The sequence below is a fragment of the Sphingobium sp. B8D3B genome (assembly GCF_025961875.1).
Classification (GTDB): Bacteria; Pseudomonadota; Alphaproteobacteria; order Sphingomonadales; family Sphingomonadaceae; genus Sphingobium.
Genome location: NZ_JAOQON010000001.1, coordinates 3,431,801 through 3,487,958 on the forward strand (window position 1 = coordinate 3,431,801; position 56,158 = coordinate 3,487,958).

The window sequence follows — 56,158 nt, forward strand, 5'->3', positions numbered from 1 at the left end:
GTGTCTCGGATTTGTGGGACATCGAAAGGCAGCTTTCCAGACAGGTTCGTCGCGATGACGGGAATATAACGTCTTTGCGGGGCGGGGGTGGCGGCGTCAAGCATTGTGGCGCGCTTCGCACGTGCAATAGGCCTGCGCATTGGATATGCCGCCCCTTAATGAAGCAACGCCAGACCGGAGCGCTTACGCACCATGACCGACCTTGATCGCATCACCGCTTGCTGGACCGACCTCAAGGCCGCGCCGATTCCCGATCTGCGCAGCCTGTTCCGCGACGAGGCGGATCGGCTGGCGGGCCATGTGGTCGAGGAGGCCGGCCTGCGCTTCGATTTCTCCAAGACGCACCTCACCGAGACGACGCTCTCGGCCTTCGAGGCGCTGGCACAGGCAGTTGATTTTAACGGCAAGCGCGCGGCGATGTTCGCCGGCGAGGTCATCAACGTGACTGAAGGGCGCGCTGTCGAGCACACCGCCGAGCGTGGCGAGGGCAACCCGGACAGCGTGGCCGCCGCACGCGAGCACAAGGTGCGGATGCGCACGCTGATTGACGCCATCGAGGCCGGCGCGCTCGGCGAGATCCGCCACATCCTGCACGTCGGCATCGGCGGATCGGCGCTGGGGCCTGATCTGCTGGTCGATGCGCTTGCTCGTCATGCCGACCGCTATGACGTCGCCATCGTCTCCAATGTCGATGGCGTGGCGCTGGAGGATGCGATGGCCCGGTTCGATCCGGCCTTCACGCTGCTCGTCATCGCCTCCAAGACCTTCACGACCACCGAGACGATGCTCAATGCCGCCAGTGCGATCGCGTGGATGACGCAGGCCGGGGTGGACGATCCCTATGGCCAGGTCATCGCGCTCACCGCCGCGCCGGACAAGGCCATCGAATGGGGCGTGGACGAAACGCGCATCCTCGGCTTTTCCGAAAGCGTCGGCGGGCGCTATTCGCTTTGGTCTTCCATCGGCTTCCCGGCCGCGTTGGCGCTGGGCTGGGATGCCTATGAGGCGCTGCTGGAGGGTGCTGCGGCGATGGACCGGCATTTCCGCCATGCCGAGCCGCGCGACAATGCCCCGCTGCGCGCTGCCTTTGTCGACCTGTTCTATGCCCGCGTCATGGCCTGCCAGACCCGCGCCGTCTTCGCTTATGATCAACGGTTGCGGCTGCTGCCCTCCTATCTTCAGCAACTGGAGATGGAGAGCAACGGCAAGTCGGTAAAGGCGGATGGCAGCCCGGTCGATGGCCCCACGTCTGCGATCACCTGGGGCGGTGTCGGCACGGATGCGCAGCACGCGGTCTTCCAGCTTCTCCATCAGGGTACGCATGTCGTGCCGGTGGAGTTCGTCGCGGTGACCGAACCGGGCGACACGCTCGATCCTGCCCATCACCAGACCCTGCTGGTCAATTGCTTCGCGCAGGGCGCTGCGCTGATGCAGGGCCGCGAGAATGCGGCCGATCCGGCCCGGGCCTATCCGGGCAACCGCCCCTCGACGACGATCCTTATCGATGAGCTGAGCCCGCACACGCTGGGCGCGCTGATCGCCTTCTATGAGCAACGCACTTTCGCCAATGGCGTGCTGATGGAGATCAACAGCTTCGACCAGTTCGGGGTGGAACTCGGCAAGGAGATCGCCAAGTCCATCGAACAGAACGGCGCGCAGGGCTTCGACCCTTCGACCATGGCGCTCATAGAGCGCGCACTCGGCTAAGCCCGCCTCAAATCCTCCCCATATATGGGGAGGTGGCAGCGCGCAGCGCTGACGGAGGGGGCGGGCGAGACCCCCTCCACCGTCTTCGGCGGTCCCCCTCCCCGCGAGCGGTGAGGATCTCGTTAAGCCGCCGCAGTGCCCGCAGCCTCCGGCGCCGGGCGTTCCGGCCGCTTGAGCAGCATGTTGATCACGAGAATCGAGAGGAACAGGATGAAGGGGCAGATCGCCGCGAGCGCATAGGTACGCACGGCGGGGATGCCGCTCGCAAGGATCGCGCCGCCGATCAGTGGGCCGACGATGCCCCCGATCTTGCCGACCGCCGAGGCCCAGCCACCGGCGCTCGCCCGGATCGCGCTCGGATAATAAAGCGCGAGCTGGCTGATGATCGCCGCATGGCAGCCGCCGACCAGCATGCTCTGCACCACGATGGTCGGCAGCAGCATCGCGCGCGGAATCCATTCCATGCCGATGCCGACGGCCATGGGCACGATGAGGAGCGTGCAGGCAGCCGCGAATTTGAGGCCGTAGCGGGCGGAGAAGCGCATGATGACCACGCCGGCAACAGCGCCGAGCAGGGCGCCGATGGCCGAGACGTTGGCGGCGGTTTCCCGCGCCACGTCCATCCGCTCCAGCACCAGCGGGCCGAAGGCGGACTTGAAGAAGATGCCGAGGGCGCTGGCGCCATAGCCGATCCAGATGATCGGTGTGAGCAGGCGCAGATTGCCGACGAACAGGTCGCTGAAGCGGAAGTTGCGCTTGTGCTTGCCCTCGTCGGCGAGAATGAACTGGTCGTCCGCCTGCACGTCGATGCTCTTGTCCAGCCGCTTGATGGTCGCGACGATCAGCTCGGGCTTGATGCCCTTACTGGCCAGGAAGCGCGGGGATTCCGGCAGGAAAATCGCGATGGCGAGCGCGCAGACGACCGAGCCGATGCCGCCGGCGAAATACACGCCTTCCCAGCCATGGAACGGCGCGATCATGTTGGTGAGCGGGGCGGCGGCCGCGCTGCCGAGGCTGAAGCCCATCATGATGAAGGCGATCACCGTGGCGCGCAACTTGGGGGGCACGAATTCGACATTGAGCGCCCAGGCGAGCGGCAGAGCGCCGCCAATGGCCAGACCATCGAGGAAGCGCAGGGTCAGCAGCGCCGGATAATTGGTCGCGAAACCGGTGAGGAAGGTCAGGATGCCAAAGGCGAAGGTGCACATGATGATTGTCGGGCGGCGGCCGATGCGGTCGCCGACATAAGTGAAGATCAACCCGCCGACGACCATGCCCACTGTGCCGGCCGAGAACGCATTGCCGATCTCGATGTCCGTGAGCTGCAGCTCGTCCTGCATATAGGGGGCGGTGAAAGACATCATCATCATGTCCAGCCCGTCGAACAGCGTGACGAGCCAGGAGAGCATGATCAGCAGATAGTTGAAGGGCGTGAGCTTGCGTCCGTCGAGCAACGTCGCAAGATCAACCGTTTTTGCCGCTCTGGCCATACCGCAGGCATCTCCCTCTTCGCGCAGATTATTCATATCTCGCCGTCCTTTGCCGGGACTGCGATCATTTCGCTACCTGTTTAGCTACATCTGAACTAATAATTAGCAAGCTCTCTATACACGAGCGAAAATTTGTTGCCTTGACTATGAAGCAAGGCGAATCAGTGAGGAGAGAATGTCAGATGGCTGAAGAGCAGACGCCGAAGGTCCGTCAGGTTCGCCAGTCGGAGGATCGTTTTCTGGCCTCTGACGTGTTCGAGACGGGTGGTCGGGTGCTGCCGCGGGCCAATGGCACGGGGACCTGGGTCGAGCCTGCGCGCGAGATTCCGGTGTATCACAGCTGCGACGTGCTGGTGGTCGGCGGCGGGCCTTCGGGCACGGCGGCGGCCTGGGCGGCGGCGCAGGCCGGGGCCGATGTGGTGCTGATGGAGCGCTACAATCATCTGGGCGGCCTTTCCACCGGCGGCCTCGTCATCTGGATCGACCGGATGACCGATTGGACCGGCCGGCAGGTCATCCAGGGCTTTGCCAATGATGTGCTCGGGCGCCTGCCCGCCGCTGGCCTGGCCGGACCACCGCGCGCCGACTGGGGCTCGCGCGATCCCAAGAAGGCGAGCTATTGGGGCCAGCGCACTGCGGCCTTCCACGGCACGGTCTGCTGGTCGCCCACGCTCGATCCCGAGCGGCTCAAGCTGATCAGCCAGGAGATGCTGCTGGCAGCCGGCGTGCGGCTGGTGTTCCACAGCTGGGCAGCAGTGCCGATGGTCGCCGACGGCAAGGTCGAAGGGGTGGTGTTCGAATCCAAGGCCGGGCGTCAGGCGCTGCGTGCCAAGGTGGTCGTCGATACCACCGGCGATGGCGACATCTTCGCGCGCGCCGGGGCCGAGTTCGATACCGATATCGAGGAAGGCGACGTCCACCACAGCGCCAACACCGGCTTCATGCTGGGCGGTGTGGACATGGACCGCTGGCTGGCCTTCCGCGCCAATGAGCCCGAGCAATATGCCGAGTTCGCCAAGCTCGGCCGTGAGCGGCTCGGCTTCTTCCAGCCGCCTTATGTCTCCTGGCGCAACGACATCGCGCTGTTCCTCGGCCCGCGCCAATCCGGCCTGTCCGCGCTGGATGTGGATGACCAGACCGAGCTGGAGATCCGCTCGCACCGGTTCATGCAGACGCATTGCGAGTTCTTCCTCGCGCATGCGCCGGGGTTCGAGCAATGCTATATGCTGCAGAGCGGCTCGCAGCTTGGCGTGCGGCACACACGGCGTCTGGCTGGCATGGGCAAGATCCTGCGCAGCCAGTGGGCCGATGGCATTGCGCTGCCCGACGAGGTCGGGGTCAGCCCTTCGGTCAGCCTCAAATATCCGGTCATCTCGGTGCCCTATGGCGCGCTGGTGCCGCGCAAGCTCGACGGCTTGCTGGCAGGCGGCAAGCACATCAGCTGCGATGCCAACTCGCATGGCTTCATGCGCGAGATCCCGCAATGCTGGCTGACCGGACAGGCCGCTGGCGCCGCAGCCGCGCTCAGCGTGAACGCCGGCGTCCAGCCCCGCGCGCTCGATGTGACCAGCCTGCAGGCAGAGTTGCGCAGGCAGGGCGTGTTCCTGCATGACCAGGCAGGCAAGATGCCGGAAGCCGAACAGGCCGCCGCGGCGGAATAATCCCGTGAATTGAGAGTATTGATGACTGACAGCGCGACCCTATCCCGCCCCGACCCGAGCGAACTGACCCGTCTCGGCAAGCCCTCCGGCGCATGGACCGGCACGCTCGGCGGGGGTGCCGAGGGCCTGACCCGGCGGCTGGGACCGGCGCAACTCGACGCGCTCGACGCTGCCGTCCGCGCCACGCAGGGCCGCGCGCCAACATCCGTTACGCGGGAGGATTTCGGCGCGCCGGCGATCGCGAGCCTGATGGCAGCGGTGAATTACGACCTGATGGCCGGGCGCGGCGCCGTGTTGCTGAGCGGGATCGACATCGCGCGCTACGACCTGGAAGCGTTCCAGCGCCTGCACTTCGGTCTTGGCACGCATCTGGGCCGCGCGGTCGAACAGAGCGCGCGCCACGATCGCATCGGGCTGGTGCGCAAGGAGCCCAATCCCGAACGGCGCGGCTATCTCAACGATACCGAGCTCGGGCCGCACACCGACTATCACGAGATCCTCAGCCTGGCTTCCGTCGTCACCTCGCCGGAGGGCGGGGTAAGCGGGCTGGTCAGTGCTGCCGCCGTCTATGCGGCGATCCAGGCGGAGCGACCGGACGTTCTGGCGGTGCTGGAGGAGGGCTATTATTACCCGACAAGCCTGGAGAGCGTCACCCATTACAAGGTGCCCAGCTTCTCCGTGATCGACGGGCATATCGGCATCTACAATTACGTGCTGTTCATCGTGCAGGCCGCGCAGATCAGGGGCGAGCCGGTGCCGGAGCGTTTCGTGGAGGCGTTGCGCGTCCTGATGCGCATGGCGGCGCGACCGGAGTTAAAGGTATCCTTCACCCTGCAGCCGGGCGAGATGATCTTCTGGCACAATTTCCGGGTGATGCACTCGCGCACCGGCTTTACCAACACGCCCGGTCGCGAGCGGCTGCTGCTGCGGCTCTGGCTGGAGGCATACGAGCGCTACCCGCTGGCGCAGGGCTATCGCGAGATCGGCCGCCTGCTTGAGCAGCAGCATGCGCAGGGCTGGTCGATGCTGGTCAATAGCGACGAAAGCCTGCGGGCCGCCGGAACCTTGATCCGCGGATAACGCGCCAACTCCGCGCGTAGGGAACCACTGCGCCGTCTTGGCATTTCCCGTCTTTTCCGGCTCCCGGCGAACATTCTCGGCGCCCGTGTGTTTTGCTGGTACAAAGGGGCAGGGAAGAGGGCCAATGATCAACCGGCAGGTGCTGCTCGCAGACAAGGTGTATGTCGAACTGGTGCGCAGCCTGTTCGTCAATGTGACGCCGTCTGCCATCATGGCGGTCGCCTTTACCCTCAGCGTCGCCCTTATTGTGAACGAGACGCGGGACCGGCTCACGCTGACGCTCGGCGTGGCCGGGGTGCTGGCGATGGGGGTGCGGATCATCGTCACGCTGCGTTTGCGCGGACAGGCGCTCGCCAGCGACCTTCATCCGGTCCGGGCCAGACAGCTCGAGCTCATGTTCCTCATACCCCAGCTCAGCTTTGCCCTCGCGCTTGGCCTGTTCAGCGGGCTTGTCATCCTGCAGAAGTCGGACGGGCAGCCATTAATGGTGTGTCTGGTCGTCGGCTTCTGTGCCGGCCTCGCCGCCGGTTCGGGTCTGCGCCCCCCCGTTGCCGTGCCGGGCATGCTGGCGGCCAGCCTCCCCACCGCTCTGGCCGCCTTTATTCGCGCCGATGCCATGTCGATCGCCACAGGCGCCTCCATTCTAGCCTTCCTCTATGCTGGTGCGCAAAGTCTGGCGACGCGGCATGAGTCTGCCGTGACGGGGATCAGCAAGCGGCTGACCTCGGGATCATTGGCCCGGCGCGATCCTTTGACCAACCTCGCCAATCGCCTCGCCTTGCGCGAGCGGTTCGATGAGGCCGTGGTCCTCAAGCGGGGAAAGGGGATCGTGGCGGTTCACTATCTCGATCTCGACGGGTTCAAGCCGGTGAACGACACCCACGGCCATGCCGCCGGCGATACGCTGCTGCAGATGGTCGCCAAGCGGCTGAGCAGCGCCATCCGCAGCGAGGATATCGTGGCGCGGCTGGGCGGCGATGAGTTCGTCATCGTGCAGTTCGGTCTCGATAAGGCGGAGGATGCCACGCTGCTGTCCGATCGCGTCGTCCGCGCCATCGCGCAGCCCTTCGTCATCGAGGGCAACCGCATCCGCATTTCCACCTGCATCGGCACCGCGACCGCGCGCGCCGAGGAGAGCCACATGGAAGTGCTGATGCGTGAGGCGGACGAGGCGCTCTATGCCGCCAAGCGACGGCGCGCTCAGGCACAGGCGGCGCGGGCGTAGTTCCGCGGCCTTGGCCCGCGCCGACGGAAGAAGTGGCGACCCCGGCAGGATTCGAACCTGCGACCATTCGCTTAGAAGGCGAATGCTCTATCCGGCTGAGCTACGGGGCCACGGAACGATCCGCTAACCGCATCGCCGGGCGTCTGGCAATGGCAAAGCGATGCCGCGCGCGGTTTTGGGTGGGGGCAGGAGGCTGCAAGATCGATTGCAGGGCGCGATATCGCGCGGCATAGTCCCGCGCCATGGCTGCTCCCTCCGACGTCGCGTCCGCCGCGACTCCGCCCTCGATCGCTCCCCATTCGATCGCTCATGTCGATGCCAGCGCGCTCGCCGGGCACAGGCTGCAATATTATGATTTCGTGATGGCCGCCTTCGTCGCGGTGCTGCTGCTCTCCAACGTCATCGGCGCCGCCAAGTTGGCAAGCCTGTGGGGCTTTACTTTCGGTGCCGGCATCCTGTTCTTTCCGTTGGGCTATGTGCTGGGCGACGTGCTGACCGAAGTCTATGGATACGCCCGCGCCCGGCGCTGCATCTGGGCCGGCTTCGCCGCGATGCTGTTCATGGCCCTGATGAGCTGGGTGGTCGTCTCGCTGCCCCCGGCGGACGGCTGGGACGGGCAGGCAGCCTATGAGTCGGTCTTCGGCCAGGTGCCGCGGATTGTCTTCGCCTCGATCTTCGCCTTTTGGGCCGGTGAGCTGACCAACAGCTTCGTGCTCGCCAAGATGAAGCTGCTGACCAAAGGCAAGCATCTGTGGACCCGCACTATCGGCTCGACCATCGTCGGGCAGGGCGTCGACAGCCTGCTCTTCTATCCGCTGGCCTTTTATGGCCTGTGGTCCACCGATCAGGTGCTGACCGTGATGGTCACCAATTGGGCGTTGAAAGTAGGCTGGGAAGCGGTGCTGACGCCGGTCACCTACCTCGCCGTCAATTTCTTCAAGCGGCGCGAAGGGCTGGACGTCTATGATGAGCAGACTGACTTCACGCCGTTCAAGGCGCAGGTCTGACCAGCCCCGTTAGCCCTCGGCCGGTGAGGGCGCATCCCGGTTAAGCGCCTGGGCATCGGCGAAGCCCGCCGCTGCAAAAGGCGCCGGCGGTGGGGCTTCGGCCTCGACGGGCGGCTTGCCTGGGCGGGGCAGCTTGAGGCTGACCGCGTGCAGCAGCATCCGGCCATCCCATGGCGCGCCGGGTGGTGCGGAGGGGTAATAACGGTCGCCCAATATGCCGAGGCCAAGGCCGTGCAGGGCATGCGCGCGCAGCTGGTGCGTGCGCCCGGTTTCGGGGCGGAATTGCACGAGGGCGCGGCCATCGCGCGCCTCCAGCAGGCGCCAGCGCGTCACGGCCGGCTTGCCCTTCGGGTCCGGCTGCATCCGCCAGCCATCCTCGCGCGTGCTGGTCTTGCCCAGCGGCAGATCGATCACCCCTTCGCGCTCCGCCGGCACGCCGTCCAGCACGGCAAGATAGACCTTCTCCACCTCGCGCGCTTCGAAGGCCTGGGTGAAGCGCTTGGCAGCCTTGGGATTACGGGCGAGCAGCAGGCAGCCGCTGGTGTCCCGGTCCAGTCGATGCACCGCCACCGGCCAGCGCTGGAAGCCGAAGGTCAGGCTGTCGAGATGATTTTCCAGGCTCAGCGCGCCGTCGCGCGGGCGGTCGACGGGCAGGCCCGCCGGCTTGTCCAGCACGATGGCCTCACCATCCATGAAGATCACCCGGTCGGTAAGGGGGGACAGATCGCCGGCAGGCGACCCTCTGCGGCTATTCCGGGGATCATGGGTGAAGGACATGGTGCCTCCCTAGGCGCTATCGTCCGCAGGGGGAAGACGCAGGGAGGGACGGGCTCCATTTACTTGCCCCCGGCGGAGGGGGCCGCATTGATTCTCACCCCATTAAGCACGCAAACGGCCCGCGACTCGTGCTTTCAGGCCAGTTTACGTAAAATTAACCTTTTGCGTTCACTCTTCATATGGTTAATAGTTACTGGTGGTTGGATTGAGTGACGAGCAGCTCTCCGGCCAACTGAGCAAAGGGGCTGGTGTATGCGCGTGTTGCTGATCGAAGACGAACCGACGACTGCCAAAGCTATCGAGCTGATGCTGACCACCGAGGGGTTCAACGTCTACACGACCGATCTGGGCGAAGAAGGCCTCGATCTCGGCAAGCTCTACGATTACGATATCATCTGCCTCGACCTGAACCTGCCGGACATGCACGGCTATGACGTGCTCAAGAAGCTCCGCGCATCGCGCGTGCAGACCCCGGTCCTCATTCTCTCCGGCATTGCCGAGATGGACAGCAAGGTCCGCTCTTTCGGCTTCGGTGCAGACGATTACGTCACCAAGCCGTTCCACAAGGAAGAGCTGGTGGCGCGCATCCATGCCGTCGTCCGCCGCTCCAAGGGCCATTCGCAAAGCGTCATCCGCACCGGCAAGCTGTCGGTCAATCTCGACGCCAAGACCGTGGAGGTGGATGGCAACCGCGTCCACCTGACCGGCAAGGAATATGCGATGCTGGAGCTGCTCTCGCTCCGCAAGGGCACCACGCTCACCAAGGAGATGTTCCTCAATCATCTCTATGGCGGCATGGACGAGCCGGAACTCAAGATCATCGACGTGTTCATCTGCAAGCTGCGCAAGAAGCTCAGCCTGGCATGCAGCGGCGACAATTACATCGAGACCGTCTGGGGCCGTGGCTATGTGCTGCGCGATCCCGACGAGATCATCGACGAACTGGAAACCGCGCAGGTCGCCTGACCTCAGTCCGCGAACGGGATTTACGGCAAAGGCCGGCGGAGCGATCCGTCGGCCTTTTCTGCGCGTGGGTCTCAACGGAACCGGCAGACGCGGGATAGGGGTGCAGAAACCCAGCCGCACGCGGGCACACTATACGCCCCTTATACCGGACACGCCCGACCTCCAAAAACCACCCCGTGCTCCTGCGAAGCCAGGAGCCCAGGGCGAACAAGCACCTCGACTGGATCGGCGCGCGCCAGGCAGATGCAGTCTTGGATGGAATAGCGGCCTCGTCATCTGCGACCGAAAACGGCATCCGGACGATCCTTCTCTCCTATGGAGCTTGGCTGGCCTGCGGCTCGCAGGAGGGGCGGGGGGGCATGGGAGTGAGTGACCGAGGCGTTGCTGCACCACCCCAACCCCTCCTCTGAAGGGGAGGGGCTAAGACTGCTTCCTAAACCCAGCACGGTCATCCGAACGGCGGCAAATTGCCTCTGCTCTAAAAGCTGCCTGTCCGGGCACGACACCGTAGCCCCCACTCCCTCCGTTCGTCCTGAGGAACTGCTGAGCCTGTCGAAGCAGCGTATCGAAGGACTGGTCTTGCGCGGACCCACCGGAAAACGTCGACTTTCGGCCCACTGCCGCCCCGGATCGAATTTTACCCTAACCCCCCAACCAATCGGCTATGATCTCGCCGCGATGCCCCTCCGGCGCCAACGCGGCGCGCAGGGCTTCCAGCAGAGGCGGCAGCGCCTGCGTAAAGGCGTAGGGCGGGTTGACGATATAAAGCCCTGCGCCGTTGTAGATGCCCGGCTGGTCGGCATCGTACAACCAGTGATCCACCTGCAGGAATTTCGGAATGCGGAGCTTGCGGAGCTGCCCGCTCCACCGCTGATGCGTGGCGCGGTCTTTGAGCGGGTACCAGATCACCGTCACGCCATGCGCCCATTTGCGGTGAGCGGCGGCGAGGGTGGCGGTGATGCGGGCGCGTTCGTCCGTCTGCTCATAGGGCGGGTCGACCACAACCACGCCGCGCGCGGTGCGGGGCGGCACCATCGCCAGCCAAAGCTCGTAGGCATCGCGCTCGTGCACGGCGGCGGACGTGCCGCGCATTACGCCGCGCAGGGAGTAAGCGTCTTCGGGATGTTTTTCGTTGAGGATCAGCAAATCCTGCGGGCGCAGAAGCTGCGCCAGAATCTGCGGCGATCCGGGGTAGAGGCGCGGCTCGGCTCCCACGTTCACCGCCTGCACGGCGGCGCGATAGTCGCTCAGCAAAGGGTTCGGATCGGCAAAGGCGCGCAGCACGCCGTGCACAGCCTCGCCAGTGCGTTGGGCCTGCTCGCTGCCAAGGTCGTACAGCCCGCAGCCGGCATGGGTATCGATCAGGGTCAGGGCGCCCGGCTTTTGCTGCAAGGCCCGCACGAGGGCGATCAGCAGGCTGTGCTTCACGACATCGGCGCTGTTGCCGGCATGGAAGGAATGGCGATAATTCATGGTGATTCAAATTCCTGACACGCGCGGCCGGGCGGGCACGCGCGGCGACCGACAAGGCGCTCGTAGAGCGTGAGCGGAAGCCTTTAAAGCAGTTGCGCGCGGCCTCAACCCCGTGGCGATGGCACCATCGGTGCGATTGCATCATGTGCTCAGAACAGACGCGCCGTTCGTGTCGAGCCCTTCGACTGCCCGCAGGCGAGCGCTCGGGATGAACTTCAGCCTTTGGCTGAAGTCGAGACACGCGAGGCCTGTGTCACCGTGTCTCGACTTCGCTCGACACGAACGGAGCGGCGGGGAGCCGTAGGTGACGAGAAGCGAGGGCAGTCCGGCTGCACTCATCGCAATGTCTGCGTTCTGCCTGACGGAGCCGACCTAGCCTCCCGATTTACCGGTGGAGAGAAACCAGCGCTCCGTGCCCTCAAGTCCCGCCGCCGTCAGCACGCCGGACTTGTATGCCCCGGTATCGATTCCCATCCGGTTCTCGCGCTGCTCGACCGCCTCGGTAATCGAGTGGCCATGGACGATGAAATAATCGTGCGGGTCGTCATAGAACAGGAATTCCTCGCGGATCCAGCGCAGGTCCTTTTCGTCCTGCTCGTCCAGCGGCACTTCGGGCCGGACGCCGGCGTGGACGAAGGCGTAGTTGCCGATGATCGCCTTGTCCGTCAGCCTGGCGAGGAAGGCGCGGTGCGTGTCCGGCACCGCGCTCGTCAGCCAGTCGCGCAGTTCCCCCAGCGTCATCGTATCGAGATCGGTCTCGCTCGCGCCATAGGAGAGGAGCGTCTCGCGGCCGCCGATGCGGGTGAGGAAGCGCAGCGCGCTCTCATCGCCCTCTACGGCCATGGCGAACACTTCCTCATGATTGCCGCGCAGGCAGAGGATGTTCGGCCACCAGTCGCGCAGTTGCAGCACATAGTCGATCACGCCCTTACTATCCTGCCCGCGGTCGACATAATCGCCCAGGAACACCAGTTGCGTGCTGCCGGTCGGGCCTCGGCTATGGTCGTCGGCAGCGATCAGGTCGATAAGTTCGAGCAGCAGATCCAGCCGGCCATGAATGTCGCCGATCGCGTAGACGCGGCGGCCCTCGCCCAGGTCTGGCGCATGGGTCAGAGGTTCAGGCTTTGACTTGGATTTGAAGAGGCCAAACATGTGCCTCTCCATATAAAACGAGCGGGCGCGATCCGGCCAGCGCAATCGTGCTTAGCAAAAGCTTTCCGGCGACAGGTTGGCCCCCGTCAGAGCTTGGGCAGCGTCACGCCGCGCTGGCCCATATATTTGCCGGCGCGGTCGGCATAGCTCGTCTCGCACGGCTCATTGCCTTCCAGGAACAGGAACTGGCAGGCGCCTTCATTGGCGTAGATTTTGGCGGGTAGCGGCGTGGTGTTGGAGAATTCCAGCGTCACATGGCCTTCCCAGCCCGGCTCCAGAGGCGTCACGTTCACGATGATGCCGCAGCGCGCATAAGTGGATTTGCCGAGGCAGATCACCAGCACATCGCGCGGGATGCGGAAATATTCCACCGTCCGCGCCAGCGCGAAGCTGTTGGGCGGGATGATGCACACGTCCGTCTTGCGGTCGACGAAGCTGTTGGCGGCGAAGTCCTTGGGGTCCACCACGGCGCTGTCGACATTGGTGAAGATCTTGAAATCCTCGGCCACCCGCGCGTCATAGCCGTAAGAGGAGAGGCCGTAGCTGATGCAGCCCTCGCGCCGCTGGCTTTCCACGAACGGCTCGATCATGCCGTTTTCTTGCGCCTGACGGCGAATCCATTTGTCGGAGAGTATGGCCATGGGGGCGTTGCTAATCGCTCGCCGCGCCGAATGCCAGAGGCGATGATATGGTGAGGATCAGCCCGGGCCGATGCCGAGATTGGCCGGGCCGAAGGCGTGCGGCAGCAGCGCGTCGAGCGTAAGGCGCAGCACGGCGCTGCCATCTGGCGTGGCGCACAGGATCGTCAGCGGGCGCCCGCCCATATCCTGCGCCTCCTTGATGATCTGCCGGCAGCGACCGCAGGGCGTGATGATGCCGCCATCCCCGCCGTCCATCGCGCCGCCCGTCACCGCGATGGCCGCGATATCCCGTAGCTGCCCCTGCGCATTGGCGGCAGCGATGGCCACGGTCTCGGCGCAGAGCGACAGGCCGTAGCTCGCATTCTCGAAATTGGCGCCGGTGAGGATCGTCCCGTCGGTCAGCCGCAAGGCCGCGCCGACCGCAAAGCGGCTGTAGGGCGCATGGGCCTGCGCCATGGCGCCGCGCGCGGCGTCGATCAGCGCGCGTTCGTCCGGGGTTGGCGGCGTCGGGTCTTGTCGGGTCGCTTTTTCGCTCATTGCCGCACCGCATTCCATTCGATCGGCCCCTCGATGCCGTTGATCCGCTTCCAGGTGGAGGCGGTCCACATCGTCCAGGGACGCGTGGTGTAATCGGGCACGAAGAAGTCGCCGTCCACCCACAAGGTGCGGTTGATGCCACCGGCCACGTCATAGGCCGCCTCGAATTCGCGGCTGGTGCGGATCACAGCGGGCTTGGCGGCGTGGGTTTCGATCTGGTTGAGGAAGGTGTTCAGCTCGGCCAGCAGCGTATCGCGGTTGGGCCGCGCTGTGCAGGGCAGGTCGAAGCCCATTTCCACCACCGGCGGCAGCATCTGGGGGTCGCGCGGGACGGTGGCGATGAACCGCGTGGCCTGCGCCGAGGCGCTGCTGCACAGATCATAACGATGGATGGCGCCGTGGCGCATGTCGTTGGCGACCGCGCCGGCGAGATAATCATTAAAGGCGCTGTCCCGCCCGCGCGCGCCATCGGTGGCGCGCAAATAGACGAAGTCTGCACCTGCCGCGCGGGCCATCCGCCAGTTGATCGTGCCGCTCTGCGCGCTCAGCGTGATGCCTTGCACGGGGAAATATTTGGCCGAGGGCGTCCAGCTGCGGGCGAGCGTGAAGAGGCCCGCCACCAGTCCGCCGCCGATCACCAGCAGCAACATGAAGAGGCGTAGCGGCGTCACCTTGATCCGCCGGCGCCGGGCGCCCGGCGCGCCGGTCGTGCGCTTGGCCTTTGTGGTGCTCATGTCGTTTCGTCAGTCCCGTTATGCGCGGATATGAAGCACGCAGATCAGCGTGAACAGCCGCCGCGCGGTATCGAAATCCACGTCGATCTTTCCCTCCAGCCGCCCGCGCAGCAATTCGGCGGCATCGTTGTGGACGGCGCGCCGGGCCATGTCGACGGTTTCGATCTGGCTCGGCGTCGCCTGGCGGATCGCCTGATAATAGCTCTCCGTAATCGCGAAATAATCCCGGATCGCGCGCCGCAGGCTGGCGAGGCCGAGGATGATCGCTTCCAGCGCGCTGTCGTCCGTGCGCCGCAGTTCGATCACCAGCCGCCCGTCCGCCACGCGCAGAAACACCCGGTATGGGCCGGCATAGCCGTCCTCATGCTGGCGCACCGGCGCGAAATGATTGTCCTCCAGCAGGTCGAAGATCGCGATCCGTCGCTCCTGCTCCACATCCGCGCTGCGCCACAATATCGTCTTCTCGTCGAGCACGATGTCGATGATGCGGGGGTCGGCCATGGTCCCTTGCTTCCCTAGGCGCGTGGGCCAGCGGCGGCAAGAGCGTGGGGCAGGAGGGCGGGGGAGGCCCCGGGGAAGCAGCGCCTCAGGCGGGCTTGGCGCCCTCGTGCCGGGGCATCGGCCAGATCAGGCCGATGAGCGGCAGAACCAGCATCGCCAGGCCCGAGAACAGCAGGGCGCTGGCAACCCCATGGGCCTGCGCCACATGGCCCCAGAGCCAGCTCCCCAGCGCGATCCCGCCGAAGGTCAGGCTGCTCACCATGGCGGTAATGCGCCCGATAAGCGGGGCGGGCGACCACATTTGGCCGGCAACGGCAAAGCCGGAGAGCGCCTGCACCCAGCCGGCGCCGCCCATCACCAGCAGCACAAGCGTGGGGACCAGCCCGATGCCGAGCGCAACGCACACGCACACCGCGCCATAGAGGAGCCCCGCGCCGCGGATGATCGCCTCGCTGGAGAAGCGCTGGCGGAACCATGTGCTGCTCGCCGCGCCGATCACCGCGCCTAGGCCGAGTGCGCCGAGGAGCAGGCCGAAGGTCATCGATCCCCGGCCGAGCATCTGCGTTGCAACGAGCGGCATCAACGCCCAGGCAGCGCTGCCGGCGAGCGTGAAGCTGATGGCGCGGACCAGCACGGTGCGGATCGCCGGGGAACCAAGCGCAAAGCGGAAGCCCTCGCCGATCACCGTCAGCAGCGGGCGCCTTGTGGCCGGCGCCGGCGGCGCGGTGCGCCAGCGCAGCAGAATGACGATGACCATCAGATAGGAGAGGGCATTGACGACGAAGGCGGCCTTCGCGCCGCCCAGTGCGACGATACCGCCGCCGATGGCCGGGCCAAGGCTGCGCGCGATGTTGAAGGCGAGGATGTTGAGCGCGACGCCCGCCGCCAGTTCGTTGCGCGGCACGATGCTGCCGATGGAGGAGGCCAGCGCCGGATTGAAGCAGGCCACGCCGCAGGCGAGCAGGGCGGTGAGGCCAATGAGCAGCCCCGGCGGTGTCGTGCCAACAAAGGCGAGCGCCGCCAGCAGGACGGAAAGCGAGACCATGCCGGTCTGCGCGCCCAGCATCACCAGTCGCTTGTCGAACATGTCCGCCCACGCGCCGGCCGGCAGGGCCAGTAGCATGATCGGCAGATTGGTCGCGCTCTGGACGAGGGCGATGACGTCGGCCGGCTGGCCCGTGATGGTGAGTTGCCAGGCTGCGCCCACGGACTGGATGGCATTGCCGAAATGCGAGAACAGGCTGCCGAGCAGGATCAGCAGGAAGGTCCGGTGGCGCAACGGAGAAAAGGTGCCGCCGCTCATGGCCGTTGGTCCCTTGTCTGCTGCGCGCTCATCATGCTGGTCCCCTCCGTGCTGAACCGATCATTGATCAGTCACACGGTTTCGCCCTAGGCGCGTCGTTCTCGCCCGGCAAGACTGATGCGGCGGCGCGTTGGTGATGGGCAAGCAGGCGGGTGACGGGCCGACCAAAAGCGGCTAACCGCGCCGACAATGACGGGCGTCCTGATCATAATCGCGGCCTTCGCCACCGCGTTTCTTTCCGGCATCTTCGGCATGGCGGGGGGATTGCTGCTGATGGGCATCCTCGCCTTCCTGCTGCCGGTGTCCGCGGCCTTCGTCACGCATGGCATCCTCCAGCTTGTCGCCAATGGCTGGCGCGCGGTGGTGCATCGCGAACATGTCGTCTGGCCGATCATGCGCACTTATGCCCTGGGCGTCTTTGCTGCAGGTGCGGTGGTCGCGATGATCGGCTTCTCGCCCTCGCGACCCTTGCTGTTCCTGCTGCTCGGGTTGGTGCCGCTGGTCGTCTGGCTGCCCCGCCGCTGGATCGCTCTCGATGCATCCCGGCCCTCCCACGCCTTCCTTGCCGGGTTCACTGTCTCTGGTCTCAACCTGACGGCGGGCGTTGCCGGCCCGATGATGGACGTGTTCTTCGTCCGCACCCCGCTGACCCGCCACCAGATCGTTTCGACCAAGGCGGCGGGACAGGTTTTCAGCCATATCGCGAAGATCGGCGTGTTCGGAACGCCGATGCTGCTTGCGGGGCGGAGCGCCATGCCGCCCTGGTGGGTGTTCGCCATCGCGGTGCCGCTGTCCATGGTCGGCACGATGCTGGGCGGGCGACTGCTGGACCGGATCAGCGACGGCCACTTCCGGCGCTACACAGCATGGATCGTTACCGCGATTGGCATGCTCTACATCGGGAAGGCACTGATGGAATGGCTCTGACCGAACCCGCTACCTTGGGCGAGGCCTGCGTTGCAGTGCTGCAATGCAGCAATCCGCGCGAGAAGGTGATGGCGGCGCGCAAGGCTGCGCGGGACTGGCGGCTTGGGCGCCTCGCGTACCGGTTCGACACGCCACCGCCAGACCGCCCCGGTCGGCCCGAGCGCCCTGAGCTTCTGCCGCCCAACCGCATGCCAAAGCGCGGCAAGGGTGGCTCGGAGCGCGCCCGCATCGCCATGATTCACGCGCTGGCGCATATCGAATTCGTCGCCATCGACCTGGCCTTCGATCTCATCGCACGCTTTGGCGCGGACTTCCCGCCCGACTTTGCCGACGACTGGCTGCGTGTCGGTGCCGACGAGGCGATGCATTTCGCCTTGCTTGCGCGCCGGCTGGAGGAACTGGGCAGCGCCTATGGCGATCTGCCCGCCCATGACGGCCTGTGGGAGGCCGCGATCGAAACCGCACATGACGTCGCGGCCCGCCTCGCCATCGTGCCGATGGTGCTGGAAGCGCGGGCGCTGGACATCACGCCGGAAACCATCGTGCGTTTCAGGCATTTCAACGATGAGCGGACCGCGCGGATGCTGACCCGAATCGTTGACGACGAAGTTCGTCATGTCGGCGCAGGGACGAAATGGTTTTTGTGGTCGATGAATCGATCCGGCGCAAACCCGCAGGAAAGCTACCAAATGTTGGTTCGGCGCCACTTTCGCGGTGCCGTTAAGCCGCCGTTCAACGACTCAGCGCGGAGTCAGGCCGGTTTGACGCGCGATTTCTACCTGCCTCTTGCGCCTTAACCCGTTCTTCGCTCGAAAAGCCCCAGCCGGTTCACATGAGCCGGAAACACAAATACATTGAGGGGTCGGTCACGGCCCATCACGGGGTCCAAATGATCGATTCGAGCGCTATGACCTTCGCCAAAGAGGGTGTCCTCAAAGCTGCCGCGAAGATTCTGGCGATTGCCGGTCTGATGGTTGCCTCTCCTGCTCTGGCCGATGCCGGCCACGACGCCCAGTTCGCCTCGCTCTTCTCGGCGATGGTCCAGATGGAGCAGTCCACCGAGCAGAGCACGGACAGCAAGGCCTCCATCCCGTCGCGCCAGCCGGTCGACGATGTGCGTCTCACCTCTTCTTTCGGTACTCGCAGCGATCCGTTTAACGGCCGCGCTCGCATGCATCAGGGCATCGACATTCCCGGCCCGATCGGCACGCCGATCTATGCGACGGCCGATGGCGTCGTGCGCCGCTCGCAGTGGGTGAACGGCTATGGCAATCTCGTCGAGATCAACCATGGCAACGGCCTCGAGACCCGCTACGGCCACATGTCCAAGCTGATCGCCCAGCCCAATGAGCGCGTCCGTCGCGGCCAGCTCATCGGCCTGATGGGCTCCACCGGTCGCTCGACCGGCAGCCACCTTCACTATGAAGTCCGCATCGCCGGCAGCGCCGTGAACCCGATGCCCTATCTGGAAGGCACCAATTACGAGCTGGCTCTGGCCGAGGCCAAGGAGCACAGCGATCGTCAGGTCGCCATGGGTGGCCCGGAAGCCAACCGCCCCACCGACAACCGCGATCGTTGATCGCCGCTCGCCCGCTCGGGTGAGCAGGCTGTCCTGAGTTTCCTTCTCTATTGTCAAGCGCGACGCGGCTCCCTTGCGGGCCGCCGCTTGCCGTTGCGCCGGGTGCGCCCTATCTAGCGGCCATGGATATCAGCCTCTCTCCCACCGCCGCCGCGCGGGTTGCCTGGATCGCCGAGCGCCAGAGCAAGCCGGCCATTCTCCGCCTCGCGGTGGAAGGCGGGGGGTGCTCCGGCTTCCAGTATCGCTTCGGCTTGGCCGATGCGCCCGAGGCGGACGATGTGATGGTCGAGACGGACGGCGTGAAGCTGGTCGTCGATTCCATGAGCCTCGATCTGGTGCGGGGCTGCGTGGTCGATTTTGTGGACAATCTCGGCGGCGCCGCCTTCAAGGTGGAAAATCCCAATGCCACCGCCGGTTGCGGCTGCGGAACCAGCTTCTCGGTCTGACTTTCTGAGCGTTTGCGCCGGGACGCGCTTGTCGAAGCGCCCCGCTTCTCCCTAAGACGGACCCTCACTGGCAGGTGCCGGCAAAAGGGCTTTAGTTCATGCGGATCGCGACCTTCAATATCAACGGCATCAAGGCGCGGCTGCCGCGCTTGGTCGAGTGGCTGACGGAAACCCAGCCGGACGTCGCCTGCCTGCAGGAAATCAAGACGCAGGATGAAGGCTTCCCGATCAAGGATATCGAAGATGCTGGCTATGGCGCCATCTGGCACGGCCAGAAGGGCTTTAACGGCGTCGCGATCTTGGCGAAGGGCGCCACCCCGCAGGAAGTGACGCGCGGGCTCGAGGGCGAGCCGGAAGACGAGCACAGCCGCTACATCGAGGCGGATGTAAACGGCGTGCGCATCGCCTCCATCTATCTGCCCAATGGCAACCCGGTGCCCGGCCCCAAATTCGAGTATAAGCTGCGCTGGATGGCGCGGCTGCGCGCCCGTGCGGCGCAGATCTGGGCGGAGGAAGTGCCCGCCGTGCTGGCCGGCGATTATAATGTCATCCCGTTCGATCGCGATGTCTGGTCGCCGCCCGCCATGGCCAGCGACGCACTGATGCAGCCGGAGAGCCGCGCCGCCTACAAGACCCTGCTTAACGACGGCTGGACCGATGCGCTGGCCGCCCGCCATCCGCTCGGCGGCGTGTGGACCTTCTGGGATTATCAAGCCGGGGCCTGGCAACGAGATGCAGGCTTCCGCATCGACCATTTGCTGCTCTCGCCCACTGCTGCCGACCGGCTGGCCGATGCGCAGGTGGACAAGGCCTATCGCGGGCGGGAGAAAGCCAGCGATCATGCCCCGGTCTGGGTTCGCCTGAAGGACTGACGGCGCCCCTTTCCATCCAGATGCCCAATTCAGGAGCCAGGAGTCGACCCGCGATGAAGGCCTTTGCTTATGACGCCGCCCACCCGCTGACGGACTTTGCGCTCACCCTGCGCGACCTGCCCGATCCGGTGCCCGGCCCACAGGATCTGCTGGTCCGGGTCGAGGCCTTCGCGCTCAATCCGGTCGATACCAAGATCCGCCAGCGCCGGGGCGGCACGGCGAATGCGCCGGTCGTGCTCGGTTGGGACGCTGCCGGCATCGTCGAGGCCGTGGGTGCGCAGGTGCAGGGCTTTGCGGTCGGTGATGCGGTCTATTATGCCGGCGATCTCAACCGGCCGGGCAGCTATGCCCGCCTGCAAGCGGTCGATCATCGCCTTGTCGCGCACAAGCCCGCGAGCCTCGATTTCGCCGATGCCGCCGCCCTGCCGCTGACCGCGCTCACCGCCTATGAGGCGATGCTGGAGCGCGGCATCGTCTATGATGCGGACAGCCGCGTGCTGATCATCGGCGGGGCAGGGGGTGTCGGTTCGATGGCGATCCAGCTGCTCAAGGCGCTGACCCCGGCCACCGTCATCGCCACCGCGTCCCGGCAGGAGACGGTCGCCTTCGCGCAGCTTATGGGGGCCGATCATGTCATCGGCCGCGACGTGCAGCCCGAACTGGCGGCGCTGGGCCTGCATGATCTCCATGCCATCTTCAGCACCACGCATACCGACGCCTATCTGCCGGTCATCCCCGCGCTGCTGCGCCCCTTTGGCCATCTCATGGTCATTGACGATCCCGCCGCGCTGGACATCTTGCCGTTCAAGCAGAAGGCGCTCTCGGTCCACTGGGAGTTCATGTTCGCCAAGTCGATCAGCAGCTTTCGCATGGCCGAGCAGCAGGCGGTTTTGCGGCAGATTGCAGCGCTGGTCGATGCGGGCACGCTGGTTTCCACCCGCACCCGAACGCTCACCGCCAGTGTCGACACGCTGCGCGAGGCGCACGCCGCGCTGGAGGCGGGTGCGCTGATCGGCAAGACCGTCATGCGCTGGGATTGAGCCATTTTAGGTCGGTTTGATGCCTCTTTTCGTCGCCCGGTCTGTTATAGAGGGTGAGCTTGAACAGGGAGCATGGATCGATGGATGACAGGTCGAAGCCTTGGCTGACCGGTGAAGCCCCCGCACGGGGCGGCAAGCGTCATGCTCCCGCCACGGTGCGCAACCGCGATGCCATCGCTCAATTGCTCGCGCAGACCCTGCCGGCCACCGGGCTCGTGCTGGAGATCGCCAGCGGCTCCGGCGAACATGCCGTGCATTTCGCGCGCTGCTTCCCTGCCCTGCGCTGGCTGCCGAGCGACCCTGACCCGGTCGCGCGCGCCTCGATCACCGCCTGGGCGGATGAGGTGGCGCTGCCCAATCTCGCTCCGCCGCTGCAGATCGACGCTGCCGATCCCGAGGCGTGGCCGATCGGCGAGGCGGACGCGATCCTGTGCATCAACATGGTGCATATCTCGCCTTGGGCTGCAACGCTCGGCCTGCTCCACGGCGCGGCGATGCTGTTGCCGGAAGGCGCGCCGCTCTTTCTTTACGGCCCCTATTTCCGCCGCGAGGCGGAGACGGCCCCAAGCAATCTCGCTTTCGATGAGTCGCTGCGCGCGCGCGACCCCGCCTGGGGCCTGCGCTGGGTGCACGATGTCGAGGCGGCGGCGGCGTCCGAGGGCTTCGAGCTGAAGCGCGTCGTCGAGATGCCGGCCAATAATCTCAGCCTGATCTTCCGGCGCGGTCCTCATCCGGGCTGACGGTGAGCGCGCGGCGGCGCACATGCTCGCGCCAGGCGATGTAGAGTCCGCTCGCTGCGATCAGCCCGGCCCCGACCCACGTTGAAGGCTCCGGCCAGTAGGACCAGAGCAACCAGCCGGCCAGCGTGGCCCAGATCATCTGGCTATAATCCATGGGGATGACGATGGAGACCGGCCCGTAGCGCAGGGCCGAGGTCATGAACAATTGCGCCGCCCCGCCGGTCAGCCCAAGGCCGATGAACAGCAGCCATGCGACGGGATCGTGGCTTTGCCCGTACCAGATCAGCATCAGCCCGAGCGGCGGCAGCGAGAGCAGGGTGAACCAGAAAACGATGATCGGTGCCGATTCGCGCTTGCCAAGATCGCGCAGCACGATGGCGACGAGCGCCGTCACCATTGCCCCGCCGAGCGCCACGAACACGCCGGCGGAGGCGAAATTGGCGGAGTCCGGATGGGTCATGATGACCACGCCGACAAAACCAAGCAGCACGGCGCTCCAGCGGTGGACGCCGGTCTGTTCGCGCAGCAGCAGCGCGGAGAGGATGGTGGCGAAGATCGGCATGGTAAAGCCGATGGAGGTCGCCTCCGCCAGCGGCAGCAATGCGACCGCGCCGAAGTTGAGCAACATGCCGATCATGCCGAGGCTGGTGCGGGTGATGTGGGTGCGCATCGGTGCCTTGGGCAGCAGGGCCGTGCCCATCAGTGCGACCGCCCAGAGCGCCGCGACGGGGAAGGCGAATAACTGCCGGTAGAACACCACTTCGGCCAGATTGGCGCCGCGCTCGATCAGCAGTTTGCCGATGGCGTAGGTCGCGCCGATCATCATCATCGCCAGCAGCCGCAGCATGATCGCGAACAGGGGCCGGTCGCGGCGTGCGGGCGCGGAGGGGGCCGCGGCAGCGGCGGCGCTGCTCATGCCAGCGTGCGCCGCCGCGCGCGAGCGCCGCTCAGACTATCCCACACGAACAGCGCGAGGGCGACCCAGATCAGTAGGAAGCTGCCCCAGCGCCCGGCGGACATCGGCTCGCCGAACAGGAACACCCCGCACAGGAACTGCAGCGAGGGGGCGATATACTGCATCAGCCCAAGGGTCACGAGCGGCAGGGCGCGCGCGGAAATAGCGAACAGGATCAGCGGCACGGAGGTGAGCGCCCCGGTGCCGATCAGGCCGATCGTCACCCAGCGATCGTCGCCGAACGCCAGCGTGCCCTGCGCCGCATAAAAGCTGACCAGTGCGAGGGCCGGGGCGCACAGCACCAGCGTCTCCACCGCCAGACCCGAGGTCGAGGGCACCGGCGTCAGCTTGCGGACCAGGCCGTAAAAGGCAAAGCTGATCGCCAGCGCGAGGCTGATCCACAAGGTCTGCCACTCGCCGATGGCGAGCAATGCCACGCCCACTGCCGCGATGCCGATGGCGACTGCCTGTCGGCGGCGCAGCACTTCCTTGAGCACCAGCGTGCCGAGCAGCACATTAACCAGCGGATTGAGGAAATAGCCCAAGCTCGCCGCCACGACATGGTCGGTGTCCACCGCCCAGATATAGACGAGCCAGTTGATACCGATCAGCACTGCGCTCAGCGCCAGCGCAGCAAGAATGCGCGGCTGGCTGAAGATCGTGACGAAGGCGTGATATTGCCGCATCGCCGCCAGCACGATGGCGAGGAAGGCGACGGACCAGATCACCCGATGCGCCACGATCTCGAAGGGGGAGACATGGCCGAGCAGCTTGAAATAAAGCGGCATCAGGCCCCAGATCGCATAGGCGCCGACGCCGGCGAGCAGACCCGCGCGCCGTTGGGCCGCCTGTTCGGCATCCGCGATGTCGGTGGGTTGGCTGCTCATATTGCCGCTCTCGTTCAGAAAATTCCGCCGCCGGCCCACAGGCGCAACATGCCGAAGGCGGCGACGGCGAGGCAGAAATTGCGCGCGCCAGTGCCCGCCGCGAACTGGCCGATCAGCGCCCCGAACAGGGCCATCGGCACAATCACCCAATTGGCCCAGCCAAGGCCGGGGATGATCGCGGGAATGGACAGAATCAGCGCGACCGCGCCGATCAGAATGGAGAGCAGCGAAAGCATCCCCATCCCATGGGCCTGACCGGGGATATTGGCAAGTGCAGGGGGCACCAGAGACTTGAGGTGTTTGCAGTCTCAGGCGCAGACACGTCAATTTGGAATAATCGATCTCAAAAAATATTCCAAATAGGTTTTACATCGTCGATTAGTCCGTGCCCTGAATCAGCGGCCTCACCCAATCCAGCGCCGTCTCCGCGAAGAAATGGCGCCCCGGCACCACCCAGCTCGTGTCGTCCAGCGTGCCCGGCTTGAGCGTCTGCATGCCTTCATGTCGATGGCGACGATGGACCAGCCGCGACCCACAATCAGCGCAGAACAGGCAGTCGAGCCGATGGCCGGAGTCGGTGTTGCGCGTCCAGATCGCCGGCGTCCCCTGCGTGAACGCCAGGCTCTCGATAGCTACCCCCATGGAGAGCCCAAAGGCGCTGCCGCTCTGTTTGCGGCACAGGCTGCAATGGCAGGCCCAGATGCCCAGCGGCGGCGCGCTCAGTTCATAGCGCACCGCGCCGCACTGGCACCCGCCGCTTTGCGGAAAGCGCACGTCGGAAAAGCGCGTTGTGTCTGCCTGGCCCATGGCTCTGCTCCTCTCGTCTTACCGCGCGCGTCAGCCGCCGTTCAGCCGCCCCGGTTCAGGCGTCGGGACGAAGACCTTGAGCGTCAGGCGCGGTTCTGGACTTTTTTGCCGATCCTGACTTAGGGCGCAGATGATTAGAATGGCAATGATTCGGATGGAGGGATTTTCTGTGACACGCGCAAACGCCGCCAAGATGTCGAGCATAGCAGCGATTGCCGCCCTGCTCGCCGCAGCACCGCTTGCCCTGATTCCGGCGCAGGCAGCCGATGCGCCCGCCGGCGATCCTGCCCATGGCAAGCAGGTGTTCGAGAGCACCGTATGCGGTGCCTGCCATACGCTGGCCGCAGCCGATGCCAGCGGCCCCATCGGTCCGTCGCTGGATGGCAATGCCAATCTCACCCACGCGCTGATCGTCGAGCGCGTCACCAAGGGCGCCGGCGCCATGCCCGGCTATGAGGGCCAGCTGAGCGAGAAGGACATCAACGACGTCGCCACTTATGTGATGAGCGTGGCGGCAAAACCCCAATAAGCTGCGGGATCGGCGGCCCCAGTCCGCCGGTCGCCGCAGCACGCGGCGCAGAATATCGGTCGGAGCCAAGGCTGTATGCCCTCGGCTCCGTCCTGCTGGTCAAGGGGGAGGGAACACTCCCCGGTACTGAACGACCAGCGGAGTATTCATGCGTTATTTCCTGCTTGCCTCCACCTGCGCCTTCGCTCTTGCCAGTGCGGCGTCAGCGGAAACCTCGATCGCGACCAAGCGGACCACCGCAATCGCGACGGCCACCGCCAACAATGGCGCGGCGGACGACATCAAGATCGGCTCGGCCGGGTCGATCGAACTGACCGGTGCGGGCAGCTTTGCGGTCACGGTCAACAGTGCCAACAAGATCACCAATGAAGGCACAATCCAGATCAGCAATGCGGACAATGCCGCGGGCATCGTCGCAAATGCCGGCACGTCGGGCGGCATCGTCCACAGCGGCAAGATCATCATTGATGAGAGCTACACGCCCACCGACGGCGACAATGATGGCGATCTCGACGGGCCGTTCGCGGTCGGCACCGGGCGCTACGGCATCCGCACGCTGGGCGCCTATTCCGGCGCCATCACCGTGGCGCGCGGTGCCACGATCCAGGTCGAGGGCAATGATTCCTTCGGTATCCGGCTGGGCGGTCCGCTCACCGGCGCCTTCTCGCACGATGGCACGACCAGCGTGCTGGGCGATCGTGCGATCGGCGTGCAGGCCGGAAACATCAGCGGCAATGTCCGCCTTGCCGGCACGGTCGGCGCGCAGGGCGTCAATGCGGTCGGCGCGGCGTTCCTCGGCAATGTCGGCGGCACGCTGACCATTCAGGGTGCGATTAGCGCCACCGGCTATCGCTACACCACGCCGCCGTCCGACCCCTCCAAGCTGGATGCTGACGATCTGCTGCAGGGCGGCTCGGCCGTGATCGTGGAAGGCGATGTCGCTGGCGGCATCATCCTTGCCGTACCGCCCAAGGACGCCAGCACCACCGATGATGATGAAGACAAGGACGGCATCAAGGACAGCGAGGAAGGCTCGGCCGTCGTGCGCTCTTATGGCGCGGCACCGGCGATGCGGATCGGCGCGGCCGGGCGCGATATCGCCATCGGTGCGGTGCCGGCGACGGGCAGCGGCTATGGCCTGATCATCGACGGCACGGTGTCCGGCAGCGGCCTCTACACTGGGGTGCAGGGCAATGGCCTGCTCGTCGGCGGCCAGGGTGGCGCCGTGACCATCGCCGGAGGCATTGGCATCGGTGGCAGCGTCGAGGCCTCCGCCCGCGATGCCTCGGCGACGGCCCTGCGCCTCAGCGCCGGGGCATCGACACCGCTGCTGCACGTCACCGGCAAGGTCGAGGCGACCGGCACCAGCAAGGATGGCACGACGGCGACCGCCGTGCGCGTCGATGCCGGCGCCAGCCTGCCGACCCTCCGCAATGCCGGCACGATCAAGGCGACGACCGGCGAGGCCGGCAGCGCGGTCGCCATCGTCGATGCCTCGGGCGGCCTGACGCTCATCGAGAATAGCGGCGCCATCTCGGCGACCGGCGCCAAGGCGGTTTCGGGGCGCAACATCGCCATCGATCTCACCGCCAACAGCAGCGGCGTGACCGTTAAGCAGACCGAGGTCGCCGCCAGCGCTACTGCGCCCAGCATCGTGGGCGATGTCCGGTTCGGCAGCGGCAATGACGTGTTCGACATTGCGGACGGGACTGTGACCGGCAACACCAGCTTCGGCGCCGGGGCCGACACGCTCCGACTGCGCGGCGATGCGGTCTATACCGGCAATGTCGCCTTCGGCACCGGCACAAGTACGATGAGCCTTGCCGGCACGTCGCGCTTCAAGGGCACGACCGATTTCGGCGGCACCGCGAGCACGCTCTCGATTGGCGGCACCGCCGTCTACTCCGGCACCTTCGCTAATGCCGGCCAGCTGGCGCTCAGCCTTGCGGGCGGCGCACTCGATCTCACGGGCCCGGCGCAGATCGGCAGCCTGGACGTGACCGACAAGGGCGCGCTCGGCATCACGCTGGGGGCGGCCGGTAACAGCACGGCCTATCTCTCGGTCGCCGGCACCGCGAGCTTCGCGGCGGACTCGCGGCTGGTGCTGCGGGTCAGCGATATCGAGAATGCAGTGGGCAATCATCTGGTGCTGACCGCCGGCACACTCACCGGCGCCGGCAACCTGAATGCCGAAACCGCGCTGGTGCCCTATCTCTACAAGGCGACGCTCAGCAGCAGCGCCAACACGCTCAGCGTGACCCTCGGCCGCAAGACCACTGCGGACCTTGGCCTCAACCGCTCGGAAGCGTCGGCGTTCGATGCGATCTATGCCGCGCTCTCCAAGGACGAACGGGTGGAAACCGCCTTCCTCGGCATCACCGATGGCGAGGACTTCCGCACCAGCGTGCGCCAGCTCCTGCCGGATCATGCCGGCGGGACCTTCCAGGTCGTCACCCAAGGATCGCGCACCTTCGGGCGGATGCTGGATGACCCCACCGGCCCGTTCAAGGATGAAGGCAAATGGGGCTACTGGATCAACCAGCTCGTCTGGGGCGTCGAAAAGGGGCGCGGCGACACGGCGGCGTATGAGACCTCCGGCTGGGGTTTCGGCGGCGGCGCCGAAATCAAGACCGGCCTTGGCAGCTTCGGTACATCGGTGGCCTATCTTTGGGGCCGCAATCGCGATAGCGACACGGCCAATCAGGTGACCGCCAACCAGATCGAGGTCGCCGGCTACTGGCGCCTGAAGACCGGGCGCTTGCGGGCGACGGCGCGCGGATCGGTCGGCTTCGTGGATCTGGAAGGCAAACGCAGTTTCGATGGGCTGAAGGATGGCGCCACCACCACGCTGACTGCCACTAGCGATCGCAATGCCCGGCTCTATTCGGCGATGGGCACGCTCTCCTATGACTGGGTGTCGCGGGGCGGCATCTCCTTCCGCCCGGTCGTGTCGCTCGATTATTTCCGCTTGAAGGAGAATGGCTACACCGAGACGGGCGGCGGCGATGCCATGAACCTCATCGTGCGCTCGCGGACCAGCGACGAGCTGGCGGTTACAGGCACCGCAGTGCTGGGCATCGACATGGGCGGCCAGGATGAGTGGTCCGGCTGGTCGCGGCTGGAGGTAGAGGCCGGTCGTCGCGAGATCGTGAGCGGCAATCTCGGAACCACTGTGGCGCAGTTCAAGGGTGGCGAGGCGTTCACGCTGCTGCCCGATGATCGGGAAAGCGGTTGGGTCGGGCGCCTGCGCGGCGTCGCCGGCAACAGCGGCTTCCAGATCGGCGGTGAACTCGGCGCGGAGCAGTATCAGGGCAATTGGGCCCTGTCGCTGCGCGCCAGTCTTCGCATCGGCCTCTAAACGGTTCTTGAGACCGATGTGCGGGCAAGAGGGAGCGTGGAACCGTGCCCACCACCCCCCAACTCCCTCTTGCCCAATCCGGAGTTGAATGGAGATGACCGTCCTTGCGATCGACCGCTGCACGTCCGCCGTTTCGCAGTCCCCTTGCGTCATTCGCTCAGGGGGTGTGGAGCCTGTGTGGAGGGAGCCGCGCCGGCCCTTGCGCGGCGGTGCCAGCGGGCTATACCGCGCAGGAGCTTCAGGTGCGCCCCGGGACGCAGGGTGCCGGGCGATGAAGGCACGGGGAAGCCACAACGGACGGACCATGAGAGGTGAAACGGGAACCGATACCGGTCCTGTCGAAGGGCAGGGGCTGGCCAGTGCGCTGATGGCGCATCGCGTCCAGCTCATCCGCTTTCTGGTTGCCCATGGCGCCGGGGATGCCGCCGAGGATCTGTTTCAGGAATTGTGGATGCGCGTCACCCAGCGCCCTACCGGCCCGGTCGGCAACCCGCTGGGCTATCTGTATCGCGCCGCCAACAACCTCATGGTCGATCGCTATCGCGCCGAGCGGCAGGCCCGGGCCCGCGACCAGGCGTGGACGGAGGCGCGCGGCATGGGCGAGGTCGTACCCGAGCCGACCGCCGAAGCGCAGCTGATTGCGCGCGAGGATTTGGGGCGGTTCGACCGCGCGCTGGAGGCGCTGGGCACGCGCGCTTCGCAGGTTTTCCGCCGCTATCGTCTTGATGGCGTGCCCCAGCGCCAGATCGCCGCCGAGCTGGGGGTAAGCCTCAGCACGGTCGAGAGCGATTTGCGCCGTGCTTATGCTGCCCTGCTGGCCGCGAGGAGACAGTCCGATGACGCATGATCGGCAGGCGGGGATGAACCCGGCGGACGCTGCGGCCATCGACTGGCTGATGCGCCAGCGCGATCCGGCCTTCAATGCTTGGGAGGCCTTCACCGACTGGCTCGAGAGCGATCCGGCCCATGCGACCGCCTATCACCAGCTCGCCGCGCTGGATGCCGATCTTGATACCTTGCCCGCCCGCCCCGAGGATATCTGGCCGGAGGGCGCCGCCGTGGCGCGGGACGGGGGCCGGGCTGCCTCGCCCACGCCGCCTATCCCGCGCCGGTTCAGCCGTCGGCTGTGGGTGGGCGGTGCGCTCGCTGCTTCGATCGCGGGTATGGTCGGCATCGGCCTGTTTCAGGCGTCGTCGGATAGCTATCGGGTGAAGACCCCACTGGGCCGCTCGCAAGTGGTCACGCTTATCGATGGCAGCGAGATTGCGGTGAACGGCGGCTCCTCGGTCAAGCTCAGCCGCAGCGATCCGCGCCGGATCGAGCTGGAGGAAGGGCAGGTGCTCGTCTCCGTCGTCCACAAGGATGCTGCGCCGTTCCGGGTTTCGGTCGGCGGCGCCGAGCTGGTCGATGTCGGCACGGTGTTCGATGTCGCGCGCAATGACGGGCGGATCAGCGTGGCCGTGTCGGAAGGTGCGGTGGTCTACAATCCGCGCGGCGCGGCGATCCGCGTCGATGCCGGCTATCGCTTCACCGCCCGCGATGATGGCAGCGCGACGGACCTGAGCGCGGTCAGTCCCGCAGCGGTAGGCGGCTGGCGCGCCGGCCAGCTCGTCTATGATGGTGTGCATCTGGATGATGTCGCGGCGGAAGTCGCGCGCACCACCGGCATTGCCCTGCGCACCACGCCAGCCGCGGCAGGCATCCGCTTCCGCGGGGCCCTGCGCACCGATCTGCCCGAGGAACGGCTGGTGAACGATCTCGCGGCCCTTTCCGGCACCTCTGCGACAAAGGAAAGCGGAGGGTGGACGCTCTCAAGATAGCTCGTGCCCCGCTGGCGCTGTTCGCCACGGCGGCCTTGTTGGGCGTCGCCGGGCCGGCCGCCGCGCAGGCGCCGCAGACCCGGCCCATCGACGTGCCTGCAGGGCGCTTGTCCGATCGGGTGCCGCAACTCGCGCGGCAGGCGGGCATCAGCATCAGTGTAACCAGCGACGTGCTCTGGCGCACAAAGGTCAAGCCCGTGCGCGGCACCATGATGCCGGCCGAGGCCATTGCGCGGATGCTGGCCGGCACGCGCAGCCGGGCCGTGCAGTTGAGCGCGACCAGCTGGCGGATCGATGCCGTCAGCGCGCCCGCTGCCGTGGCCCAGATGCAAAGGCCTAGGCGTCCGGTCGCCGCGCCACCCCCTTCGGCCCCGCCGGCCGAGGTGGAATCCTTCGTCGTCACCGCGAGCAAGCTCGATCAGCGCTATGAGGATTATCCGGGCGCGGTGCATCTGCTCGATGGCAGTGACCTGCGGTTTGGGGGTGAGCGTGGAACGGACTCGATCGCCTCGCGCTTGGCCAGCGTCGCCTCGACGCATCTGGGCTCCGGGCGCAACAAGCTGTTCATCCGGGGCATCGCCGATTCCAGCTTCACCGGGCCAACGCAGGCGACCGTGGGCCAATATCTCGGCGATCTGCGCCTCACCTATAATGCGCCGGACCCGGACCTGCGCCTGCAGGACATCAAGCAGGTCGAGGTGCTGGAAGGCTCGCAGGGCACGCTCTATGGCGCCGGCTCGCTCGGCGGCATCATCCGGCTGGTGCCCAATGATCCTGATCCGCGCGGCTTTACGGTTGAGACCAGCGCCGGGCTCAGCGTCACCCAGCATGGCGAGCCGGGCGCCGATGTCGCCGCGACCGTCAACATGCCGATGGGCACGCGCGGGCACGCCCTGCGCCTGACCGGCTATGGCATCACCGACGGCGGCTATATCGACAATCCGGTGCGCGGCGTGAACGACGTCAACCGCACGCGCATCGCTGGCGGGCGCGCCGTGTTGCGGCTGGACCTGGGCGATGCATGGACGGTGGATGTCGGCGGCATCTATCAGTCGACCCTCATCGACGATTCCCAATATGCCGACCGCGACGCCCCGCCGCTCACCCGCAACAGCTTTGTGGTCGAGGATGCCGAGGCCGATTATGGCATGGCGACGCTGGTGGTCCGCAAGGATTTCGGCGCGCTGCGCTTCCAGTCCTCCAATGCCTATGTCAGCCACGGTCTGGACGAACGCTTCGATGCGACACGCGCGGATACGCTCCCACGCGTGTTCGAACAGCGCAACCGCACGCGGATGCTGACCAGCGAGACGCGGCTGTGGCGCTCGGTCGAAAATGGCTTTGGTTGGGTGCTGGGCATTAGCGCCATCGACAATGAGGCCGAGCAGCGCCGCGCCTTCGGGCTCACCACGCTGCGCGCTGCCGCCACGGGCGTGCGCAATCGGGTCACGGAGCTGACCGGCTATGGCAAGCTCAGCGTCGAGGTCTCGCGCGGCATTTTGCTGAGCGGCGGCGGGCGGATCACGCACAGCCGGCTGAGCGGCAGCGCGGAGGATGTGCAGCCGCTGTTCGCGTTGCAGGGCGGCGATATTGTCGCGAGCCGGACCGAGACCAAGCTGCTGCCCTCCGGCGAGGTGCTGGCGCATCTGGTGCCGGGCCTCACCGTCTATGCCCGCTATGAGGAGGGCTTCCGCCCCGGCGGCCTTGCCATCGAATCCCAGTTCGTCCGCCAGTTCCGCAACGATCACATCCAGAGCCTGGAAGGCGGGGTGCGGATGGGTAGCGCTTATTATGGCTTCGCGGCCAGCCTTTCGGCCGCTTACGCCTATTGGCGCGACATCCAGGCCGATTTCATCGACGGCAATGGGCTGCCAACCACGGCCAATATCGGCAATGGCCGCATCACCTCCATAGCCGGCAGCCTCTCGCTCTTCCCGCTCGAGGGGCTGCAGATCGATCTCAATGCCGTCTACAATCACAGCCGCGTCATTGCGCTGACGCCCGAGGCGTTCCGGCTCGCCGCGCTGCGGGCCACCGATTTGCCGGTGACCAACGCCCTGGCCCAGCTTCCCGCTTTGGGCTCTCTCGGTCAGCTCAGCGCGGATGCCTCGCCCGGCAGCATTCCCAATGTCGCGGAATATGCTGCGCAGGCGCGCATCGATTATCGCGTGCCGCTGGGTGCGGCCGATCTGCGGCTGGCCGGCTGGCTCAAATATATCGGCCCCTCGCGCCTTGGCATCGGGCCGGTACTCGGCGATGAGCAGGGTGATTATGTCGATACCGGCGTCACCGCCCGCTACGGCGATGCGCGACGAGGGGTGACGCTGTCGCTCACCAACCTCTTCGACACAACCGGCAACCGCTTCGCGCTCGGCACGCCCTTTGGCACCAGCACCGGCGGCTACACCACCCCCCAGCGCCCGCGCACCGTGCGCATTGCGGTGGATTATCGCTATTAGGTCTCACGCGTGCTCCTGCGGAAGCAGGAGCCCAAGGCCCAACCGACCACCTTATCTGCCCGAGGCTCCTGCTTTCGCAGGAGCACTGGATCGCCTCCAGCCCACCACCCGCCTTGCCCCACTCGCGCCGTCGGGTTAGCACAAGCCAAGCGATCACAATCACATAGCGAGGGCTCGTGGCACAGGCGGGGACGGACAGCGCACCAAAGGGTATCCTCGGCTGGATCGAGCGGACGGGCAACAAGCTGCCCGATCCGGTGTTCATCTTCTTCTACCTGATCCTCGCGCTGGTACTGATCTCGCTCGTCGCCGCGCTGGCCGGCCTGTCGGCCGTGCACCCGACGCAGGTCGATGCGCAAACCGGCGCGCCGGTAACGATCACCGCCCAGAGCCTGCTCGGGGCCGAGAATATCCGCCGCCTGTGGGTCGAGATGCCCGCCACCTTCACCCATTTCCATCCGCTCGGCTATGTGCTGGTGGTGATGCTCGGCGCGGGCGTGGCCGAGCGCTCCGGCCTGTTCGGCACTGCCATGCGCGCCAGTGTCGCCAATGCACCGGCCGCGCTGCTCACGCCGATGGTCGCCTTCGTTGCCATGATGGGCAATCTCGCGGCGGATGCGGCCTATGTCGTGCTCGTGCCGCTGGCGGGTATCATCTATGCGGCGGCGGGTCGCCATCCCGTCGCCGGGATCGCAGCTGCCTTTGCCGGCGTGTCCGGCGGCTTCTCGGCCAATCTCCTGCCCGGCCAGCTCGACGCGCTGCTCTTCGGCATCACCCAGCAGGCGGCGCAATTGCTGGATGCCGACTGGCAGATGAACATTGCCGGCAACTGGTTCTTCATGGCGGCTTTGCTCATCCTCTACATCCCGGCCATCTGGTACGTGACCGACCGGATCATCGAGCCACGCCTTGGCGGCTATGTGCCGCAAGGTGAGGCGGCGATGATCGCGGGAACGCCAGACGCCACCGCCGAACAGCGCCTCACCACCGCGCAGCGCAAGGGCCTGCGCCACGGCGGCCTGGCGATGCTGGCGGTGGTCGCACTCTGGGCGATCATGGCGCTGATGCCGGGCGCGCCACTGGTCGACGCAAATGCAGCGGTGCCGGAGGCGCGGCTGACGCCTTTCTACCAGTCACTGGTCGGCGGCTTCTTCCTGCTCTTCCTGGCCGGCGGCTGGGCCTATGGCAAGGCGGCGGGCACCATCGCCGATCATCGTGACGTGGTGAAAATGATGAGCGGGGCGATGGGCGATCTTGCTTATTATCTCGTCCTCGCCTTCGGCGCGGCGCATTTCGTGGCGATGTTCGGCTGGTCCAATCTCGGCCTGATCTTCGCAATCCACGGCGCGGGCGGTCTGCAGGCCGTCGCCTTGCCGACGCCGGTGCTGCTGCTTCTGATCGTGCTGTTCACCACCGTGCTCAATCTGTTCGTCGGCTCGGCCAGCGCCAAATGGGCGCTGCTCGCCCCGGTGCTGGTGCCGATGCTGATGCTGCTCGGGATCAGTGCGGAGACGACGACGGCCGCCTATAGGGTCGGCGATGGGGCGACCAACATCATCTCGCCGCTGATGGTCTATTTCCCGCTGATCCTCATTTATTGCCAGCGCTGGGTGCCGAGCTTCGGCCTCGGCAGCCTCGCGGCGGTCATGCTGCCTTATTCGCTCTGGCTGCTGCTCTTCGGCGGGGCACTGCTCGCCGGCTGGACGCTCCTTGACCTGCCGCTCGGGCCGAACGCGCCCGTGCATCTGCCTGCGGTGCTGACCGGCGACTGATTGCGGCCCGGGCTTTCCCCGCGCCCTTCTGCCGGGCTTGAAATCGGTCCGGCGAGCAACCTTATTGGATGCACGCCGCGCATCTCGCCCGGTGACCCATGGGGAAGAGGGCGCGCATGACTTCGCGGAACAGGCACTGGATGTGGGCCGATGCGGTCGACCTGCTGGATCGCATGCAGCGCCTCCAGCAGCAGAATTACGCGCCCGTCCGCGCCGCTAGCGGCCCGCCGGCCTGGGAGCCGCCCGCCGACATGATCGAGACGGCGCATGAGGTGCTGGTCATCGTCGCGCTGCCCGGTGTCGATGCCGAGAAGGCGGAGGCGTTCATCGAGGATGGGGTGCTCATCGTGCGGGGCCAGCGCATCCTGCCGCCGGAGTTGCGCACCGCGCGCATTCATCGCCTCGAACTGCCGCAGGGTCTCTTCGAGCGCCGCCTGCCGCTCCCCGGTGGCCAGTATCACGGCGTGCGTCGCGCCGCCGTGAATGGCTGCTTGCTCGTTACGCTCAGCAAGGTCGATGGAGGCCGCTTCTGATGGACGTTTTGACCACGAACACCGCCAACCCTTCGTCCACCGGTGCCGCGCAGCCCCAGGGCGCCGCGCCCGGCGAGACGCAGCCTTTCCGGCCGCTGCCGGAGGATGCGATCATCATCGTCCCAGTGCGCGGCTTCGTGCTGTTCCCTGATGTGGTGATGCCGCTGGCGCTCAGCCGGGCCATCTCGGTCAACGCCGCACAGGCTGCCGTGCGCGAGAGCCTGCCGATTGGCGTGCTCACCCAGCGCGATGCGGGCGTCGACGCGCCCGTCCCGGCGGACATGCACGCCATGGGCACGCTCGCCAATGTGCTGCGCTATGTGACGGCGCCCGATGACACCCATCACCTCATCCTGCAGGGCGAAACGCGCTTTCGCATTGTCGAGTTTCTGGAAGGCTGGCCGTTCATGGTCGCGCGGGTCGAGAAGCTCGCCGAGCAGGAGGACAAGACGCCGGACGTCGAGGCGCGGCTGATCCATGTGCGCAAACAGGCGCTGGAGACGGTGCAGCTGCTGCCGCAGGCGCCGCAGGGTCTGGCCGAGGCGATCCAGACCATCGCTTCGGCATCGACGCTGGCCGATACCGTTTCCGCCTATTTGGACGTGGATACCACCCAGAAGCAGGAGCTGCTTGAGACTGTCTCGTTGCCTGCGCGGCTGGACCGTGTCTCACGCCTGCTGGAGCAACGCCTGCAGGTGTTGCGCCTCTCGGCCGAGATCGGCAAGGACGTGCAGGAGACGCTGACCAGCCGCCAGCGCGAGGCGATCCTGCGCGAGCAGATGGCCGCGATCCAGCGCCAGCTCGGCGAGGATGATGGCCGCGCGGCGGAAATCGCGGAGCTGACCGAGAAGATCGAGGCCGCCAAGATGCCCGAGGCGGTCGAGAAGGAAGCGCGCAAGGAACTGCGCCGGCTCGAGCGGATGCCTGAGGCCGCTGCAGAGCATGGCATCATCCGCACCTATCTTGACTGGCTGACGGAGCTGCCGTGGGACATTCCCGAAGAGCAGCCCATCGACATCGCCAAGGCGCGCGAGACGCTCGATGCGGATCATTATGGCCTCGACAAGATCAAACGGCGGATCGTCGAATATCTTGCCGTGCGCAAGCTCGCGCCCGGCGGCAAGGCGCCGATCCTGTGCTTCGCCGGCCCGCCCGGCGTCGGCAAGACCTCGCTCGGCCAGTCCATCGCGCGGGCCATGGGCCGCCCGTTCGAGCGCGTGAGTCTGGGCGGCGTGCATGACGAGTCGGAGATTCGCGGCCACCGCCGGACCTATGTCGGCGCCATGCCCGGCAACATCATTCAGGCGATCCGCAAGGCCGGGCGGCGCGATTGCGTCATCATGCTGGACGAGATCGACAAGATGGGGCGCGGTGTGCAGGGCGATCCTTCGGCCGCCATGCTCGAAGTGCTCGACCCCGAGCAGAATGGCAGCTTCCGGGACAATTATCTCGGCGTGCCGTTCGATCTCTCGCGGGTGGTGTTCATCGCCACGGCCAACATGCTGGAGACCATCCCCGGCCCGCTGCGCGACCGCATGGAGATCATCACCCTCTCGGGCTATACCGACGATGAGAAGCTGGCGATTGCCCAGCGCTATCTCGTCGCGCGCCAACTCGCCGCCAATGGTGTCACGGCCGAGCAGGTGACGGTGGACGATGCCGTGCTGAGCGAGATCATCCGGTATTACACCCGCGAGGCGGGCGTGCGGAACCTGGAGCGGGAGATCGGCAAGACCATCCGCAACGCCGCCGTGCGCATTGCCGAGGGCAGCGCGGACAAGGTCTCGATTGGCGTCGATGATCTGCACGAGGTGCTGGGCGACCGCATCTTCGAGAATGAGGTGGCGCAGCGCACCAGCGTGCCCGGCGTGGCAACCGGTATGGCCTGGACGCCCGTCGGCGGCGACATCCTGTTCATCGAGGCGACGAAGATGTCCGGCTCCGGCCGGCTCATCCTCACCGGCCAACTCGGCGACGTGATGAAGGAGAGTGCGCAGGCGGCGCTGAGCTTGCTCAAGAGCCGGGCGGACAGCCTCGGCGTCTCGGCTGAACTGCTGGAGAAGAGCGACATTCACGTCCATGTCCCCGCTGGCGCCACGCCGAAGGACGGGCCGAGCGCGGGCGTCGCCATGTTCATGGCGCTCACCTCCCTGCTCACCGGCCGCACGGTGCGCAGCGATACCTCGATGACCGGCGAGATTTCCCTGCGCGGCCTCGTGCTGCCGGTCGGCGGCATCAAGGAGAAGGTCGTCGCCGCCGCGAGTGCCGGCATCACCCGCGTCATGCTCCCCGCCCGTAACAAGCGCGACTATGACGACATTCCCGCCAATGCGCGGGAGAAGCTGGAGTTCATCTGGCTGGAGACAGTCGAGGATGCGCTCGCGGCGGGGCTGGACGATCCGATCTTGCTTGCCAAGGAGCCTGCCGAGCCGACGGACGCCTGACGTCCATCAGCCCCTCCCCTTCAGGGGAGGGGAAGGGGGTGGTGGCGATGCGCAGCATCGCTCGCATTGCGAACATCCGTGGTGGTTGAGCCCTACCCCAACCCCTCCTCTGAAGGGGAGGGGCTAAGGCGCGCACAAACAGCTTAACCCCCATTCAAAGCGCGAAGGTCACGCGCCCCTCGGCATCGATCGGCCAGGCCGGATTCCAAGCAATCTCCCAGGCATGGCCGTCAGGATCGGCAACATAGCCGCGCATCCCGCCATGGGGCGGCGCGTCGGCGGCACGCAGCAGTTCGCCGCCCGCTTCGACAAGCCGGGCAATCAGCGGCGCGACCTCCGCTTGCGTCGCGACATTATGCGCCAGGGCCACCGAAGCAGCGCCATGGCCAGCCACCGGACGCTGCATGTCCTGCGCCAACGCGTCCTTCGTCCAAAGCCCGAGGACGAAGCCGTTCATCTGGTAGAAGAGGATGTCCTCCCCCTCGTACACCGGCGTCCAGCCGAAACCCTCGCCATAAAAGCGCCGCGCGCGTGCCAGATCGCCGATGCCCAGCGTGATGACCGCGATCTGTTGCTGCACGGGCGGACCTCCGCTGTCAGTCCTTTACCGCGACATTGCGGAGCTGGATCAGCCATTTGCCATTGACGCGCACGACGTCGTCGCGCCCGCGACCGGCAGCGGCGAGCCGCGGCGGGGGATTGAGCGGGCGGTCGGCAAACACCGTCTGCCAATAATAATTCACCTGCGCATGGTCGCGGTCGATGAAGGTGATGGTCTGGTTGCTCATCATGTGGTGCATCGCGCCGATATGCTCGCCCTTGGCCCGGCGCTCCTCTTGGCTGGTCTTCATGGCGGTGATCATCTTGCGCAGCGCCTCGCTGCCCTTGACGTCGTTGAAGGCGCCGTCGGGCGTAAACTGCGCGGCGTAGGCATCCGCATTCAGGCTGTCGGCCGCGCGCACATAATCCCACATCAGCTTCTCGATCTGGGTGCGATCCTGCACTTCCTGAAGGATGCGGGCGTGATCGGCCTGATCGCCATGCCCGGCATGTTGCGCGAGCAGCGGGGCAGGCTGCGCGACCAGCATGAGTGCGCTCAGCGCCACGCCGGTCAGAGTTGTGCGTGTCGTCATCTGTCCTCTCCCTGTTTATGGTTCAGCCGGCCGGCGGCGGCACGGGCTGGGACGGCGCGGCGGGCGCCGCCGTCGGGGCGGCTGCGGGCGGCGGGGCGGCGGGCAGCGTCGCCGGGTCCCAATGCTCGTCGGCCTTGCCGTCGACAAAGCGCCACATGTCGAACCAGGTCGTCGTGTAGGTCTTGGAAGGATCGTTGGGATAGGGCACTTCCCGCACGAAGCTGACCGTCACGAAGTCACCCTCGGCCTGCACCGCCACCACCGGCGTCTTCATCTTTTCGGGGATCGGCGTGGGCGTTCGCTTGGCGACGTTCATGAAGAAGTCCATCACGGCCTTGAGGCCTGAACCCGCCATCGGATTATGCTGGATGTAGCGATCGGTGAGGTACAGCGGCGCGCGGTCCCAGTGATTGGCCTCCAGCAGCTCCTTCACGATCTTGAGTGCGGCCTGCTTGTTGCGATGCAGCTTTGGGTCGGGACTCGTGAACAGCGATTCGGGGTCGGGATGCGCCACCACCGCGTCATTGAGTGCCCGCATCTGGGCATGGGCAGGCGCGGTGCTCAACAGCAGCGCAGCGGCGATCAAAGGCAACGAGATCTTGGTCGGGGAGACTCGCATCGGGCAGATCCTCTCGCTTGGTCTTTTAAACCATTAGGACCGTATGTATCGCCCGGCGCGAACCCCGGCACAAGCCCAAAGCGGCCCGGCTATTTGCCCAGCACGAAGCGGGCGCCGGCCTCGGCATGGATGGTCGTGCTGTCGTAGATCGGCAGCACATTGGCGTTCACGTCCACGATCAGGTCGAGCTCCGTGCAGGCCAGGACCACGGCCTGCACATCCTCCTTGGCGATGTTGGTCAGCTCGGTCTTCATGTAGCGCTCGGCCTCGCGGGTGATGATGCCGGCAGCCAGCTCGGTATAGACGAGCTTGTCGATGCCCTCGGCCAGATCGGCCTCGGCTGGCAGCAGTGAGACGCCGCCTTCCTGTACCAGATGCTGGCGATAATCCCGGTCGCTCATCACATTGCTGGTGCCGACCAGCGCGACCGATTTCACCTTGTCCGTCTTCAGCCGCGCGCCAATCTCGTCGATGATGTGGATGACCGGCAGGTTCACGCTCGCCCCGATCTGCGGCACCACCTTGTGCAGGCTGTTGGCGCAGATCATCAGCGCTTCCGCACCGGCTGCCTGCAGCCGCTTGGCTGCGCCGACCATGTGGCCGGCCCCGCAATCCCAGTCATTGGCCGAGGCGCAGCGGGCGACATCGGCAAAGTCGAGGCTGTCGATCAGCAGGGTCGCGCTGTGCAGCCCGCCCAGTTCGCGCTGCACGGAGCGGTTGATGAGGTCGTAATAGCGGGCCGTGGACGTCCAGGAGATGCCACCGATCAGTCCAAGCTTGCGCATCAAAACTCCATCTTGCGTGTCAGTGCCCGAGCGACTTGACGATCTCTTCGACCATCTTCTTGGCATCGGCGAGCAGCATCATGGTGTTGTCCATGTAGAAGACGTCATTGTCCACCCCCGCATAGCCCACGCCGCCCATGGAGCGCTTCACGAACAGCACGGTCTTGGCATTGGCCACATCGAGGATGGGCATACCATAGATCGGCGAGGACTTGTCCGTCTTGGCCGCGGGATTGGTCACGTCATTGGCGCCGATGACGAAGGCAACGTCGGTCTGCGCGAACTCGCTGTTGATGTCCTCCAGCTCGAACACCTCGTCATAAGGCACATTGGCTTCGGCCAGCAGCACGTTCATATGCCCAGGCATGCGGCCTGCCACCGGGTGGATGGCATATTTGACGCTCACGCCTTCCGCCTTGAGCATATCGCCCATCTCGCGCAGCGCGTGCTGCGCCTGGGAAACGGCCATGCCGTATCCGGGCACGATGATGACGCTGTCCGCCTGCTTCATCAGGAACGCCGCGTCTTCCGCGCTGCCGCGCTTCCACGGGCGCTGCTCCTTTGCTTCGCCGTCGCCGCTCGCCGCTTCTGCGCCGAACCCGCCGGCAATTACGGACAGGAAGCTGCGGTTCATCGCCTTGCACATGATGTAGCTGAGGATCGCGCCCGAGGAGCCGACCAGCGCCCCGGTGATGATCATCGCGCTATTGCCGAGCGTGAAGCCCATCGCGGCCGCGGCCCAGCCGGAATAGCTGTTCAGCATCGAGACGACGACCGGCATGTCGGCCCCGCCAATGGGGATGATGAGCAGGAAGCCGATGACGAAGGCGAGGACGAGGATGATCCAGAAGTCCATCGGCGCCTGGCTGTGCCAGAAGCCGTAGGTGAAGAAGAGGATCGCCAGCAGCGTGCCGATGTTGATGATGTGGCGCACCGGCAGCAGGATGGGCTTGCCGCTCATATTGCCGTTGAGCTTGAGGAAGGCGATGACCGAACCGGAGAAAGTGATCGCGCCGATTGCCACGCCTAGCGCCATCTCGATGCGGCTGGCGGCATGGATGGCGCCGGTCAGCTCATCGGCAATGCCGAAGGAAACCGGGCTGAGGAAGGCGGCGACGCCGACCAGCACGGCGGCAAGGCCGACGAGGCTGTGAAAGGCCGCGACGAGCTGTGGCATGGCCGTCATGGCGATCCGCCGCGCGATCACGAAGCCGAGCACGCCGCCCATGATGATCGCGATGCCGATGCGCGGCATTGCCACCGCATCATGCGTCGCCACGGTGGTACCCACCGCGATAAACATGCCGAGCATGCCGAAGCGATTGCCGCGCCGGCTGCTCTCCGGATTGGAAAGGCCGCGCAGCGCCAGAATGAACAGCACGCCGGAAATGAGATAGGCGAGGGCCGCCAGCGGCCCGACAGGCAGGAACGCCAGCATCACTTGCGCTCCTTCTTCTTGTACATCGCCAGCATCCGCTCGGTCACGGCAAAGCCGCCGAAGATGTTGATGGAGGCGAGCACCACACCGATCAGCCCCAGCCATTCAGCCAGCGGATTGCCAGCCTCCGCCGCCGCGATGAGCGCGCCGACGATGATGACAGAGGAAATCGCGTTGGTCACCGCCATCAGCGGCGTATGCAGCGCAGGCGTGACCGACCACACGACATAATAGCCGACGAAGCAGGCCAGCACGAAGATCGAAAGAACTGCAATGAAGTCCATGATTCTGGTCCCCTCCCATGGAGACTAGGTGCTGCTTGTCTGCAGCCTCTCGTTCACCACCTTGCCGCCCTGGGTGATGCGGATGCCTTTCACGATCTCGTCGTCATCCGGCAGCACCGGCGCATTGGCTTCCTTGTCCCAATAAGCGGACAGGAAATTGTAGAGATTGCGCGCGAACAGCGCGGAAGTGTCCGCCGCGAGGCGCGAGGGCATGTTGCGGTGGCCGACGATCTTCACCCCATGGCGCTCGACGATTTCGCCTGGCACCGCGCCCTCGACATTGCCGCCCTGCTCGACGGCCAGATCCACGATCACGCTGCCCGGCTTCATCGTCGCGATCTGCGCGTCCGAGATCAGGCGCGGCGCCGCGCGGCCAGGGATCAGCGCGGTGGTGATCACGATGTCCTGCTTGGCGATATGACTGGAGACCAGCTCGGCCTGCGCCTTCTGATATTCCGGCGACATTTCGGTGGCATAGCCGCCGCTGCCTTCGCCCTCGATGCCCTTCACCGCATCGACGAAGATCGGCTTGGCGCCGAGCGATTCGATCTGTTCCTTGGTCGCCGCGCGCACGTCCGTCGCGCTCACCTGCGCACCGAGCCGGCGGGCGGTGGCGATGGCCTGCAGGCCCGCGACGCCTACGCCCATCACGAAGACGCGTGCGGCGGACACGGTGCCGGCCGCCGTCATCATCATCGGGAAGGCGCGGCCATATTCGGCGGCGGCGTCCAGCACCGCCTTGTAGCCCGAGAGGTTGGACTGGGAGGAGAGAATGTCCATGCTCTGCGCGCGGGTGATGCGCGGCATGAACTCCATGGCCAGCGCTTCCAGTCCGGCGGCCGCATAACGATCGATCCGCGCGCGCTCGCCAAATGGGTTGAGCGATCCGACCAGCCATGCCCCCGGCGCCGCGCCCGCAATGCTCTCGGGCTCCGGCCCCTGCACGCACAGGATAATGCCCGCGTTCTGCACGGTGGCGGCCCGGTCGGTCACCGTGGCGCCAGCGGCCTCATACTCGGCATCGGAGACGCTGGCAGAAAGGCCCGCCCCCGTTTCCACCGCCAGCTCCGCACCGAGCGCCTTGAACTTGCGGACGGTTTCGGGCGACGCGGCCACGCGCCGCTCGCCAGCGGCGGTCTCGCGAATGACGGCGATTTTCATGGACATCCCCCCGTTCGGAGGGATCAGGCGATGATCATGATGACGATGAGCGCGGCGATTGCGCTGAGAATCGTGCCCCACTTCATCAGCGTCACGAAGCCGCTGTAGCTGCCGGTTGCCTGATTCATGTCCTGTTCGTGCGCCATGGCTATCCTGTTCCAGATTGTCGTCTTCGCAATGTCCTAGCGGCATTATTTGGCGGCCTCAAGCAGCTTGCCGCAAAGACAGGTCGGCTTAACAGCCTCTTTACCCCCTCTCTTTAATTCCGTCGGCTGCAACGAGCGGAAGAGAGCATGACCGATCCCGAAAATCCTGTTCTGCTGCTGGTCGATGATGAGCCGGCGCAGCGCCGACTCAATATTGCCATGGCCCATCGGGCGGGCTGGCGCGCGATGAGCGCGAGCACGGCGGAGGATGCGCTCGAGCTGCTCGATTCCCGTGAAGGCGCGCGCATCAATGCCGTGATGATCGACGACTGGACGCAGGAAGGCGAGGCCAGCGACCTCATCCGTGCCATCGGCGTCCGTCGCCCGCAATTGCCGGTTCTGGTCATCACCGCCAATGGCTCTGCCGAGCGGGCGGTGGATGCGATGCGGGCCGGCGCGCATGATTTCCTCATCAAGCCGATCGCGCCGGACAGTTTCCTGAGCGCGCTGCAAGCTGCGCTCAACCATGCCGGTAGTGCGGGCGAATTGCGTCCGCTGACCGAGAAGAACCGGGCGCCGCTCGGCTTCGACGAGATTGTCGGCTCCTCGCCCACCTTCCGCTCTGCCCTCGCCATCGCCGCCAAGGCGGCGCGTGCCCGCGTGCCCATCCTCATCGAGGGGGAAAGCGGTGTCGGCAAGGAAGTCATCGCCCACGCCATCCACGCCGCCAGTCCGCGCGCCCGCGCGCCGATGGTCACGGTCAATTGCGGCGCGATTCCGTCCAATCTGGTCGAATCGGACCTGTTCGGTCACGAACGCGGCGCCTTTACCGGCGCGTTCGATCGGCATGTCGGCAAGTTCAGCACCGCCAATGGCGGCACCATTTTCCTCGATGAGATCAGCGAATTGCCGCTCGATGCGCAGGTCAAGCTGCTGCGCGTGCTGCAGGATGGCGAGATTCAGCCCGTCGGCGCGCGCCTGCCCAGTCAGGTCGACGTCCGCGTGATCGCGGCGACCAACAAGCGCCTGCTTGACGAGGTGGAGGCGGGACGCTTCCGCGAAGACCTTTATTACCGCCTCAACGTCGTCCAGCTGACCATTCCGCCGCTGCGGGATCGTCGCGGCGATATCCCCGCGCTGGCGCGTCATTTGCTGGAGCGGGTTGTCGCGCAGCCGGGGATGCGCAGCCTCGGCATCACCAATGAGGCGATCAACCTGCTCGCCCTGCACGATTGGCCGGGCAATGTCCGCCAGTTGCACAACACGCTCTTCCGCGCGGCTGTGCTGTGCGAGGGGGATGCCCTTACTGCCGCGGATTTCCCGCAACTCTCCGGCAGGCTCAGCCAGAGCGAGCCGGCGCGGCGCGAGCACGGGCAAGTCACGCCCATGGTCCGCAACGCACAGGAGAGCGGCATCGGCGTCACGCTCTACGAGCCGAACGGCCATTTGCGCGCGTTGGCTGATATCGAGGCCGACGTCATCCGCCTCGCCATCGGCCATTATCGCGGCCGCATGACGGAAGTGGCGCGTCGCCTCGGCATCGGCCGCTCGACGCTGTATCGCAAGCTGGCGGAACTGGGCATCGATACGGCGGCCTGAGAGGGCCGCTCTTAGTCCTTTGCCGGTCAGATCGGCGGCAGAGTCATTCGCCGATTTCCATCACCGTCATTCCCGCGTTCGCGGGAATGACGAAAGATTAGCGATTAAAACGCCGTGCAGACCGCCCCATCAGACCTGCGGCGGGGGCTTAGCCGTCGCTGTCGCGCTCGATGTCGGCGCCGACCGCGCTCAATTTCTCTTCCAGCCGCTCATAGCCCCGGTCGAGATGGTACACGCGGCTCACTACGGTTTCGCCCTGTGCGGCGAGGCCGGCGAGGATCAGGCTCATCGAGGCGCGCAGGTCGGTTGCCATCACCGGGGCGCCGGTCAGCTTCTCGACGCCGCGCACCACGGCGGTGCGGCCGTTCACGGTGATGTCCGCGCCCATGCGGGCCAGCTCGGGCACATGCATGTAGCGGTTCTCGAAGATCGTTTCGGTGAGCACGCTCGCGCCACCGGCCAGCGTCAGCATCGCCATGAATTGCGCCTGCATGTCGGTGGGAAAGCCGGGGTGCGGCGCCGTTGTCAGCGTCAGCGGCTTGAGCGGGCCATCGGCCGCGACCTTGATGCCGGTCTTGCTTTCCTCAATGTGGACGCCGGCATCGCGCAGGCCCTTGAGGATCGCGTGCATGTCGTCGGCATTGGCGCCGATCAGATCCAGCTCCCCGCCGGTGATCGCGGCGGCGCAGGCATAGCTGCCGGCCTCGATGCGGTCTGCCATCACCCGATAGGTGGTGCCATAGAGGCGCTGCTTGCCGTGGATGACGATCCGGTCCGTACCGATGCCCTCGATCTCGCAACCCATGGCGACGAGCAGGCCGCACAAGTCGACAATCTCAGGCTCGCGCGCGGCATTTTCGATGATCGTCTCGCCATTGGCGAGCGCGGCGGCCATCAGCGTGTTCTCGGTGGCGCCGACCGAGGGGAAGGGCAGGGTAACGAGCGCGCCCTTGAGGCCACCATCCGGTGCGATGGCGCGGACATAGCCATTGGCCATCTCGATCGTCGCGCCCAGCGTTTCAAAAGCGCGCAGGTGGAAGTCGATGGGGCGGTTGCCGATGGCGCAGCCGCCGGGCAACGACACGGTCGCCTCGCCGGTGCGCGCCAGCAGTGGCCCCAGCACAACGATGGAGGCGCGCATCTTGCGCACGATGTCATAGGGCGCGACCGACGAGGTGACGCGCGCGGCCTTGAGCGTCATCACCCGGCCGAAATCTTCCTGCCGCGATCCCTCGATGGTGGTCGAGACGCCAAGCTGGTTGAGCAGATGGCCGAAGCTGTCCACGTCCGCCAGGCGGGGCAGGTTGCGCAGGGTTACCGGTTCCTCGGTCAGCAGCGCGCAAGGCAGCAGCGTCAGCGCGGCGTTCTTCGCGCCGGAGATGGGGAGTTTGCCGGAGAGCGGCTTGCCGCCGCGGATGAGGATACGGTCCATCGCGGCTTCTTAGCGGCTCCAGAGCCGCGTGCAAGGGGCAGGGCGGAGACGGGTTCCCTGGCTCAGGCCAGCAGTTCGACATCCCAATAGAGCCAGTCGTGCCAGCTCTCGTGCAGATGGTTGGGCGGGAAGGCGCGGCCATGGTCCTGCAATTGCCAGGTCGTCGGGCGGATCGGCATTTGGCGCAGCGGCATATGCGCCTCGCGCGGGGTGCGTCCACCTTTCCTGAGGTTGCACGGCGAGCAGGCGGTGGCGACATTCTCCCAGGTCGTGCGGCCCCCGGCGCGGCGTGGCACGACGTGATCGAAGGTGAGATCCTTGGTCGATCCGCAATATTGGCAGGAGAATTTGTCGCGCAGGAAGAGGTTGAAACGGGTGAAGGCGGGATGCTCGCTCGGCCGCACATATTGCTTGAGCGCGATCACCGAGGGGATTTGCATTTGCAGACTGGGCGAATGAACTTCCTGCTCATAGCTGGAGACGATGTCCACCCGATCCAAAAAAACCGCCTTGATGGCGGTTTGCCAAGGCCAGAGGCTCAGCGGATAATAAGAAAGCGGGGTGTAGTCGGCGTTCAACACGAGCGCCGGGCAATTTTCTGGATGGCGTATTCGATCGGGATGATACATGCGCGCTCTTGCCCCTTTCGTTTCGCCGCACTCTCTCCAAGAGAAGCGTGACGTGCATATGACAGCAGAGACGATGAGTCTTCGTCAAGGCCTTGTATGATGGAAAACGACTCTCCACGACATGTGGTGACCCGTTTCGCGCCGAGCCCGACCGGGCGCCTGCACATCGGCCATGGCTGGTCGGCGTTGCAGGCTCATGACTTCGCGCGGGAAAATGACGGCACCTTCCTGCTGCGCATCGAGGATACCGACGTCACCCGCTGCCGGCCCGAATTTACCGAGGGCATCTATGAAGACCTGCGCTGGCTCGACATCGGCTGGGACGGGCTGATGATCCAGTCGACGCGGTTCGATGCCTATGAGCAGGCGCTGGAGCGACTCAAGGCATCGGGCGTGGTCTATCCCTGCTTCTGCACGCGCGGCGATATCGCACGAGAACTGGCCGCGAGCCTGCACGCCCCCCATGGCGCCGACGGGCCGCTCTATCCCGGCACCTGCCGCGCGCTGTCGTTGGACGAGCTCGCCGCACGCATCGCGGCGGGTGATCCGCATAGCTGGCGGCTGGATATGGGCGCGGCGCTGGCGCGCACTGGTCCGCTGGTCTGGCAGGACGATTTTGCCGGCACCGTCCCGGTCGAGCCGGATGCGTTGGGCGATCTGATCATCAAGGGGCGGGACCGGCCGGCCAGCTATCATCTTGCTGTGGTGGTGGACGATGCGGCGCAGGGCGTCACGCATGTCATCCGGGGGCGGGATGTATTTGCCTCCACCCACGCCCATCGCACCCTGCAGGCGCTACTCGGCCTGCCAAGTCCGCGCTACCGGCATCACCGGCTGATCGTGGATGCGGCGGGCAAGCGCCTTGCCAAGCGCGCCGATGGCCTGAGCCTTGCGGAGCTGCGCGATCAGGGCCTTTCCGGCCCGGCGCTCGCCGAAGATTTGCGGGCTGGCCGCTTTCCGGTTGGAATCAGGGTCGAAGCCTCCTAAATCGGGGCCACAAGGAGACAAGCTATGGGCAATGCCCTCATGATCATCCTGCTGGTGCTCGCCATGCTAGGCGCACTTTTCATGCTCGTTCGCGGCATCGTGACGTTCCTGCGCACGACCGAGGCGGAGCTGAAAGGCGATGGCACCGGCCCGAGCCAGTCCAGCCTGCGCCAGAACAAGGCAATGATGGGCCGCGTGACCTTTCAGGCGCTCGCGATCCTGATCGTGGCCATCTTGCTGCTGGTCAACAGCGGCCGTTAAGCGGCCTGCATACCCCAAATGACATGGCCGCCCACCAATAGGCAGGCGGCCATGGGCAAGTGCTGGTCTCAGTAGCTGGTGATCGTCACCTTCTCGATCGTATCGGGGAAGTTCAGCGGCCCCGTGCGATCATCGATCAGCGCGTGGCCGATCATCGCCTCGCCGGTCACGATCTTGATGACGCGGGGGATCGATGCCGTTGCTTGCGACTTGCCGTCGACCAGCAGCGAGATCGTCAGTCCTTCGCTCGCCGGGGCGATCTGGGCGGTGATCACATGGTCGCCGGCCCCGAGTGCTTGGGTGCCACGCAGGATCTTGCGTTCCTGTGCGCGGCCCGAGGGGTTGTAGGTAAAGACCGGCACGCCGTTCTCCATCGCGAGCGTATAACCCGCGAACTTCGCGCCCTGGGTCAGAATCGGCCCGCTGACCGCTGAGCCGGTGAGTTTGACACGGGCTTCGGCGGTCCAGTTGTGGTTGAGTTCCGGGAAGGTCACGGCCGGATAGCGGATGTCGCTCGTATAATAAGTGCGTGTCCGCTCCGGCGCGAGGGCGTTGGGGCGATATTTGTAGTTCAGCCGCTCGAAGAAGTCGGCCGAGAGCGGATAGACATGGAACTTCTGGGCCGCCGCCTCGAAGTCCGCCTTCAGTTCGGCCAGCTTATCGGGATACTGCGCGGCGACATTGCGGGTCTGCGACCAGTCCTCGTTGAGATTATACAGCTCCCAGCCGGCCTTGGTCGGGTCGGTCTTGTTTGGTCCCCATGGTTCCCAATTGACCTCGGTCCCGGCGAACCAGCCATCCTTGTAATAACCGCGGCTCCCCAGCATCTCGAAATACTGCTCACGCCGTTGCGACGGGGCCTTGGGGGCATCGAAACTGTACTTCATCGAAATGCCGTCGATCGGCTGCTGGGCCACACCGTCCACCGTGGCCGGCGGTGTGATCCCCACCACGTCATAGATGGTCGGCGCGATGTCGATGACATGGCTGAACTGGGTGCGGATGCCGCCCTTGTCCTTGATCTTATCAGGCCAGGAGACGACCATCCCCACACGCAACCCGCCGAGCTGGGAGGCGACCGTCTTGCCCCATGGGTAGGGCGTGTTGAGCGCATAGCCCCAGCCGACCGGATAGTTGCCGAAGCTCTCCTCCGTACCGAACTTGTCCTTCTGCGGCAGCAGCGTCTCGGGCGTTTCCTTGATGCCGGCGAACTGCGAGTAAGCGTTGATCGAGCCGTACATATTGTGCAGCGCCGCGCCGTTGTCGCCGTTGATGAAGATCACCAGCGTGTTGTCCAGCTCGCCATCCTGACGCACCCGCTCGATCACGCGGCCCAGTTGATCGTCGAAGAAGGCAAGCTGCGCGGCGGCCACTTCCATCATATGCGCGTAAAGCGCCTTCTGATCGGCAGGCAGGCTATCCCAGCGCGGCACGCCGGGCAGGGGCGGCGCCATGCGGGCGTCCTTGGGGATGATGCCCATGGCTTTCTGACGCGCGAAAATCTGGTCGCGCATCTTGTCCCAGCCCATGTCGAACTTGCCCTTGAACTTGGCCACCCAATCGGCCGGGGCTTGCTGCGGGCCGTGCATGGCGCCGGGCGCGACATAGAGGAAGAAGGGCTTGTTCGGGTCCTGCGCCTGCTGCGCGCCCAGCCAGCCCAGCATCTTGTCGGTCATGTCACGGTCGAAGATGTAATTATCGTCCGTCCGGTCGCGCCGCACGGGGTTGATATTCTCGACAATAGTCGGGTTGAACTGATCGGCACCCGCGCCGTTGAACCCGTAGAAATAATCGAAGCCCAGGCCGATCGGCCAGCGCTTAAACGGTCCCATCGGCCCGGTTTCCCAGTCGGGGATATTGTGGTTCTTGCCGAACCACGACGTGTCATAGCCATTGTCGCGCAGCACGCGGCCGAGCGTCGCGGCGCTGTCCGGCATCACGGAGGTGTAGCCCGGGGCATCGATCGACACGTTGGAGATCGATGCATTGCCGACGGCATGGTGGTTGCGGCCGGTGAGCAATGCGGCGCGCGTCGGCGAGCACATGGCGGTGGTGTGGAAGCGCGTGTAGCGCAGGCCCGAGGCCGCGAGACTGTCGAACACCGGCGTCGGAATGGGGCCGCCATAGGAGGTGGAAGCGCTGAAGCCCACATCGTCCATAAGGACGAGGATGATATTGGGGGCACCTTTGGGGGCCTTGGTCGGCTGCGGATAATAGGTCCAGTCAGGGCCGACCGGCGGCGACGCCTGCTGCGAATTCGCGCCTTGTTGTGCCATCGCGGCGGAAAGCCCAAGGCCCGCACATGCCGCGATAATCAGCCGGCTGGCGCCATGCCACGCGGCTTTGGACGCCATCTTCCTTGAATAGCTCATCGTTCCTCTCCCTATTTTGAACCACCTTGTCATGCGGAGAGGCAGGTAGAAGCAACGGCCTGTGAGGCTATAAGTTATAGCTACTCGCTAATAGGATCAGGGCAGGACGGATGAGGCTTGGCGTCGATGTCAGGCCGGAAAGAGACCCGGCGCGACGCCCCTGAACCGTGTCTCGATCTCGAACAGGGCGCCATCATAGTCGGACGGAGGCAGGCCGGTCGCCGCAGAGGTGACGAACATTCGGTCGAGCCGTTCACCGGCAAAGGCGATATTGGTGATCTGGGATGCGGGTAGCGCAATGCTGTGATCCAGCGTGCCATCCGGCCAAAAGCGGCTCACCCGGCCGGCCCCCCAATGCGCGACCCACAGCCCGTCCTCGGCATCGACGGTCATGCCGTCCGGCCCGCCATCTCCCTCGCCGAAGCGAATGAAGACCTCGCGGTCGGTAATGCCGCCATCGGGCGTGCGCGCGAACCGGTAGATGAGGCCGCGCATGGTGTCGGTATGGTAGAGCCAGCGGCCGCAGGTCGAGAAGGCAGGACCGTTGGTGACGGTGTAGCCGCTGTCCATCGGCGTCCAGCGACCATCCGGTGTGAACCGATAGAGCGTGCCGGTCTCGCCCTCGATCCGGCTGTGCATGGTTCCGCACCAGATTGTCCCGCTGGCATCGGCCTTCCCGTCGTTCATGCGATTGTCCGGCAGATGCGGCTCGGGGTTGCCGATCGGCTCGATGATCAGCGGATCGAGCGAGAGCCGCGCAAAGCCGCTCGCGAACCCGGCAATGAAACCGCCCTGATCGCGCTCCACCACCCAGCCCAGCCGCTCGGGCATCGCCCAGCGGTCGACCGTGCCATCGGCGAGCGAGAGCCGGTTGAGCGCCGGCGCGAGAATGTCCGTCCAGTAGAGCGCGTTGTCGCGCGCGCTCCACAGCGTTCCCTCGCCAAGCTCGTCGCGCACGTCGCGCTCGACGATCCGCCAGCCCGTCATCCTGTTGCCCTTTCGGCCTTAGTGGTTGTCGCGCGGCAGGCCCTGGGTTTGCGCGATGCGCTGGAACTGCTCGCTGCCCTCCAGAATCGCGCCCTTGTCCAACTGCCCGACGAGCGAACGCTGGATCTCCTGCCATGGGGTCTGGGACGCGGGATAGGCATAGCCACCCTTGGCTATCAGCGCCTCACGCCGTTCGGCAAGGTCCGCGTCGGCGATCAGCACATCCACCGTGCAGGCATTCAGGTCCATGCGCACCCGGTCACCGTCGCGCAACAGGGCGAGGCCGCCCATGGCCGCCGCTTCCGGGCTGGCATTGAGGATCGACGGGCTGGCGCTCGTGCCGGACTGGCGCCCGTCGCCGATGCAGGGGAGGGCACTGATCCCTTCCGTAATGAGATAGGCCGGCGGGCGCATGTTCACCACCTCTGCCGCGCCGGGATAGCCGATGGGACCGGCGCCGCGCATGAAGAGAAGCGTGTTCTCGGTAATGCCGGTGGCCGGATCGTCGATGCGCTTGTGATAGTCCTCGGGGCCGTCAAATACGATGGCGGGGCCTTCGAACACGCCCGGTGCGTCCGGGTTGGAGAGGTAGCGGTTGCGGAATTCCTGGCTGATCACGCTGGTCTTCATGATCGCCGCATCGAACAGATTGCCGCTCATCACCAGAAAGCCGGCGTCCTCGACCAGCGGCTGCTCGAACGGATGGATGACGCGCTCGTCCATGATCCGCGCATCCCGGCAATTGTCGCCCATGCTGGCGCCGTTCACGGTCAGCGCGCCTTCGCGGATCAGGCCGTGGCGGATGAGCTGCGCGACCACGGCGGGCACGCCACCAGCGCGATAATAATCCTCGCCGAGATACTCGCCGGCCGGCTGGAGGTTGACCAGCAACGGTACCTTGTGGCCGAGCCGCTCCCAATCCTTGAGCGGCAGATCGACGCCGATATGGCGCGCAATCGCCGCGAGGTGGATGGGCGCATTGGTCGAGCCGCCGATGGCCGAATTCACCACGATGGCATTGTGGAAGGCGTCGAGCGTCAGAATGTCGGACGGCTTGAGGTCTTCCGCCACCATCTCGACAATGCGCTTGCCGGTGCGCCAGGCCACTTCCTGCCGGTCGCGATAGGGCGCCGGAATGGCGGCGGACCCCGGCAGCATCATGCCCAGCGCCTCGGCCAGGCTGTTCATGGTCGTCGCCGTGCCCATGGTGTTGCAATAGCCGGTCGAGGGGGCTGAGGAGGCGACCAGCCTGATGAAGCCTTCATCATCGATCTCGCCGGCGGCGAGCATCTGCCGCGCTTTCCACACGATCGTGCCGGATCCGGTGCGCTCGCCCTCATGCCAGCCGTTCAGCATCGGGCCGACGGAGAGCGCAATGGCCGGAATGTTCACCGTGGCGGCGGCCATCAACGCGGCGGGCGTGGTCTTGTCGCAGCCGGTGGTCAGCACCACGCCATCGAACGGGTAGCCGTACAGCGCCTCGACCAAACCGAGATAGGCGAGGTTGCGGTCCAGCCCGGCGGTGGGGCGCTTGCCCGTCTCCTGAATGGGGTGGACGGGGAATTCGATGGCGATGCCGCCGGCCTCGCGAATGCCCTCGCGCACCCGCTCGGCCAGCACGAGATGGTGGCGGTTGCAAGGCGAGAGGTCGCTGCCGGTCTGGGCGATGCCAATGATCGGCTTGCCCGAGCGGAGTTCCTCGAGGCTGAGGCCAAAGTTCAGGTAACGCTCCAGATAGAGCGCCGTCATGTCGATATTGTCTTCATTGTCGAACCATGCGCGCGAGCGCAGGCGCGAGCCCTTGGCGTCTGTCATTTGTGGTGCGTGCCCTGCTGGATTGAAACGCGGTAGATCATGGCGTGCCGATAGGGCTTACCGGGATCGACGCGGGCGGAAATGAAATCGGGATGGTTCGGCGCATCCGGGAATTTCTGCGGTTCGAGCGCGATGCCATCCCCCATGCGGTACAGGCGGCTGCTCTTGCCGGGGACCGTGCCATCCAGAAAATTGCCGGCATAGAATTGCACGCCCGGCTCGGTCGTCAGCACTTCGAGCACGCGGCCGGAGGCGGCGTCTTCAAGCCGGGCGGCCAGTTCGGGCTTGGCTGTCACGCCCTTGTCGAGCGCGAAATTATGATCATAGCCCCGGCCTGCGCGGATCTGATCGTCCCGGCCATCGCGAATGTCCTGCGCGATGCGGCGGGGCTTACGAAAATCGAACGGCGTGCCGGCCACCGGGCGCAACTCGCCGGTGGGGATCAGCTTGGCATCAACGGGTGTGAAGGCCTTGGCCGGAATGGTCAGCAACTGGTCGAGCGCGCCGCCGGGTGAATCCTCCCCGGCCATGTTGAACAGCGCATGGTTGGTCATGTTCACGATGGTCGGCTTGTCCGTCCTGGCCTCGAAGGCAATGCCGAGCGCGCCGCTCTCATCCAGCGTGTAAGTGGTGGTAACGTCCAGCTTGCCGGGGTAGCCGGCATCGCCATCCGGGCTGACATGGGCGAGCACGACGCGGGCTGTTGGGCCGCTCTCCACCGAGACGACCTTCCACACGGCGCGATCGAAGCCCTTGCCGCCGCCATGCAGCGAATTGGTCCCGTCATTTTGCGTCAGCTGGTATGTCTTGCCATCCAGCGCGAACCGGCCATTGGCGATGCGGTTGGCGAACCGCCCGACGGTAACGCCGAGATAATTGGGGTGCGCCTCATATTGGGCCGCATTGTCGAAGCCGAGCACCACATCGGCCCGCTTGCCGTCGCGCCCGGGGACGAGCAGCGACTGCAGCGTGGCGCCATAAGTGATGATCTTTGCTTCCACGCCTTGCGCGTTCTTGAGCGTGATCGCCTCAATGGCGGTGCCATCGGCCAGGGTGCCGGCAGCCGCACGGTGCGCCTCGGCGGCCTGAACCACGGAAACCGGCATCGCCATCGCCAGCGTTCCGGAGATGATCGCTATCCAATATGCACTTCGCATCCCTGCCCCAATCCTTTTGTCTCTGTCCGCGCCGTGCGGGTTTATAGTCAGACAAATGACATTGACGCAAGCCGACATTCCGGCGAAAACGCCTCGGTAAAATTGATGAGGGGATGGAGCCGATGGCCGGACCGGCAGGGGTTGCAAATGGGGTGAGCAGGGACAGCGGCGGGGTCAATTACACCCCGGCCCTGGTGCTGTTGGCCAGCCTGTTTTTCATGTGGGGTTTCATCACCGTCATCAACAACACGCTGCTGCCGCATCTGCGCAGCGTGTTCGATCTCAATTATACGCAGACGACGCTGATCGAATCGGTCTGGTTCATCGCCTATTTCGTCGCGTCGATCCCCTCGGCCTGGCTGATCAAGCGGATCGGTTATCAGAAGTCGCTGGTCGTCGGCTTGCTGGTGATGGCGGCGGGGTCGCTGGGCATGATGCTTGCCGCCAGCCTGCCGTCTTATGGCGTCACCCTCGTCATGCTCTTCGTGATCGCGAGCGGCATCACGCTGCTCCAGGTGGCTGCCAATCCCTATGTTGCGGTGGTCGGATCGCCGGAAACGGCATCCTCACGCCTCAATCTCGTGCAGGCCATGAACTCGGCGGGCACCATGTTCGCGCCCTTGTTCGGCGCCTATCTGATCCTCGGGCGCTCCAAGGGCGGCACGGCGGAAGCGGGCGTCGTGCTCACCCAGGCGGAGCGCCTTGCCGATGCGCAATCGGTGATCCTGCCTTATGGCCTCGTCGCGGTCGTGCTGATCGTGCTCGCCCTCGTCATTGCGCGCTTTCCGTTGCCCGCCATGGGGTCGGCCGCCAATCGCGCGAGCAAGGAGGAACGCCGCAACCACTCGCTCTGGCGGCACCGCAATCTCGTGTTCGGCGTGCCGGCGATCTTCATCTACCTGATTGCCGAAATCGGCGTCGCCAATCTGTTCGTCAACTTCGTCAGCCAGCCGCACATTGCCAACCTCACCCATGAGCAGGCCGGGCGCTACCTCACCTTCCTGTGGGGCGGCATGATGGTCGGCCGCTTCGTCGGTTCGGCGATCATGCAGAAGATTCCGGCGGAGACGGTGCTGGCGGCCTTCTCCATCGGCGCGTTCGTCGTGATGCTGGTCACGGTCTTCACCACCGGCCCGGCGGCGATGTGGGCCTTGATCCTCGTGGGCTTCTTCCACTCGATCATGTTCCCGACCATCTTCACGCTCGGCATCAAGGGGCTGGGACCGCTGACCGAGGAAGGCTCGGGGCTGCTGATCATGGCGATTGCCGGCGGCGCGCTGGTCATCGTGCAGGGCTGGCTGGCGGACAGCTATGGCCTGCAAATGTCGTTCCTGCTGACGGCGGCGTGCGAACTCTACGTGCTGTTCTACGCGTTGTGGGGTGCGAAGCCGACCAACGCCTTGCCCGAGCCGCAGCCGATCGATGAATAACTCTGACTAAATTGCTTTGGGTTATCCAGCGGCAGGGGCGAGCGCTTTCATGCGCTCGACCTTGCCGAACAGGAAGAGCAGGCTGAAGGCGGCCGTGAAGCCGCAGCCGGCGAGGAAGATCAGCACCAGCTCGAAAGATTGCGTCTGCTGCAGGATGAAGCCGATGACGATCGGCGTCACGATGGATGACATGTTGCCGAACATGTTGAAGATGCCGCCGCTCAGGCCCGCCGCACCGGGTGGCGCGATGTCGGACATGACGGCCCACCCCAGCGCGCCGAAGCCCTTGCCGAAAAACGCCAGGCTCATGAAGATCATGATCATGGTCTGCGCGCTGGTGTAATTGCAGCCGAGAATGGCGAGCGAACCCATCATCCCGGTGACAATGGGGAGTTTGCGGGCCAGCGTCAGGCTATGCCCGCGCTTGAGCAGCCAGTCCGACCACAAGCCGCCCAGCAAGCCGCCAAGAAAGCCGCAGATCGAGGGAATGGCGGTCATCAG

Annotated in this window: 54 protein-coding genes and 1 tRNA gene (2 of these 55 cut by a window edge); 25 read left to right on the plus strand and 30 right to left on the minus strand. The window is 65.6% G+C overall.

Features of this window, described 5'->3' with window-relative positions:
• Nucleotides 1–22, minus strand: the 5' portion of a protein-coding gene (lepB, locus tag M2343_RS16065; RefSeq protein WP_181560576.1) for a signal peptidase I. The gene continues 797 nt to the left of window position 1, outside the view; the window shows 22 of its 819 coding nt (coding positions 1–22); the start codon lies at nucleotides 20–22; its stop codon lies off the left edge, out of view.
• A 170-nt stretch (nucleotides 23–192) separates the two neighbouring features.
• Between lepB and pgi the strand changes: the two genes are divergently transcribed.
• Complete coding sequence (pgi, locus tag M2343_RS16070) at nucleotides 193–1,707, plus strand: glucose-6-phosphate isomerase (protein WP_264577407.1); 1,515 nt, start codon at nucleotides 193–195, stop codon at nucleotides 1,705–1,707.
• A 122-nt stretch (nucleotides 1,708–1,829) separates the two neighbouring features.
• On the opposite strand, the gene M2343_RS16075 is transcribed toward pgi, so the two are convergent.
• Entirely contained in the window at nucleotides 1,830–3,233 is a 1,404-nt protein-coding gene (locus M2343_RS16075) for an MFS transporter (RefSeq protein ID WP_264603909.1), read from the minus strand.
• 146 nt (nucleotides 3,234–3,379) lie between these two features.
• On the opposite strand from M2343_RS16075, the gene M2343_RS16080 reads away from it, so the two are divergent.
• From M2343_RS16080 to M2343_RS16700, 3 genes are all read left to right on the plus strand, one after another.
• Nucleotides 3,380–4,858 (plus strand): FAD-dependent oxidoreductase, encoded by a 1,479-nt coding sequence (locus M2343_RS16080; RefSeq protein WP_264573560.1) that lies wholly within the window; start codon nucleotides 3,380–3,382, stop codon nucleotides 4,856–4,858.
• A 21-nt stretch (nucleotides 4,859–4,879) separates the two neighbouring features.
• On the plus strand, nucleotides 4,880–5,938 hold the full coding sequence (locus tag M2343_RS16085; RefSeq protein WP_264577409.1) for a TauD/TfdA family dioxygenase: 1,059 nt from the start codon (nucleotides 4,880–4,882) through the stop codon (nucleotides 5,936–5,938).
• A 124-nt stretch (nucleotides 5,939–6,062) separates the two neighbouring features.
• Nucleotides 6,063–7,163, plus strand: coding sequence for a diguanylate cyclase domain-containing protein (locus M2343_RS16700; protein WP_181560572.1), 1,101 nt, complete (start codon nucleotides 6,063–6,065; stop codon nucleotides 7,161–7,163).
• A gap of 33 nt (nucleotides 7,164–7,196) precedes the next feature.
• Here the strand turns inward: M2343_RS16700 and M2343_RS16095 are convergent.
• A tRNA-Arg gene (locus tag M2343_RS16095) sits at nucleotides 7,197–7,273 on the minus strand.
• Nucleotides 7,274–7,405: 132 nt separating this feature from the next.
• Between M2343_RS16095 and M2343_RS16100 the strand changes: the two genes are divergently transcribed.
• On the plus strand, nucleotides 7,406–8,170 hold the full coding sequence (locus M2343_RS16100; RefSeq protein ID WP_413716030.1) for a queuosine precursor transporter: 765 nt from the start codon (nucleotides 7,406–7,408) through the stop codon (nucleotides 8,168–8,170).
• A 9-nt stretch (nucleotides 8,171–8,179) separates the two neighbouring features.
• Here M2343_RS16100 and M2343_RS16105 read toward each other — a convergent pair whose 3' ends face one another.
• On the minus strand, nucleotides 8,180–8,863 hold the full coding sequence (locus M2343_RS16105; RefSeq protein WP_264577591.1) for an RluA family pseudouridine synthase: 684 nt from the start codon (nucleotides 8,861–8,863) through the stop codon (nucleotides 8,180–8,182).
• Nucleotides 8,864–9,199: 336 nt separating this feature from the next.
• Between M2343_RS16105 and ctrA the strand changes: the two genes are divergently transcribed.
• Complete coding sequence (gene ctrA, locus M2343_RS16110) at nucleotides 9,200–9,913, plus strand: response regulator transcription factor CtrA (protein ID WP_181560569.1); 714 nt, start codon at nucleotides 9,200–9,202, stop codon at nucleotides 9,911–9,913.
• 642 nt (nucleotides 9,914–10,555) lie between these two features.
• On the opposite strand, the gene M2343_RS16115 is transcribed toward ctrA, so the two are convergent.
• From M2343_RS16115 to M2343_RS16145, 7 genes are all read right to left on the minus strand, one after another.
• A complete protein-coding gene (locus M2343_RS16115) occupies nucleotides 10,556–11,386 on the minus strand; it encodes a 23S rRNA (adenine(2030)-N(6))-methyltransferase RlmJ (RefSeq protein ID WP_264577410.1) in 831 nt (276 codons plus the stop codon).
• 372 nt (nucleotides 11,387–11,758) lie between these two features.
• Nucleotides 11,759–12,538: a metallophosphoesterase family protein gene (locus M2343_RS16120; RefSeq protein WP_264577411.1), complete on the minus strand. Its 780-nt coding sequence runs from the start codon at nucleotides 12,536–12,538 to the stop codon at nucleotides 11,759–11,761.
• Nucleotides 12,539–12,624: 86 nt separating this feature from the next.
• Nucleotides 12,625–13,179, minus strand: a complete 555-nt coding sequence (gene dcd / locus M2343_RS16125) for a dCTP deaminase (protein WP_181560566.1) — start codon at nucleotides 13,177–13,179, stop codon at nucleotides 12,625–12,627.
• Nucleotides 13,180–13,236: 57 nt separating this feature from the next.
• Nucleotides 13,237–13,716 (minus strand): cytidine deaminase, encoded by a 480-nt coding sequence (locus M2343_RS16130; protein WP_264577412.1) that lies wholly within the window; start codon nucleotides 13,714–13,716, stop codon nucleotides 13,237–13,239.
• A complete protein-coding gene (locus tag M2343_RS16135; protein ID WP_264577413.1) occupies nucleotides 13,713–14,450 on the minus strand; it encodes a glycoside hydrolase family 25 protein in 738 nt (245 codons plus the stop codon). The genes M2343_RS16130 and M2343_RS16135 overlap by 4 nt, the downstream gene beginning before the upstream one ends.
• Nucleotides 14,451–14,468: 18 nt before the next feature.
• Entirely contained in the window at nucleotides 14,469–14,951 is a 483-nt protein-coding gene (locus M2343_RS16140; RefSeq protein WP_181560564.1) for a UPF0262 family protein, read from the minus strand.
• 85 nt (nucleotides 14,952–15,036) lie between these two features.
• The gene (locus tag M2343_RS16145) at nucleotides 15,037–16,254 is read right to left on the minus strand and encodes an MFS transporter (RefSeq protein ID WP_264577414.1); all 1,218 of its coding nucleotides are present in this window, start codon (nucleotides 16,252–16,254) and stop codon (nucleotides 15,037–15,039) included.
• A gap of 189 nt (nucleotides 16,255–16,443) precedes the next feature.
• Between M2343_RS16145 and M2343_RS16150 the strand changes: the two genes are divergently transcribed.
• The 7 genes from M2343_RS16150 to M2343_RS16180 all read left to right on the plus strand — a co-directional run bounded on the left by M2343_RS16150 (nucleotide 16,444) and on the right by M2343_RS16180 (nucleotide 21,858).
• Nucleotides 16,444–17,181: a sulfite exporter TauE/SafE family protein gene (locus M2343_RS16150; RefSeq protein WP_264577415.1), complete on the plus strand. Its 738-nt coding sequence runs from the start codon at nucleotides 16,444–16,446 to the stop codon at nucleotides 17,179–17,181.
• Nucleotides 17,172–17,978, plus strand: coding sequence for a ferritin-like domain-containing protein (locus tag M2343_RS16155; protein WP_264577416.1), 807 nt, complete (start codon nucleotides 17,172–17,174; stop codon nucleotides 17,976–17,978). Before M2343_RS16150 ends, M2343_RS16155 begins: the two co-directional genes overlap by 10 nt.
• A 92-nt stretch (nucleotides 17,979–18,070) precedes the next feature.
• Nucleotides 18,071–18,760, plus strand: coding sequence for a M23 family metallopeptidase (locus tag M2343_RS16160; protein ID WP_264603910.1), 690 nt, complete (start codon nucleotides 18,071–18,073; stop codon nucleotides 18,758–18,760).
• A 122-nt stretch (nucleotides 18,761–18,882) separates the two neighbouring features.
• Entirely contained in the window at nucleotides 18,883–19,206 is a 324-nt protein-coding gene (erpA, locus tag M2343_RS16165; RefSeq protein ID WP_181560559.1) for an iron-sulfur cluster insertion protein ErpA, read from the plus strand.
• A gap of 98 nt (nucleotides 19,207–19,304) precedes the next feature.
• Nucleotides 19,305–20,078, plus strand: a complete 774-nt coding sequence (xth, locus tag M2343_RS16170; protein WP_264571238.1) for an exodeoxyribonuclease III — start codon at nucleotides 19,305–19,307, stop codon at nucleotides 20,076–20,078.
• Between the two features lie 53 nt (nucleotides 20,079–20,131).
• A complete protein-coding gene (locus tag M2343_RS16175) occupies nucleotides 20,132–21,118 on the plus strand; it encodes a zinc-binding alcohol dehydrogenase family protein (protein WP_264577418.1) in 987 nt (328 codons plus the stop codon).
• A gap of 80 nt (nucleotides 21,119–21,198) precedes the next feature.
• Nucleotides 21,199–21,858 (plus strand): class I SAM-dependent methyltransferase, encoded by a 660-nt coding sequence (locus M2343_RS16180; protein WP_264577419.1) that lies wholly within the window; start codon nucleotides 21,199–21,201, stop codon nucleotides 21,856–21,858.
• Here the strand turns inward: M2343_RS16180 and M2343_RS16185 are convergent.
• From M2343_RS16185 to M2343_RS16200, 4 genes are all read right to left on the minus strand, one after another.
• Nucleotides 21,821–22,774: a DMT family transporter gene (locus M2343_RS16185; RefSeq protein WP_264577420.1), complete on the minus strand. Its 954-nt coding sequence runs from the start codon at nucleotides 22,772–22,774 to the stop codon at nucleotides 21,821–21,823. The two genes, M2343_RS16180 and M2343_RS16185, sit on opposite strands and share 38 nt — an antisense overlap.
• Nucleotides 22,771–23,700: an EamA family transporter RarD gene (rarD, locus tag M2343_RS16190; protein WP_264577421.1), complete on the minus strand. Its 930-nt coding sequence runs from the start codon at nucleotides 23,698–23,700 to the stop codon at nucleotides 22,771–22,773. The genes M2343_RS16185 and rarD overlap by 4 nt, the downstream gene beginning before the upstream one ends.
• Nucleotides 23,701–23,714: 14 nt before the next feature.
• Entirely contained in the window at nucleotides 23,715–23,942 is a 228-nt protein-coding gene (locus M2343_RS16195) for a hypothetical protein (protein WP_413716031.1), read from the minus strand.
• Nucleotides 23,943–24,078: 136 nt separating this feature from the next.
• Entirely contained in the window at nucleotides 24,079–24,507 is a 429-nt protein-coding gene (locus M2343_RS16200) for a GFA family protein (RefSeq protein WP_264577422.1), read from the minus strand.
• Nucleotides 24,508–24,676: 169 nt separating this feature from the next.
• Between M2343_RS16200 and M2343_RS16205 the strand changes: the two genes are divergently transcribed.
• The 8 genes from M2343_RS16205 to lon all read left to right on the plus strand — a co-directional run bounded on the left by M2343_RS16205 (nucleotide 24,677) and on the right by lon (nucleotide 37,422).
• Nucleotides 24,677–25,036 (plus strand): c-type cytochrome, encoded by a 360-nt coding sequence (locus M2343_RS16205; protein WP_181560552.1) that lies wholly within the window; start codon nucleotides 24,677–24,679, stop codon nucleotides 25,034–25,036.
• 148 nt (nucleotides 25,037–25,184) lie between these two features.
• Entirely contained in the window at nucleotides 25,185–28,394 is a 3,210-nt protein-coding gene (locus M2343_RS16210; protein WP_264577423.1) for an autotransporter domain-containing protein, read from the plus strand.
• Between the two features lie 304 nt (nucleotides 28,395–28,698).
• Nucleotides 28,699–29,241: a sigma-70 family RNA polymerase sigma factor gene (locus M2343_RS16215; protein ID WP_264577424.1), complete on the plus strand. Its 543-nt coding sequence runs from the start codon at nucleotides 28,699–28,701 to the stop codon at nucleotides 29,239–29,241.
• The gene (locus M2343_RS16220; protein WP_264577425.1) at nucleotides 29,231–30,214 is read left to right on the plus strand and encodes a FecR family protein; all 984 of its coding nucleotides are present in this window, start codon (nucleotides 29,231–29,233) and stop codon (nucleotides 30,212–30,214) included. Before M2343_RS16215 ends, M2343_RS16220 begins: the two co-directional genes overlap by 11 nt.
• Nucleotides 30,196–32,673, plus strand: coding sequence for a TonB-dependent receptor (locus tag M2343_RS16225; RefSeq protein ID WP_264577426.1), 2,478 nt, complete (start codon nucleotides 30,196–30,198; stop codon nucleotides 32,671–32,673). Before M2343_RS16220 ends, M2343_RS16225 begins: the two co-directional genes overlap by 19 nt.
• A gap of 176 nt (nucleotides 32,674–32,849) precedes the next feature.
• A complete protein-coding gene (locus M2343_RS16230) occupies nucleotides 32,850–34,445 on the plus strand; it encodes an AbgT family transporter (protein ID WP_264577427.1) in 1,596 nt (531 codons plus the stop codon).
• A 116-nt stretch (nucleotides 34,446–34,561) separates the two neighbouring features.
• Entirely contained in the window at nucleotides 34,562–34,978 is a 417-nt protein-coding gene (locus M2343_RS16235) for an Hsp20/alpha crystallin family protein (RefSeq protein WP_264577428.1), read from the plus strand.
• Nucleotides 34,978–37,422: an endopeptidase La gene (gene lon / locus M2343_RS16240; RefSeq protein ID WP_264577429.1), complete on the plus strand. Its 2,445-nt coding sequence runs from the start codon at nucleotides 34,978–34,980 to the stop codon at nucleotides 37,420–37,422. The genes M2343_RS16235 and lon overlap by 1 nt, the downstream gene beginning before the upstream one ends.
• 154 nt (nucleotides 37,423–37,576) lie before the next feature.
• Here lon and M2343_RS16245 read toward each other — a convergent pair whose 3' ends face one another.
• The 8 genes from M2343_RS16245 to M2343_RS16280 all read right to left on the minus strand — a co-directional run bounded on the left by M2343_RS16245 (nucleotide 37,577) and on the right by M2343_RS16280 (nucleotide 42,988).
• Entirely contained in the window at nucleotides 37,577–38,002 is a 426-nt protein-coding gene (locus tag M2343_RS16245) for a VOC family protein (RefSeq protein ID WP_264577430.1), read from the minus strand.
• A 16-nt stretch (nucleotides 38,003–38,018) separates the two neighbouring features.
• Entirely contained in the window at nucleotides 38,019–38,555 is a 537-nt protein-coding gene (locus tag M2343_RS16250; RefSeq protein WP_264577431.1) for a nuclear transport factor 2 family protein, read from the minus strand.
• A gap of 22 nt (nucleotides 38,556–38,577) precedes the next feature.
• Nucleotides 38,578–39,174: a nuclear transport factor 2 family protein gene (locus M2343_RS16255; protein WP_264573536.1), complete on the minus strand. Its 597-nt coding sequence runs from the start codon at nucleotides 39,172–39,174 to the stop codon at nucleotides 38,578–38,580.
• Between the two features lie 89 nt (nucleotides 39,175–39,263).
• Nucleotides 39,264–39,959: an aspartate/glutamate racemase family protein gene (locus M2343_RS16260; RefSeq protein ID WP_264577432.1), complete on the minus strand. Its 696-nt coding sequence runs from the start codon at nucleotides 39,957–39,959 to the stop codon at nucleotides 39,264–39,266.
• Between the two features lie 19 nt (nucleotides 39,960–39,978).
• Nucleotides 39,979–41,397 (minus strand): NAD(P)(+) transhydrogenase (Re/Si-specific) subunit beta, encoded by a 1,419-nt coding sequence (locus M2343_RS16265; protein WP_264577433.1) that lies wholly within the window; start codon nucleotides 41,395–41,397, stop codon nucleotides 39,979–39,981.
• Entirely contained in the window at nucleotides 41,397–41,681 is a 285-nt protein-coding gene (locus M2343_RS16270) for an NAD(P) transhydrogenase subunit alpha (RefSeq protein ID WP_181560541.1), read from the minus strand. Before M2343_RS16270 ends, M2343_RS16265 begins: the two co-directional genes overlap by 1 nt.
• Nucleotides 41,682–41,705: 24 nt before the next feature.
• Nucleotides 41,706–42,842 (minus strand): Re/Si-specific NAD(P)(+) transhydrogenase subunit alpha, encoded by a 1,137-nt coding sequence (locus M2343_RS16275; RefSeq protein ID WP_264577434.1) that lies wholly within the window; start codon nucleotides 42,840–42,842, stop codon nucleotides 41,706–41,708.
• 23 nt (nucleotides 42,843–42,865) lie between these two features.
• Entirely contained in the window at nucleotides 42,866–42,988 is a 123-nt protein-coding gene (locus M2343_RS16280) for an aa3-type cytochrome c oxidase subunit IV (protein ID WP_181560539.1), read from the minus strand.
• Between the two features lie 147 nt (nucleotides 42,989–43,135).
• Here M2343_RS16280 and M2343_RS16285 point away from each other — a divergent pair, with 147 nt between their 5' ends.
• Nucleotides 43,136–44,587, plus strand: a complete 1,452-nt coding sequence (locus tag M2343_RS16285) for a sigma-54-dependent transcriptional regulator (RefSeq protein WP_264577435.1) — start codon at nucleotides 43,136–43,138, stop codon at nucleotides 44,585–44,587.
• A gap of 148 nt (nucleotides 44,588–44,735) precedes the next feature.
• Here M2343_RS16285 and murA read toward each other — a convergent pair whose 3' ends face one another.
• A complete protein-coding gene (gene murA / locus M2343_RS16290) occupies nucleotides 44,736–46,019 on the minus strand; it encodes a UDP-N-acetylglucosamine 1-carboxyvinyltransferase (protein ID WP_264573530.1) in 1,284 nt (427 codons plus the stop codon).
• Nucleotides 46,020–46,081: 62 nt separating this feature from the next.
• The gene (locus tag M2343_RS16295; RefSeq protein WP_264577436.1) at nucleotides 46,082–46,648 is read right to left on the minus strand and encodes an HNH endonuclease; all 567 of its coding nucleotides are present in this window, start codon (nucleotides 46,646–46,648) and stop codon (nucleotides 46,082–46,084) included.
• A gap of 96 nt (nucleotides 46,649–46,744) precedes the next feature.
• On the opposite strand from M2343_RS16295, the gene gluQRS reads away from it, so the two are divergent.
• Nucleotides 46,745–47,635, plus strand: a complete 891-nt coding sequence (gluQRS, locus tag M2343_RS16300; protein WP_264577437.1) for a tRNA glutamyl-Q(34) synthetase GluQRS — start codon at nucleotides 46,745–46,747, stop codon at nucleotides 47,633–47,635.
• Between the two features lie 24 nt (nucleotides 47,636–47,659).
• A complete protein-coding gene (locus M2343_RS16305) occupies nucleotides 47,660–47,896 on the plus strand; it encodes a twin transmembrane helix small protein (protein WP_181560534.1) in 237 nt (78 codons plus the stop codon).
• Nucleotides 47,897–47,964: 68 nt separating this feature from the next.
• Here the strand turns inward: M2343_RS16305 and M2343_RS16310 are convergent, their stop codons facing one another.
• The 4 genes from M2343_RS16310 to M2343_RS16325 form a co-directional block, all read right to left on the minus strand.
• Nucleotides 47,965–50,268 (minus strand): arylsulfatase, encoded by a 2,304-nt coding sequence (locus tag M2343_RS16310; RefSeq protein ID WP_264577438.1) that lies wholly within the window; start codon nucleotides 50,266–50,268, stop codon nucleotides 47,965–47,967.
• A 129-nt stretch (nucleotides 50,269–50,397) separates the two neighbouring features.
• Entirely contained in the window at nucleotides 50,398–51,255 is an 858-nt protein-coding gene (locus M2343_RS16315; RefSeq protein ID WP_264577439.1) for an SMP-30/gluconolactonase/LRE family protein, read from the minus strand.
• 18 nt (nucleotides 51,256–51,273) lie between these two features.
• Complete coding sequence (locus tag M2343_RS16320; RefSeq protein WP_264577440.1) at nucleotides 51,274–53,070, minus strand: IlvD/Edd family dehydratase; 1,797 nt, start codon at nucleotides 53,068–53,070, stop codon at nucleotides 51,274–51,276.
• Nucleotides 53,067–54,176 carry an aldose epimerase family protein gene (locus tag M2343_RS16325; RefSeq protein ID WP_264603915.1) on the minus strand — a complete coding sequence of 370 codons (1,110 nt, stop codon included), beginning with the start codon at nucleotides 54,174–54,176 and terminating at the stop codon, nucleotides 53,067–53,069. Before M2343_RS16325 ends, M2343_RS16320 begins: the two co-directional genes overlap by 4 nt.
• 173 nt (nucleotides 54,177–54,349) lie before the next feature.
• Between M2343_RS16325 and M2343_RS16330 the strand changes: the two genes are divergently transcribed.
• Nucleotides 54,350–55,657 (plus strand): sugar MFS transporter, encoded by a 1,308-nt coding sequence (locus tag M2343_RS16330; RefSeq protein ID WP_264577442.1) that lies wholly within the window; start codon nucleotides 54,350–54,352, stop codon nucleotides 55,655–55,657.
• Nucleotides 55,658–55,678: 21 nt separating this feature from the next.
• Here M2343_RS16330 and M2343_RS16335 read toward each other — a convergent pair whose 3' ends face one another.
• Nucleotides 55,679–56,158, minus strand: the 3' portion of a protein-coding gene (locus M2343_RS16335) for an MFS transporter (RefSeq protein ID WP_264577443.1). It continues 849 nt past the right edge of the window; the window shows 480 of its 1,329 coding nt (coding positions 850–1,329); the start codon falls outside the window, past its right edge — the gene reads right to left on this strand; the stop codon is at nucleotides 55,679–55,681.

Bases quoted from the DNA above. Each gene is read 5' to 3' on its own strand.
- M2343_RS16075 (WP_264603909.1), bottom strand. From the start codon at position 3,233: ATGAATAATCTGCGCGAAGAGGGAGATGCCTGCGGTATGGCCAGAGCG.
- M2343_RS16330 (WP_264577442.1), top strand. From the start codon at position 54,350: ATGGCCGGACCGGCAGGGGTTGCAAATGGGGTGAGCAGGGACAGCGGC.
- M2343_RS16130 (WP_264577412.1), bottom strand. From the start codon at position 13,716: ATGAGCGAAAAAGCGACCCGACAAGACCCGACGCCGCCAACCCCGGAC.
- M2343_RS16135 (WP_264577413.1), bottom strand. From the start codon at position 14,450: ATGAGCACCACAAAGGCCAAGCGCACGACCGGCGCGCCGGGCGCCCGG.
- M2343_RS16295 (WP_264577436.1), bottom strand. From the start codon at position 46,648: ATGTATCATCCCGATCGAATACGCCATCCAGAAAATTGCCCGGCGCTC.
- rarD (WP_264577421.1), bottom strand. From the start codon at position 23,700: ATGAGCAGCCAACCCACCGACATCGCGGATGCCGAACAGGCGGCCCAA.
- ctrA (WP_181560569.1), top strand. From the start codon at position 9,200: ATGCGCGTGTTGCTGATCGAAGACGAACCGACGACTGCCAAAGCTATC.
- M2343_RS16315 (WP_264577439.1), bottom strand. From the start codon at position 51,255: ATGACGGGCTGGCGGATCGTCGAGCGCGACGTGCGCGACGAGCTTGGC.
- M2343_RS16155 (WP_264577416.1), top strand. From the start codon at position 17,172: ATGGCTCTGACCGAACCCGCTACCTTGGGCGAGGCCTGCGTTGCAGTG.
- M2343_RS16250 (WP_264577431.1), bottom strand. From the start codon at position 38,555: ATGACGACACGCACAACTCTGACCGGCGTGGCGCTGAGCGCACTCATG.
- M2343_RS16260 (WP_264577432.1), bottom strand. From the start codon at position 39,959: ATGCGCAAGCTTGGACTGATCGGTGGCATCTCCTGGACGTCCACGGCC.
- M2343_RS16180 (WP_264577419.1), top strand. From the start codon at position 21,199: ATGGATGACAGGTCGAAGCCTTGGCTGACCGGTGAAGCCCCCGCACGG.
- M2343_RS16140 (WP_181560564.1), bottom strand. From the start codon at position 14,951: ATGGCCGACCCCCGCATCATCGACATCGTGCTCGACGAGAAGACGATA.
- M2343_RS16320 (WP_264577440.1), bottom strand. From the start codon at position 53,070: ATGACAGACGCCAAGGGCTCGCGCCTGCGCTCGCGCGCATGGTTCGAC.
- M2343_RS16255 (WP_264573536.1), bottom strand. From the start codon at position 39,174: ATGCGAGTCTCCCCGACCAAGATCTCGTTGCCTTTGATCGCCGCTGCG.
- xth (WP_264571238.1), top strand. From the start codon at position 19,305: ATGCGGATCGCGACCTTCAATATCAACGGCATCAAGGCGCGGCTGCCG.
- M2343_RS16105 (WP_264577591.1), bottom strand. From the start codon at position 8,863: ATGGATGGTGAGGCCATCGTGCTGGACAAGCCGGCGGGCCTGCCCGTC.
- M2343_RS16160 (WP_264603910.1), top strand. From the start codon at position 18,071: ATGATCGATTCGAGCGCTATGACCTTCGCCAAAGAGGGTGTCCTCAAA.
- M2343_RS16120 (WP_264577411.1), bottom strand. From the start codon at position 12,538: ATGTTTGGCCTCTTCAAATCCAAGTCAAAGCCTGAACCTCTGACCCAT.
- M2343_RS16085 (WP_264577409.1), top strand. From the start codon at position 4,880: ATGACTGACAGCGCGACCCTATCCCGCCCCGACCCGAGCGAACTGACC.
- M2343_RS16100 (WP_413716030.1), top strand. From the start codon at position 7,406: ATGGCTGCTCCCTCCGACGTCGCGTCCGCCGCGACTCCGCCCTCGATC.
- M2343_RS16115 (WP_264577410.1), bottom strand. From the start codon at position 11,386: ATGAATTATCGCCATTCCTTCCATGCCGGCAACAGCGCCGATGTCGTG.
- gluQRS (WP_264577437.1), top strand. From the start codon at position 46,745: ATGATGGAAAACGACTCTCCACGACATGTGGTGACCCGTTTCGCGCCG.
- M2343_RS16280 (WP_181560539.1), bottom strand. From the start codon at position 42,988: ATGGCGCACGAACAGGACATGAATCAGGCAACCGGCAGCTACAGCGGC.
- M2343_RS16265 (WP_264577433.1), bottom strand. From the start codon at position 41,397: ATGCTGGCGTTCCTGCCTGTCGGGCCGCTGGCGGCCCTCGCCTATCTC.
- M2343_RS16195 (WP_413716031.1), bottom strand. From the start codon at position 23,942: ATGGGGATGCTTTCGCTGCTCTCCATTCTGATCGGCGCGGTCGCGCTG.
- M2343_RS16305 (WP_181560534.1), top strand. From the start codon at position 47,660: ATGGGCAATGCCCTCATGATCATCCTGCTGGTGCTCGCCATGCTAGGC.
- M2343_RS16200 (WP_264577422.1), bottom strand. From the start codon at position 24,507: ATGGGCCAGGCAGACACAACGCGCTTTTCCGACGTGCGCTTTCCGCAA.
- murA (WP_264573530.1), bottom strand. From the start codon at position 46,019: ATGGACCGTATCCTCATCCGCGGCGGCAAGCCGCTCTCCGGCAAACTC.
- lon (WP_264577429.1), top strand. From the start codon at position 34,978: ATGGACGTTTTGACCACGAACACCGCCAACCCTTCGTCCACCGGTGCC.
- erpA (WP_181560559.1), top strand. From the start codon at position 18,883: ATGGATATCAGCCTCTCTCCCACCGCCGCCGCGCGGGTTGCCTGGATC.
- M2343_RS16285 (WP_264577435.1), top strand. From the start codon at position 43,136: ATGACCGATCCCGAAAATCCTGTTCTGCTGCTGGTCGATGATGAGCCG.
- M2343_RS16220 (WP_264577425.1), top strand. From the start codon at position 29,231: ATGACGCATGATCGGCAGGCGGGGATGAACCCGGCGGACGCTGCGGCC.
- M2343_RS16080 (WP_264573560.1), top strand. From the start codon at position 3,380: ATGGCTGAAGAGCAGACGCCGAAGGTCCGTCAGGTTCGCCAGTCGGAG.
- M2343_RS16270 (WP_181560541.1), bottom strand. From the start codon at position 41,681: ATGGACTTCATTGCAGTTCTTTCGATCTTCGTGCTGGCCTGCTTCGTC.
- M2343_RS16215 (WP_264577424.1), top strand. From the start codon at position 28,699: ATGAGAGGTGAAACGGGAACCGATACCGGTCCTGTCGAAGGGCAGGGG.
- M2343_RS16150 (WP_264577415.1), top strand. From the start codon at position 16,444: ATGACGGGCGTCCTGATCATAATCGCGGCCTTCGCCACCGCGTTTCTT.
- M2343_RS16175 (WP_264577418.1), top strand. From the start codon at position 20,132: ATGAAGGCCTTTGCTTATGACGCCGCCCACCCGCTGACGGACTTTGCG.
- M2343_RS16145 (WP_264577414.1), bottom strand. From the start codon at position 16,254: ATGAGCGGCGGCACCTTTTCTCCGTTGCGCCACCGGACCTTCCTGCTG.
- M2343_RS16185 (WP_264577420.1), bottom strand. From the start codon at position 22,774: ATGAGCAGCGCCGCCGCTGCCGCGGCCCCCTCCGCGCCCGCACGCCGC.
- M2343_RS16275 (WP_264577434.1), bottom strand. From the start codon at position 42,842: ATGAAAATCGCCGTCATTCGCGAGACCGCCGCTGGCGAGCGGCGCGTG.
- M2343_RS16700 (WP_181560572.1), top strand. From the start codon at position 6,063: ATGATCAACCGGCAGGTGCTGCTCGCAGACAAGGTGTATGTCGAACTG.
- M2343_RS16325 (WP_264603915.1), bottom strand. From the start codon at position 54,176: ATGCCGGTTTCCGTGGTTCAGGCCGCCGAGGCGCACCGTGCGGCTGCC.
- M2343_RS16210 (WP_264577423.1), top strand. From the start codon at position 25,185: ATGCGTTATTTCCTGCTTGCCTCCACCTGCGCCTTCGCTCTTGCCAGT.
- dcd (WP_181560566.1), bottom strand. From the start codon at position 13,179: ATGGCCATACTCTCCGACAAATGGATTCGCCGTCAGGCGCAAGAAAAC.
- M2343_RS16310 (WP_264577438.1), bottom strand. From the start codon at position 50,268: ATGAGCTATTCAAGGAAGATGGCGTCCAAAGCCGCGTGGCATGGCGCC.
- pgi (WP_264577407.1), top strand. From the start codon at position 193: ATGACCGACCTTGATCGCATCACCGCTTGCTGGACCGACCTCAAGGCC.
- M2343_RS16235 (WP_264577428.1), top strand. From the start codon at position 34,562: ATGACTTCGCGGAACAGGCACTGGATGTGGGCCGATGCGGTCGACCTG.